Genomic DNA, 57,671 nt, shown 5'->3' with positions numbered 1-57,671 from the left:
CCTACCGGCAGATATTCAACATTCCATATACATGGAACGGCAGAAGAGTATTCCTCCATTTTGAAGGGGGTACCAACTTCATGGTTGTTTTTGTGAACGGTAAGCAAGTGGGCATCAATAAAAATGCCAAGAGCCCTGCCGAATTCGATATCACTCCCTATATCCGTCCGGGAGAGAACCTCCTGGCATGCCAAGTGCATAAATTCAGCGACGGCTCCTACCTTGAAGACCAGGATATGTGGCGTCTGGGAGGGATCAATCGCAATGTTTACCTCTACAGCACAGCTGATACGCGTATCCAGGATTTTTTTGCCCACCCTGGCCTGGACAATGACTACCGTCACGGACAATTCAGTATAGAAGTGGAATTAAAAAATTATACGGACCAGGATCAAAACCGTTCCCTGGAGGTTTCCATCCTCGATAAAAACGGAAAGAGTGTATTCCGCCAGGCAAAAAATACAACCATAGGTGCTTCACTGTCCGGAGGGATCAGCCTCTCGGGAAGAGTATCCAATCCGGCCAAATGGACGGCCGAAACGCCCAACCTCTACACCCTTCTCCTGACCCTCAAAGATGAAAAAGGCAACCTGGTTGAAACAACCTCCTCGAAGATAGGATTTCGCAGAGTAGAAATCAAGGACGGGCAGTTGTTGGTGAACGGACAAAAAATATACCTGAAGGGGGTCAACCTGCATGAATTCAATACCAATAAAGGACAAGTAGTGGATAAAGAAACCATGATGCGGAATCTGCAATTGATGAAAGAGTTAAATATCAATGCAGTCCGTACATCCCATTACCCGCAACAACCACTTTGGTACAAATTATGTGATGAATACGGTATTTATCTTGTAGACGAAGCCAATCTGGAATCACACGGACTGGGTTACGGTCCCGACAACGTCTCCAACTTCCCGGAGTGGCATGCACAACATATGGACCGTATCTACCGTTTGGTGGAAAGGGACAAGAACCATCCCTCGGTCATAATCTGGTCGTTAGGCAACGAGGCCGGTAACGGGAAAGCATTCTTCGACATGTATGACTGGGCCAAGCAACGCGACCCGACCCGCCCCGTGCAATATGAACAGGCCGGCCGCGACCGCAACACCGATATCATCTGCCCCATGTATCCTTCATGGAACAGCATGAAACGTGATGCTGCTCAAGACCTCGGGCGCCCCTTTATCATGTGTGAATATGCCCATGCCATGGGGAACAGCATGGGGAACTTCCCCGAATACTGGGAACTGATGCGCAGCAGTAAAAATATGCAGGGCGGTTTCATCTGGGAATGGTATAATCACGGGTATGCTGCCCACGACGAGCAGGGACGTTCCTACTGGGCATATGGGGGCGACCTGGGGGGATATAACAAAATGAACGATGGCAATTTCTGTATGGACGGATTGATTACCCCCGACCAGAATTATATGCCCCACACCCATATCGTAAAGAAAGTCTACCAGAATATTCTTTTTGAGGTAAAAGACCCGGACAAGGGACTTATTACCGTAGTCAACGATTTCAAATTCACCGCCCTGACCAATGAGGCGTATGCTTATAAATGGGTCTTGCTTAAAAATGGTGAAGAAATGGCGGAAGGGGATTTTACGGTGGAAGTACCGGCCAACTCTAAAAAAGATGTTCAACTGAAGCTTCCGGCCATAGAACCCGAAAACGGCACGGAATATTTTCTCCGACTCTTTGCCTACGACAAGAAAGGAAACAGGTTTATTAAACCCGGCTTTGAAATGGCTAAAGAGGAATTCGCCTTCGGAACCAATAATTATTTCGTTTCAACAGATCGTAAGGGAACGGTGAACTTGTCCCGGAAAGATGAAACCGTGACCGTTACTTCGGGGAATGTGGAATATATCTTTTCGCTGAAAGACGGCAGGTCCCTGGTCAGCGCAAAAGCAGATGGACAAAATATCTTCAAGGAGTTACCCCGGCTGAATTTCTGGAGAGCGCCGCTCGATAATGACTTCGGCTCCAACGAACAATACCACCTCCGCCTATGGGATGCGGCAGGACATAATGTGATCTGGAGTTACCGTAAAATGGAAGAGAAAAATGATGGTGTGTCATTCATGTATCGTGCCAAGCTTCGGGGTATTGAAGCTTTTGTGGATATCACTTACACCGTGAATAATGACGGAAGCCTGACTACCGGACTCCATTACCAGGCGCAAAGTGATGATCTGCCGGAGATAATGCGTTTCGGCATGTTGATGATATTACCGGAAGAATATGCACAATTCCGCTGGTACGGCCGAGGACCGTGGGAGAATTACGTGGATCGCAATACCGATACTTTTATGGGTATATGGGAAGGCCTCGTAAAAGACCAGGCATACACTTACTACCGTCCCCAGGAAACTGGGAACAAAACGGATGTGCGCTGGCTTACACTTCAAAATAGCGCAGGTAAAGGCATCCGGATTGATGGGGCACAGCCGCTTTCAGTAAGTGCGACCAATTATCGCCCTGAAGACCTCGATCCGGGAATGACCAAGAAACAACAGCATTGGTCGGATGTGATTCCCCGTAAGGAAACTGTACTCTGCATTGATTTGTTCCAGCGTGGAGTTGGCGGATTAAATTCGTGGGGTGCCAGACCGTTAGACCAATACAGGTTCTCCGGCAAGGAATACAAGTATAGCTATACGATCGGCATTTCGGGAAAGTAAAAGATTGAAGAGATCAAACAGGCCGGAGGCTAAAAGTGCCTCCGGTTTTTTTGTGGTACATTACATCAACCCGAAATGCTGCAGCGCTTTTAGTACACCATCATTATCTACGGAATCAGTAACATAATCTGCCGCCTGTTTAACGTTCTCTTTTGCATTTCTCATCGCCACACCGATACCGGCACGGCGGAGCATCTCAATATCATTGCCTCCATCACCAAAAGCCATCGTTTCATCTAGTGAAAATCCATAATAATTGCAGAGCTGATCAATACCGACACCTTTGTCTACCCCTTTCGCTATCACATCGGCGAAAGTGGGGTACCATCGCATAGCCGAACAATTGGGCAACCGGCTCATCACCTCTTCCTCCTGAGATTCTTTGAAAAATGCCGTCAACTGAAACAGTTCTTTATCCCGGTAATAATCCAACGCATGCTTTGGAAAACTCTCTTCCTGTTTCAGTAATTTCATCAGATACTTTGCCTCTTCATCAACATAATTGAGAGATAACTTGTGCTCTTCAACAAAAAGACAGGGAAATTCCTTTTCCTGCTGCAGATAATCAATAAAATGATTTATATCTGCCGGGGCAATACTCTTTTTGAATATCACATTATCTGTCCCTTGCAGGCAGTAACAGCCGTTCATCGTAATATATCCGTCGAATTCCATATCGTCGAGATTATTGATAGATGAAAAATGCCGGCCGGTGGCAATAAATACTTTAACTCCTTTATTCCTGATCGTCTCGATCGCTTTTCGGGTGGAATCGGGTATCCGATGTGTGTTGAAACTGACTAATGTACCGTCAATATCAAAGAAAATTCCTTTAACCATAAATCTTTTTTACCTTACTTTTTCCTTTCTCACTGTTTACTTAGCAGTTCACGCGCTTTTTCAATAATAGTGTCCTTGTTTTTCTGACGGTCCCCTTCCAACATGCTTACATATATATCGGGTTCCACGCCAAATTCGATATGTTCTTTTTCTGCATTGAACATGGGAGATGCTGAAAAACGAACCGACCAGCCATTGGGCAATTCAGAGGTAAAAGGCAATCCGCTCCCCCCCCCGGTCCTGTCCCCCATCACAGTGACATTGGAAGCATATTTCATAATACTGACAAACTCGTTGGTAGCACTGTAACACCCTCTGTTGGTAAGAACGACTACCGGTTTCTGGTAACGTATCCTATTGGAACTCTCCACATATTTGGGGTAAAGCGGCGAGAATTCATCATGCCCCGGACCGACTTTATGAGAGATATAACCAATGAGGCGGCGTTCGTTAAAAAAACGACTTGTGATTCTTTCCACATTGGTTAAGCTGCCACCGCCATTGCTTCTGACATCAAAAATAAGTCCTTTGCATATAGCCATCCGGTTTAGGACCTCACTGAGATTTCCCTCACCCACGTCATTGGAGAAACTGCCGTAATAGATGTAACCGACATTATCTTCGAATATTTTGTATCTCATTCCGGATGCAATACCATAATCATTACCGAGATAGTGTTTCTGGATGGCCTGGTCAAAATTAGAGGGGTAATCTTCATGCCACTCCCAATAACGGGTTATATCATGTGCGGCGGTCAAATTCACATGACCGTCTTTCAATTCGGCAAGCATCAATCCCATCAACCTGAACAGGCCTTCACTATCTATATCGGGAGAAATACGCCTACTATAATTATTGTATACCTCTGCCCAATCAATATCCTTATACTCGAAAAAACAATAATTCCGGTCAAGGATCGTCCATAACGCATCGAAATTACCTTGAGGATTATTGTCGAACTGTACATCCAGGTCATCACACCCCAACCAAAAGGCAGGTAGCAATAATAGAAGAATGCTACATATAGGATGAGAAACGACTAAACACCAAGAGATACGGGCTGGACAGAACATTATCACATTATTTACAAGGAATTTTGCTGACCCGTCTCGCATGCCGCCCCCCTTCAAATGGTGTATTGAGGAAGGTCACTAATATTTCATAAATCTCCTCTTCATTCAATAACCTACCCGGCAGAGCAAGTACGTTTGCGTCATTGTGCGCCCGGGCAAAGGCGGCCACTTGCGTATTCCAACAGAGGGCTGCCCGCACCCCCTGATGCTTATTCAATGCCATACTGATGCCTATTCCTGTTCCACAGATAGCTACACCCGGATAGCACTCACCACTTTCTATGGCTTGTCCCAAGGGATGAGCATAATCGGGATAGTCGCTGGTTTCCTCGGAATATGCGCCAAAATCACGATAAGGAATACCCTTATCCTCAAGCACTTTAATAATAAATTGCTTTGCTTTATAACCTGCATGATCGGATGCGAGTCCAATGGGTTTTACTGAATTATCAAATAAAGCCATATCGTTTGATTTAAATAAAGATAGTCGTCGGCAATACACCCACGACCCTCCATTCTTTTTATTATAACAGTTTTTTCACCTGTTCGTAAACATTCTTACCTGTATATCCCAATTTTTCATCAAGCACTTTATATGGTGCCGAAAAACCAAAGGAATTCATACCCCAGACTGTTCCGTCGGCACCGACCAATCCCTCTAAAGTAACGGGAAGTCCTGCCGTAAGACCAAATTTTTTCTTTCCATTTGGCAATACCCTCTGCTGGTAGTCCATAGGTTGTGCCCTAAACAATCCTTCCGAAGGAACAGATACAATACGCACCTTTATTCCATCTCCACGTAACAAATCAGCTCCCTCCACCAGGGTAGCTACTTCTGATCCCGATGCAAGCAGTATAACATCATATCCGGCATCTTCCTGTACAATGTAAGCCCCCTTTTCCGCATTCAATGCTTCATTGAATCGGGACTCACAGGCAGGCAAGTCTTTAATATCCTGACGTGACAGGATCAACCCGGTAGGTGTTTCGTTATTTTCTATTGCCATTTTCCAGGCGACAGTCGTCTCATTGGCGTCGGCGGGACGAAGTACAAGCATGGAATTCTTACCATGATGGTTCTGTAATTTCTCCAGCAGTCGGATTTGTGCTTCTTGCTCGACAGGTTGGTGAGTAGGACCATCTTCCCCCACCCGGAATGCATCATGTGTCCATATAAAGATAACGGGCGTTTGCATCAGTGCCGCTACCCGGATGGCCGGCTTCATATAGTCGGAGAAAACAAAGAAAGTCCCACAAGCGGGAATCACTCCCCCATGCAGACTCATCCCGATATTGAGGCAAGCCATAGTAAATTCGGACACTCCTACCTGAAGGAACGCCCCAGAGAAGTCGTTTTTCTCCAAGGCTTTCGTATATTTCAAAAAACCATCTGTCTTATCCGAATTGGAGAGGTCGGCAGATGAAACGATCATATTCTCCACTTGTTTAGCCAGTTCCCCTAATACGGCAGCCGAAGCGGCACGCGTAGCAGCACTTGGCTTCTGCTGGATGGCAGACCAGTTGATTTGCGGCAATTCACGCGCGAACCACTTATTTTTCTTCTCTGCCAGCTCGGGGTTTGCCTTGCCCCATTCCTGCAACTTCACTCTCTTTGCCGATACAATTTCTTTTAATTGTTCCTTACGGGAAGCATACAACTTTTCTGCTTCAGGAAAAATCACAAAAGGATTTTCAGGATCACCTCCCAAATTTTTGATGGTTTGCCCAAAATCGGCACCTGCAGCACTTAATGGTTGTCCATGCGTAGACACCTGACATTCAAAGGATGTACAATCTGCAGCCAAAGCACCGCGTCCCATTACGGTATTTCCTATAATGAGTGTCGGTTTCTCATTTTCAGCTTTCGCCGCATTCAACGCACGACGAATCTCTTCTACATTATTACCGTCAATACTAATTACGTTCCAGTTCCATGCTTCATATTTTTTTGCCACATCTTCACTGGTCACTACCTCGGTTGTGGTAGAAAGCTGGATATTGTTGGAATCATAAAACATGATAAGATTACTTAGACCCAAATGGCCGGCAATACGCCCTACCCCTTGTGAAATTTCTTCCTGGATACCACCGTCGGAGATATAACTATAAATGGTATGGTCGATGACATTCCCCAGCCGTGCCTGTAAAAATTTGGCCGCTATCGCTGCACCGGCAGCATAAGCATGCCCTTGTCCCAACGGACCCGATGTATTTTCGATTCCCCGTGCCACATCAATTTCGGGATGTCCGGGAGTAGGACTTCCCCACTGGCGGAATTCCTTCAACTCATCTAATGAAAATTTACCACTGAGGCAAAGCACAGAGTAAAGCATTGGCGACATATGTCCCGGATCCAGAAAAAAACGATCTCTTGATTCCCATGTCGGATCTTCGGGATCATACTCCAAAAATTCAGAAAAAAGGACATTGATAAAATCTGCTCCTCCCATTGCTCCACCGGGATGGCCTGATTTTGCACGCTCTACCATTGATGCCGAAAGTATTCGAATGTTATCGGCCGCTTTGTTCATTAATGCAGGATCGTTCATAAACATCGATAATATATAAAGTCTTAAGTTATAATTTGTATCCAGTTTAACGCTGACAGAGTCAATTAGTGACAAAGATACTTCTTTTTTTAATTGTAAGGGGTGAAATAATTGATATGTTTATTACTTTTTTAGCATGATTCCAAGGATTTTTTACCGTTTCTTACCGGTTGGAAAGAGGAATATTGTTACTTTTACACTCTTATTCGGTGATTATTCAGTAGTTGTTCGGGCATAATCCCGCAAAGCGGGAAATAACGCACGAAGTGCAAATAACACGAGCGAAATGAGTAAATAATGGGGCTAAGTAAGAATAAAATAAAATATATCAAGTCGTTGGGAGAAAAAAAGTTCCGCAACGAGCACAATACTTTTGTAGCTGAAGGAGCAAAACTGGTTTTCGACCTGTTGGGTACCTGCCATTGCCAGTTAATTGCGGCACTTCCTCCTATCTTAGCTTCCTATCCTGAATTAAAAGCCGAAGAGATTATTACGGCACATGAAAGTGAGTTGAAAAAAGCCACTTTCCTAAAAACAGCTCCGCAAATGATGGGTGTTTTCTACCGCCCTTCTCAGGAAATCGGGGAAATTGATCCCGATAACCAACTATATCTCGTACTGGACGGGATTCAGGATCCGGGAAATATGGGAACTATTGTCCGTATTGCCGACTGGTTCGGCATCGAGCATATCATCTGTTCACCCGACACGGCTGATATCTTTAACCCTAAGACGGTACAAGCTACCATGGGAGCCATTGCCCGAGTAAAAGTATTTTACACCGATCTCCCGGATTTCCTGAAAGCGCATACACACCTGCCCATTTACGGCACCTTTCTGGAAGGTGAAGATATCTATTCGGCAGCACTTTCCGGCAACGGTTTCATTGTAATGGGAAGCGAAGGCCGGGGCATTAGCTGTGAGGTGGAAAAGTGGATAAATAAAAAACTTTTTATTCCGGGCTATCCGGAGGAAAGAGTCTCTTCCGAATCACTAAATGTAGCAGCTGCCACGGCTATTACCTGTGCGGAGTTCCGGCGTTCATTACGATTTATGGATATCAAGGAAGCTACAATATAAAGAAAATTCACACACTTGTAAAATCGTTTTACATACAGAACACCCCCACCTACCGACATTCATCTGTATTTCAGACTAATACAATCTCGGCACGAAGTTTGTATGGATATAGTTATTTTATCTCGAATTCCAACAACAATAATATGCATAGGATTTTATTTTTCAGGTATTTTTTTACAAGATTACAAGAGAATAATATAATACAATTATCCATACTTATTTCTCTGCTTTTACTGATTTCATGTACCGAATCAAAGGAGAAGAGTGTCGTTCAAACAACAAGAACCGAGGCTGTAAAGGAGAAGCCTTCCCCTGTAAAAACAGCATTAGCGGACACATTGACGGATGTACAAAAGATCATGGGACTGACAAGACTTGGGACAGAGGTAAAATATAACTTCGTGTTCTACCACCAGTTGCCTTTCGACTGGGACGAACTGATAGAATCATCCATACCCGCTGTTCTGGCTACTCAGGACATATACGAGTATTGCAGGGAATTGGAAAAGATCTGCGCACGGTTGAGTGACGGGCATACAGGGATTACCTATTCATACCTTTCCCGCTCTTCCGAAAAAATAGCCACCCCTCCATTCACCACCCGTCTTTTCAACAACAAGGTCCATATCGACAATATATACAACGATCTCCTTTCAGATATGGGAATGGAAAAAGGAATGGAGATGGTAAAAATTAATGGAATGGATGTCCATGAATACATCAACGCATATGTGAGACCCTATATTTGTTCATCTACACCCCAATGGACAGATTATGTGATTTTTAATAAGAATGAACTGTCCCGGGGAAAAATAACGGATACCTTGGTAATAGAGCTGAAAGGGACAAACGATGAGCCCTTGGAAATGAAAATAGACAGGGGGATGGCATGGAAGAAAAAGGATACTTCCATTTTTGATTTCAACCTGTTGGAAGGAAATATCGGCCATTTGAAAATAAGCACATTCAGGAATAACTATTCTAACCAACAATTTAGGGCGCAATTTGACAAGATATATGAGGAAATTCTTCAAACCGATGCGTTGGTCATCGACATCAGGAATAATAGTGGCGGCAATTCGGCTAACGGGGATTATATTTTAGGACACCTGACCGACGAACCTTTCGTTGCAGGAGGAAAGTGGCAAAGTCGTAAATATATCCCATTTTCCGCTTCAAGGGGTTGGAAAGAACAATGGTATGACGGCGAAGAATATACAGCCCCTTCAATTGCCGAAAAGAAAATATATAAAAAACCTGTTGCTGTATTGATCGGTGAAGGGACAATATCCGCGGCGGAAAATTTTTGTGCCGCATTCCGTGGTATGAAGAGAGGTTTGTTAATAGGAGTTCCAACAGCAGGCAGCAGTGGAAATCCCGTAACAGAGCCTTTGATAAAAAACATAGTGGATGTAAGGATTTGTACGAAAAAAAATTATATGGTGGACGGTAAAGAGTTTATCGGGATAGGAATAATCCCGGATATAAGAATCCGGGATACTTTCAATGATTTTTTAGCCAACCGGGACATCACTTTAGAAGAAGGACTTCTCCGGTTGAAAATTGCGAACCGCAATTGATTATCTTCAAGCCTTCTCCAAATGGGGGAAGCACCCTTGACAAAACAGAGACACTTAGTTCGGTGATAGACAAGTCGTAATATAGCCATTATCTTTAGTTCGTACCGGACAAAAAAATCACGTATATAAAAATACGTGATCACCTAAAACAAATCTAAAAAGGATAAAACCCCACTCTCGTGAGGATTGGGTGGAAAACGGGGCTCGAACCCGCGACCTTCGGAACCACAATCCGACGCTCTAACCAGCTGAGCTACATCCACCATGTCTCAAATCGAGTGCAAAGGTACATCTTTTTTCTAAATCCACATACAAAAAAATAAAATTTTCATCGGATATATCTTTCTTGCCTGAAAAAATAGTATATTTACAGAATATTAATGTGCCACGGACAAGTCCAGGCAAAACTGGCTTTCCTTTCGGCTTTTACTGTATTTACAAAATAAAAACGTATCGACTGTGTCAAATAAAGTCAAACTGTCCGTATTGGGAATATCCTTTAGCCAAGTTCAGGCCGGTGCCTATGCACTTATTTTCGCCGAAGAGAATGGTATCCGCCGGTTACCAATTGTCATCGGAACACCTGAAGCTCAATCCATTGCCATCGTAATGGAGGGGATTACTCCTCCCAGGCCTCTATCGCACGATTTGATATGCACTATATGGCATGAGTTAGGTATCGAGTTGCTGGAGGTACTGATCCATAAATTTGAAGATGGTGCATTTTTTTCGGAATTACTGCTGTTGCAAAACGGGAAAGAGTACCGTATCGACTCCCGCACTTCCGACGCGGTAGCACTAGCCATACGCACCCATTCTCCTGTTTACACTACAGAGGAAATCATGCAGAAGATGGCGATCGTCTTCGATGAGCATACCCCGGCCGGTGCGTCGGAGATGAAAGGCAATGAAACAATCCGAAAAGACGAGGAACTATCGGATCTCCAGTTGGAAGCACTGAAAGATCGTCTCGATGATGCTGTGCAGAATGAGAATTATGAACTGGCCACACAGCTGCGTGATGAAATTAACCGAAGGGAAAATAAATTCTGAGTGCGGACTTATGGCAGACACACTTTTCTATTCTCCCGGTATCCTGCAAAGTCACCTGCTTCCCGAGAAGGAGTCGCAGCATTGTGTAAAAGTGCTTCGTATGCGGGAAGGGGAGTTTTTAATGACTACCGACGGGAAAGGCTTTTTTTATGAGTGTACCCTTCTCCGGGCCGACCCGAGACAATGCCTGGTGAATATTGAAAAGAGGATTGAAAAACCGAAGGGGTGGAATTACAGGCTCCGGATAGCTTTTGCCCCTACCAAGCAGATGGAGAGGAACGAATGGTTCGTAGAAAAAGCCGTTGAAATCGGTATTGATGGATTTATCCCCATCGTCTGCCATTATTCAGAACGAAAAGAAATAAAAAAAGAACGCCTGGAAAAGATAGCCATTTCAGCAATGAAACAATCACAACAGGCCCTCCTACCTAACATTGAGTCACTTACCACATTTGAAGAGTTTATCACCCGATTTTTCGACGGAAAGAAGTACATTGCCCATTGTTACGATCTACCCAAAACACCGTTGGCTCAATTGCATAAAAGAGGGGAGGATGCCCTTATCCTTATAGGCCCCGAGGGAGATTTTAGCCGGGAAGAGGTGGAAAAAGCTATTGCAGCCGGTTTTGAACCGATCACATTGGGTGAGTCACGGCTCAGGACTGAGACTGCTTGCCTGGCAGCCATACATACCGTCCATGTAATAAACTCCCTGTAATAATCCATTCCCGGACAAATCATTTTTCGCGATGGTTCAGTGGGCATTTTCTACAGTAATCTCCTTCTCGAGTCGAATTATTTTCCCTGAACTCGTAACACCTTCGCCTACGACCTGATAAGTAGTCGGCATATCAGCAGAATAAAACTCCACTAACGCATCACCTGCTTTGGAGAATTGCACATCGGGCTTCCAAAAGATAGTCGTGCGAAGATCGGGGAAGGACGAATCTTGCTGCTCTTGGGTCTCATAAGTCGGCATGTAAAACTCTGCGGGGAGCTGATAGCCCAAAGGTTTTATCCTGTCAATATTCATTGATTTATTATTTTTTTGCACAAACCCTTTTTTTGTTGTAATCACCACAGCACCATCGGTACCGGGATGATAGCCCAACATGCCTATATTATCCCTTAAGACGAACAAGTTATCGACAGCACTAACATCAAGCGCATCAAGCTGATCGAAGAAGTCTTCATAAGGGATATCATCAATAACAAACAACACGGGATTCTCTGAACGGGTGGTAGTGACCTTGTCGGATCTGACAATAATGCCGGGTGAGGAAAGCAGCAATGAACGCAAACTGCTTACCTTACGCTTTTCAATCTCCTCGGCCGTAATCAATCCGGTAGCATAGATAGGGGAATAGAATTTCGACTCGGCATATTTTTCTAGCCTTCGCGCCGTTACGGTCACCTCTTCCAACATGATTGTCCGAATGCCATATTTTGTGCTATATTCTTCATTAGCCTTTTGCAGATAAGCGTCAAAATCATCTGTCGCCTGCCCATTCGATAAAGGTCGTACGGGAATAGTGGAGAATGTATAATCAGGAAAAGTCACAGGATCTATGTTGATCAGATTATTCCTGCCTCCTTTTTTACTGAGGGACTGCACCGTAATTTCGGTACCTTCGGGATACTCCACCTTAAACATAAAACGTCCTTTCGCATCCGCCTTCGTTGTTTCTCCGCTGTATAGCGAATCCAGAGTGGCATACAGGCTGATATCTCCTTCTTTCAATCCCCCGAACAAGATTTCCGCCTTCCCACTAATCTCCTGAAATTGCTCGGGAGAAAACTGCTCCGGCAAAGTTATTTTCCCCTGAATGACATTGGGAATATCATACCTTCTCCATCCCTGCGTCATCATCAATGCATCAAGTGCATCTTCATCCGCAATAGTATACCCTTTAAAATAAGCGGCAGGCGATTCTATAAAACCTTTCAACTCAGACGAAAGTAAAAGGGTAGAGAGCATATTGGTAGTTGTGTCCTGATGAACGCTGTTTTTATCAGTCACAGCTATTGCTATATTGTCAGCGAAGGCTATGGTATCTGAATCCGTCAATCGCAGCCTGAGACGGATGAGTTGCCTCCGTTTATATGTCGGGGATGATAATTGAGTATCCAAAGCAGCGACATCATCCGGATCCAAATTAAACACCAACCGTTCGCTGAGAATTTCATTCTTACTATTCAACAAGAGAATACTTATGATACCGGTCGGAAAATCATGAACAGCAAAGGAAAAGGATTTCGATAAATCCCTCCAAAGCTGATGGAAATAGACTATGCCTTTGTTATGTACCAGGATATATATGGAATCATCCGGAGCCGCATTGCCTCTTAACATTGAAACCACAAGCCGGTTTTCTGCATTAATCCCGGCTGAGATTGTCCTTGAGCGAAGGTCGGGTACAGGAAGCTCTATCCGTTTAGTATCGCTGTTTCTCGTTCTGCAGAGAGCGTAATACGTTTCATTTGTTTCGGGAATAAAATCAAAAAAACCCATTCCAAATTTCAAAGAGGCGAATTTTGCCATCTCCTCATCTTTGGAATTGAACAGGATGCCGGTTACCTCCTCACTTAGTCCCGAAGGATTAATGGCTTTAAACCCTACCCGGCATGTCTGACCGGGAACCAGATATCCTCCTTCGGGATGGAAGGTGATATTAAAATCGTTTGTATCATACGGCATCGGATAATACCGATTGTATTTTCTCCTGTCATTCACAATCCCCAACAACAAGGTCCTGTTCCGTTTTTTTGTCATTGTGAAATCCCAATTAAAATTGCCATTGTCTTTGGGTGAAATCGTTTTAGCTGTTTCATCCGAAAGTTTCAAAGTAACAATTTCGGGAATGACGGTATCTCCATTAGCGGGATTGATAAACCTAAAATTCACACTGACCTTGTTTCCATTTACGGCAAAATCGGAAATAGGCTCAATTTGCAGGGAATACGGATCTAACACATGGATTGTTTTCTTGAAAAAAGCCTCATTTCCCTGGTTTCGCATATACCGGGTATAGGCTCTCAAAGTATAACTTCCTTCTGGGAGTTCTTCATCCAAATCGAGATAGCCCGAATATACACCCATATTGTCGGGTTTTATTTTAATTCGCTGTATCAACTGGTCGAATGGATTGAAGAGTTCGACATATACATATCTACTTAAAAAAGCGGGTATATGAGTAGTCGCTTCCACCAGATGGCTTCGGAGCCAGATCCGTTCACCCGATAAATAAACAGACTTATCGGTCTGGACGTAGATTTTTTCATGAGGCCATTCTGTAAGTTGCTCTATAAGCCGACCAGCTACTTCATCCGGCATCTGTGCAAAAACAAGTCCGGTAATATTAATAATGAAAAGGATGGAGATTAATTTTTGCATTGTACATGGAATTTATTATCAACCGCCAACACAAATATAACGCATTTTTCCGACAAGAACATGGACTTCGAAAGATTTTAATTCCAACAGCGATAGTCCCTTTTTTTATCTTATCAGACTTCTTACTTTTTTAAGTAGTGAAAATGATAATTTTTTGTATTTTTGTTTTAATATGTGCAGGAAAAATATTTTTACGTTTCAGCACGCTGGCGTCATCATTGCATCCGGAGCACAAAAATTTTATTCATTTTTTAGGTATTACTGCAATGAAAAAAAACCTTGTTCTCATCTCTCTGGGCTTGTTATTTCTAACAACAGGTTGTAAAATCAACAGTACAAAAAAAGAATTACCGAGAATTGCCATCGCAGGGCTAGCCATTGAATCCAGCACATTTTCACCGGCAGTGACCCACGAAGAAGCATTTAACGCAAGTGTAGGCGAAGATATCTTTTCCTACTATTCATTTTGGTCTCCTGACACGGGGATTATTAACCGTGCCAAATGGTTACCCACCCTCTATGGTCATGCTATGCCTGGAGGTATTGTCACTCGTGGAGCATATGAATCATTGGTGACTAAGACTTTGGTTCTGTTGAAAGAGGCCCTGCCTTTGGATGGGATTTTTTTCGATATTCATGGTGCGATGAGTGTACAGGGACTAGACGATCCCGAGGGAGATTTTCTGATGCGTATCCGTGATGTAGTGGGTACCAACGTAATAATTTCAGCATCAATGGATCCGCATGGCAGTGTATCACCCCGGCTGGCACAGAATCTTGATCTGATTACCAGCTACCGGCTTTCACCCCACGAGGATGCTGTAGAGACAAAAAAACGGGCTATCATCAATTTGCTCGACAGATTAGAACGGGGTAAAGGAAAACCGGCTTATAAAGCGTGGATTCGTGTTCCTATACTACTCCCGGGTGAACAGACCAGTACCCGTATCGAACCGGGCAAGACCCTTACCGGGCAAATCCCCGCCTTGCTTGATGATGATAAGGTCATTGATGCTTCGGTATGGCTGTCTTACCCTTGGGCCGACGAGCCACGCAACAGTGCCGTTGTAATGGCTTATGGAGATGATCGGGAAGCTGTAGGTAAAGCAGCCGAAAAATTAGCCGTTTATTTTTGGAGTGCGCGGTCAGCATTTGACTTCGTAGCGCCAACCACATATCTGGATGATGCTTTGGCTCAAGCGTTGGCAAGCGATAAAAAACCGTTTATCATCAGCGACATGGGAGACAATCCTACTGCCGGTGGTGCCGGGGATGTCACCTGGACATTGCATGAACTTTTCAAGCGGTCCGAATTCCGGTCGCCTGATGGCAAAACGTTGATTTATGCCTCCATTCCCGGTCCGGAATTGGTCAAACAAGCCATTGAAGCCGGCGTCGGCGGACAGGTAGATGGAATGGCCGGTGCCGCAGTGGACAATCGTTACGCGCCACCCATCCGGTTAAAAGGGGAAGTGACCGCCATCAACGAAGATAAGGGTAATTCCAAAGTGGTGGTGAAAAGCGGTAATATCTACACCATTGTAACCGAAAAGAGAACGGCCTATCATTACGAGAAAAATTTCACCGATCTGGGATTGAATCCTCGGGAAACCGATATTCTGGTGGTAAAGATAGGATACCTCGTACCCGATTTGTATGACATGCGCGCCGACTGGGTGATGGCGCTCACACCCGGAGGAGTGGATCAGGACTTGGCACGACTGCCCTACAAACGGGTTCAACGCCCCATCTACCCTCTCGATCCCAATATGGCTGACCCTGATTTGAGTGCAGTTTTCATTCCATTGTCGGACGAAATAAAAAGATAAAGGAGTAGAAGAAGTATTGTGGAAAAGCGATATAGCAGGATAATTTATAGAGTGGAATAATGACCAAAAAGGAACGTTATAAGAAAGTAATCGACTGGTTCCTGGAGAATGCGGAATCGGCTGAAACAGAGTTGCATTATCAAAACGATTATCAACTATTAGTGGCGGTGATACTCTCCGCTCAATGTACCGACAAGCGGGTAAATATGATCACACCGGCTTTATTCGAGGCATTCCCCACACCGGAAGTGATGGCCGTTTCAACACCCGAAGCAGTCTTCGAGTACATCAGATCTTGCTCCTACCCCAACAATAAGGCAAAGAATCTGGTGGGGATGGCGAAAAAACTCATCTCAGACTTTGGAGGAGAAGTGCCGAATGATATCGACTCTCTGCTTACCATCCCCGGCGTGGGCCGTAAGACTGCCAATGTGATGCTGGCCGTGGCGTTCGACAAACCGGCCATGCCGGTGGATACCCATGTCTTTCGGGTAGCCAACCGCATCGGGTTGACGAACAATTCCAAAACACCGCTCGAAACAGAACGGGAACTGGTGAAGCATATCCCGGCAGAATTGCTTTCAAAAGCGCACCACTGGCTTATCCTGCATGGACGGTACATCTGCGTAGCGCGAAAGCCCAAATGCGAGATATGCGGCCTCAGTCCCTGGTGCAAGTACTATAAGAAACCTTAACATTTCCATCATACACGGGAAATGCCGATATCCTTAGACGTGCGGCTCCCATCGGGATTAAAGTAATCTCCTCGGTCTTTTCCGCAAAGGTCCTGTTTTCCTTGATGGGCAATTCACCCGTCAACCCGTACTCATCTATTTTCCACTGAGGTAGCTTTTTCCCTTTGGCTTTGATCTCGATAGGCGTACTTTCCACAGTGAAAGGAAAATTATCGGAAGGCCATGCGGTCTTTACCACTTCAAAGTTTTCCTCCAACGAGACAGAATCATCTATTACTAATCCATAGTTCCAATCGCTGCCTGGGTAAATCTCATAACTGGGCCATTGGGACGGATCGGCGTTCTTTTGCCATTTGGAATCGCCTATCGCTGTTTCCACGCTGCTTACCTCCTTGTAATCTTCTTTGATCTTCAGAGAGAATGTCAACGGCCCATAATGGATGCTACGACTATCCTGATTGGCGTGCCATACCGACTGGGACAATTTCATCGGCACATTCAAAACAATTTCATCACCGTTTCTCCATTCCCGTTCTATACATACATATTTACCGGTTGCTAATTTTTCGGCAGCGACTTTCCCGTTGATGGACAGGGATGGTTCTGATGCCCACGTCGGTACCCTGAGATAGAGAGGAAACCCAACTTTACCGGATGTTTTAATCCTGAACCGGATCGATTCTTCAAAAGGATAATTGGTCTCTTCGATAATCTCCACAGCTTTGCCACCCGCCACTTTTACTTTCGCCTCACACATGCCATAAATAGCCGCGGCAATACCGTTATCGGGCGTAGCCATGATAAGATGCTCGATAAAGTAAGGCCATCCCTGCCCATGATTATGCTGGCAGCAACGGCTGCTGAACGGGTTCATCGCCAGGAAGGGGCCCCGGTTATCGATTCCGGGATGATGATTTTCCGAGTCGCTGACGGTATGGTTGGGAGACGTAATGTACCGCAACGATTTAAAGTCGGGCATCACCGATGCCGGATAGGAGTTGAACGCCACCTCTTCACAATGCTCCGCCCAAAAGGGATCACCTGTCATTTGCAATAACAATTCATTGGACGCCATCTGTTCCACGAACCCACAGGTCTCTGTCCCCTGTCTCGGATCGATATATCCCATCCTCGCATTCTCATCTGCGCCAAACATACCTCCCGGGACCTGCCCAAATGTATTCCGGATTAAATGATGCACGTTATACGTAGCCATTAAATCGGCGGAGTCTTTGGAAAGCATATAATAAGTGGCCGGTTCCCTGAAACATTGGGCGATGTTCACATTGTGCCAATTGGGCAATGTAGAACGCTGTCTCCAGTCGGCGGTATTCCGGTCCGTTTTCTCTGCCAATTCCAGAAGGAATTGATCTCCCGTAATATTATAAAGCCAAAAAATACTCCACAGGTTATCTCCACCACGGCTGTTCTCCCAATAGTCTTTCAGGAACATTTCTTCCGGCAGCGCCAACTGCCAGCGGAAATAGCGGGTCATCAAGTCAATAACCCGCTGGTCACCGGAATACTCGTAATAAGATTGCAGGCACCAGATCATGATCATATTCCCCCACAAGTCGGGTTTCCCGTTCCGTTCGATATAGGGGCCAAAATAGCCATCCTCCCTTTGGCTTTTAAATACAGCCTCGATCCATACCTTCACCTCGTCGATCATCTCCTTGTCGCCGAGAATATAAGCCATATTGCCAAACCCTTTCAACCAGTAGGGAACCTCTTCCCATCCGTAGTCGTTGCCGGTTCCCAGCCACGCATTATTTTCTTTGTCGAGCCATGCGCTTATTTCGCCCAGCCGGCCGTTGAGCCCTTCCTTTTGCAATTCAAGAAAGTGCAATATCCATCCCTTCGGTTTCACGTCGCCAACCGGCAGTTTGATAAAATGACGCGGCAACAATGGCGCCTTATTTTGTATATAGTTGGGGTTGAAAGCTTGGGTATTCGGCCTATCCACGATGGTGATCTTTATTTTATCCGCGGAGAATGCGGAAAGGGAGACCAACAAAAACAAACAGGCTAAAAACCTGTTTCCGGTTTTTAAATTTTTCATACGACTGAAATTATTTATTTTTTTCCAACAACCTCTGTTCCAACACCTTCATAAAGTAGCCCCCAACCACGGCTCTGGCTTTAAAATTCATCCTCTTTGCCGTTTTAGTATCATGCCAATCGCTGATAGGCACACGTGAGGGAGTTTCATTGGCATATATATAGACAAGATCAACCAGTGCATCGAAATCACTCCTTTCACCGGTGAGTGTTGCGCTCCATATAATCCAGTCCGTTTTTGTATAAGTGGCACGGTTATCAAGGGGCAATCCATACTCATTTTGTTGCGTGAGATAATAAGCCACCTCCTTGCGGGCAATCTCCGGATCAAACAGGTTGAATCCCAACAAACGGTCCCATACCAGGTTATATTTCTGGCTCCAGGTTCCTTCCCTGTCGAAAGTAAGCTTGTAGTGGTCACCGTCGCGTGCCATCTTCTCCCATTCAACCGCCATCTCTCCGGCGATTCCCAGGTATTTTTCCGCTACGTCGGTTTTATCCAACAGCGCAGCCAGCTTCCCGTAAGAGGCAATCCCCATGATCGCCTTGATCGAGAGGTTCGCATTATGGGCAAAATGTCCGGCAAAATCATCGGTACAGAGTTGGTTGTCAGGATCCAAACCCTCTTCCAGCAGGTAATCGGTCCAAGTGGTCAAAACATCCCAATGTTGGGCAGCATAATCGGCGTTGCCTTCCATTTCGGCAATAGCTGCCGCCAGGATCAACATATTTCCCGACTCTTCTATCGGCATGTCACCCCCGTATGTCTGTCCGTTGGCAAGCGGATAAGTGCCCACATCATGCGCTGCAAATGGTTTCGTCCATTTTCCGCTTTCACTGAAGTAAAAAATATGGTTCATCAATCCCTTGGCCAATTCAGGATTATAGATGAGGAACAGCGGAGAAGAAGGATAAGTTATGTCCACCGTACCAATAGAACCGTTACTATTATTTTCTTTCGAGAGGAACAGGAGCGTACCGTTTTCGTCCTTTACGAGCTTATGTGCTGCGATCGCCTGACGGTAAGCCAGTGAAGTCAGTTCGGCGTATTTCTTTCCTCCCGCTTTTTCGGCTTCCGCCATCATGGATCGGTTGAATTCGTCACAACGTTTCATGATGGATGCATAATCGGTCTCAGCACTTTTAAATGCCCCGAAAATATCCACAGAGCCATCTTTCGTCCAATAACCTTTCAGATTTTCCCCAAAATATTGTATCGAGTAAACATCGTCGTATCCGAGCATTACAAAACCGGTTTTCATATCAGAAGCCACTTGTCCCAGATCGCGGCTGTATGCAAGTACCGTCATCTCTTTCGTCATGTTGGGAGAGAGCTCCTCCGGCAACACATCAGAAATCCGTCCATCCTCTTGAAAAGCACCTTTGGTATCCCAGTAATTGCCAAAATTCAGGACAGCACCGTCATTGGCTGTCCCGGTCAGGTAAAAATAGCCCCAATCGATTCTCACATCGTCTCCGGCTTTCTGCAGGATAGGTTGTTCAACCGTACCTGTCTTCAGGAAAATTCGTCCCTCTTTTTCGATTTTTTCGAAATCGACCGGCTGGCCTTCATCATTAACCGCCCATTGAGGTGTCGCTTCAAAATAAACCTGCACATCGTGGGCTGCCTCATCCTTCGATTTCACCTGATAACTGATGTAGCTGACCGGACGTGATATGAGATCCAGATCATCCAACAGCAACGGAGTCGTGAAGATAACATCCAAATCCACCGGACCGCAGTCGAAAGTATACACTGTTTGTGTTGGCAATACGCTTACCGATTTCTGTTCCGCGGTCATATTGAACGACACTTTGCTTTCTTCTTTCTCATACAGGCCGAAATCCACATAAGCGCCTCCCGTCCTGTTATGACCATGCACAGTGATGATATTCTCACCTTTTTTGAGCGTAGCCTTCACCTCTTCCGAAAGTTCAACTACTACGCTATAGTTCCATGAATAACCGGTTTTTATCACCTCTACCCCATTCACAAACAGTTCAAAATCATCATCATGTGAATAATGGAGGTAGACCGGTTTGCCGCTTAGGTCCTCATCCAGGTTGAACGTCCGTCTCACCCATATATCTTTGGTTTCCCACAGGGTGGAGAGGTAAGGTTCATCCTTTGTACCAAACGCCGATTTACCCGTGTTCCATGACGCATCATTGAACTCGAGTGATTTCCACGACTCACCCGCAGGTTTGTCAAAAGTATACTTCCCTTCCCATTGCTCTTCCCGTACTGTCGAAAGGAGCGGCTTCAATGGTAAATTCTCCTTACCCATAAATCGGTACACTTCGCCATCCACCCTTAAAGCGCCCATCAGCGGAAATTCTTTGTCGGTCCAATGCCTTGTTTGATCATCATACAGTTTATCCGTATACGCCCAGGCATTAAAATAAGGATCAACCGTGACCAGCGGATAGGCCGGGGCACGAAGCTCTGTGTTAATATCTGTAGTAATTACAGGAGTGCTTCCTCCATTTTGCTGACAGCCACACAAAATAAAAATAGAAAAGAGGAATACTCCTAAGAAGTTTTTATTCATACTTTTTAAAATTAAATAAATTCAACAATGCGTCCAGTTCGAAAATTGTTGCCGCTTTTTGACTGGCATAAATAATGATAAAAGGTAATAATATGAAGACATTAGAAAAAATTTGGACTAACTCCGAATGAGATAGTCCGAATTTTTTATTTAAAGTGTCAGTTATTCTTTTACCGTAAACATACTGATGCACCAGCAATAATTGCCAGCAGAAAAACCAATCAATTACACTTCGTTATCTTCTTCTTTGTATTTTATAAATTCTTTTGCAAATTTATATGAATTTATTTACATATCCATATTTTACTTCAAAAAAAACTGAAAGATAATTACTTACCTAATATATTGCATATTTCCTGATTTACTTTTTTCACTCTCTGCTCATCCACCTTCACCAATTTCCTGTCGTAAGTCATCAATCCATTTACTTCTACTTCCACATCGGTGGTCTGCGTATACACAGCGGCGGAGAACCCCTGGCGGATCAAATGTTTGAGTTGTTCGGCATATTTGACATATTCATCGGTCACCTCTTTGGCGCTGTTGAGCTGCACATACCCCCAGTTACGGTCCGGTTCCCAAAGATGTTCCTTGTTGGCCCATCCTATACCACCATACTCACCCAGCACTGTAGCGCGTTGCGCATCATACAGATAGAGTTGCGGAGCAGGATATTGGTGCAGGTCGAGTATGTCTCCCACGGTGTAATGGTTACCCCCGCTGGCAGGATTTACTAAACGCGAAGGATCATATTGTTTTGTCCATTCGGCAATTTCCGGTGTTTTGAATTGTCCCCATGCTTCGTTAAAGGGTACCCACACGCCTATCGACGGATAAGAATAGAGATAATCGATGATCTCTTTCCATTCTTTGCGGTAATTGGCTTCCGATTCGGCAGAACGCATCCGTTCCGCACCCTCGAAATATTTGCGCATCTGCCATTCAGGACTCCTGTCGCCATTCGGCATATCCTGCCATACGATTATCCCGTGACGGTCGCAATGAGTGTACCAACGTGCCGGCTCCACCTTCACATGCTTACGGATCATATTGAATCCAAAATCCTTGGTCTTCACCACATCATACTCCAATGCTTCGTCGGTGGGGGCAGTATAGAGTCCGTCGGGCCACCAACCCTGATCGAGCGGTCCGAAATGGAAAAGATCCTTGTTATTGAGTTGTAAACGTACAATGCCCTTGTCATCTCTTTTCATGGAATATTTACGCATGGCCGCATAACTTTCCACTTTATCCAGTTGCCGGGTGCCATCCCAAAGGATGATCTCCAGGTCATAAAGATGAGGATCATCAGGCGACCAGAGTTTTACATTTTCCGGCATCGTGATCTCCACCAGCTGGTTGTTGATGGCCTGCCCGGTTGCTACTACACGGGAGCCGTCCTTTACTTTCACCTCTACCTTAGCAGCAGAAGTGCACACATTCGTGATAGCCTGAACTGCCAATATATTTTTATCGACATCAGGTGTAATCTTGATATTTTCGATATGCGTTTCGGGTACCGGTTCCAACCATACCGTCTGCCAGATCCCGGTTACCGGCGTATACCAGATACCTTCCGGTTTGTTCACCTGTTTTCCGCGGGGTTGATACCCCTCGTCAGTGGAGTCCCACACTTTTACGACGAGCGTATTATTGCCGTTTGTTAAAGCAGGCGTAATGTCGAAAGAGAAAGGGGTATATCCACCGGTATGTTGTCCTACTTTCACACCGTTCACCCATACGTCCGCTTTCCAGTCCACCGCCCCAAAGTGAAGAAGCACTTTATTATTTTTCCATTTTGAAGGTATGGTAAATTCGCGTTGGTACCATAACTCATTGTCGCTGCCCACCCGTTTTTGTACTCCGGAGAGACTCGATTCCACGGCAAACGGTACCAGAATCTGTCCATCGAAATTGGCCGGTTTTTGTTTTCCTACAGGGAGGATGGCATACTCCCACAACCCGTTTAAATTCTGCCACTCACCGCGCTCCAGAATGGGTCTTGGATACTCGGGCAAGACATTATTCACATCAATTTGAGATGCCCACCGGGTCTTAATCTTATCTCCGGCCGGTTGCCACTGCGCAGAGATAGAAAAGGTTATCACGAATAAAATTAATAAAACTAACTTGGATTTCATATTGATATTATTTTTACATAATAAATACAATCGGATTCATGAAAACAGGTATTCACAAACGAATAAAAAATTCATTCTTTTAGAGGCTACCACATCACTCTGAATCCTCATAACATTTTATTGAATTGCATTACCTCAACTGCACAATCTTTGAATACACAGCCTGATCGGCACCTTTTGTCCTTACACCTACTCTCGCATAAAGGTATTTTGCAGCAGCGAAATCACCATTTTCGGACATATCCATTGACAAGCTCAACTTGTCCGGCTGCAAATCTCTAAAATCCTTCCGGGCAATATAGGAGACATCATCCACAAAGGAGGTTTTACTGACCAATAAAGAGATATAATCCATCTCTGCCGTATTGACTATCTGGTTCACTTCAAACGAAGCATTCATAACGGCACCATTCAACGATATTGTTTCATTGGAAATGGTAAAATAGGGAGTAACCTCCACTTCCACACTGGTAGTGCCTCTAAGATTGATAACAATCGTATCTCTCTCGTTCACCCAAGGTCCGTTCTGATTGCGAGTGACCAGTTTATATTCACCATCAAAAAGGCGAGCCTGAAAGTTCCCGTCTTGTTTCACATACACCGGAATATTATCCCTAAGTTCATAACCATCCTGATAAAGCTGCAGTTGTACGGCTTCCCCTGTACCTCGCAAGCCCAAGGGCTCCCCTTTATAGGTTACTTTACCCGACAATATTGAATCCGGCGCATCATAGTTGTCCAATCCACAAGCTGCAAGTATCGTTCCCACAGCCATTAATATCAAAAAATATTTATAACGTTTCATATTGATTATCTTTTTGATTCTGTACTCATTCATATTATTGGTATGGGTTTTTCACCAGTTTAGGATTATTATTGATCCACCCCTGATCGATGAAATTATAATAATTCCTCATTTGAAAATACCTAGGATAAGGGGACATGTGAATCTTAACTTTTTCAAAAACCCATTTAGCATGATTTTCGTTGCCCGGTTGATTAATAAGATAAGGGAATAGTCCCCATTGTTGGGCTTTGGGATCATCCTGAATCCCATTCCAGACAGTATGGGCTAATCTCCACCTTTTCAAATCCCAATAGCGATGATCCTCAAATGCGAATTCGGTTCTCCTTTCCCTGACAATATCATCAAAAGTAATAGATTCCAAATTCTGGATTCCGGCCCTACCACGAACCATATTAATGTAATTCAAAGCTTTACCAGACTCTCCTAATTCCAATGAAGCCTCCGCTGCAATAAGTACTGCTTCGGCAAAGCGGAATCGAGGGAACCACATTTCACTTCTACGTCCACGTGTGGAAGCGCTCGGCGTTTCATCCAAAAATTTCCGGAAGAAAAAACCGGATTTATTGATGAATTGGTCATTGGTCATATTAGGACCATTCACAGAGGTAATCAATATATCATTTGCATCTCTTCTTCCCGGATCACTGGTGAGGGTTTTCCATTCATTATTCTCCCAATACTTTTGTCCCGCCTGCAATACTACTGGTGACCCTTTAAAATCTGCACCGGGATAAATTATCGAACCCCAAAGCCTTGGATCTTTATTTGCAAAAGCATCTTCGGGATTGTTATAATAGACGTAATTGCCGGCAGCATCTTTTATCCTGATTTGCCCATCGCGATCATCAATATATTCAAAATCTTCTACTAAATTCAATATGGGACCGGCATAGGCACGATCAATATCTTCCGCATGTGAAGGAGGAATGTTAGCCTGGGTGAATCCATTGGTTTGTCCCGGATATTTGTAATCACGTGCCCAAATAACTTCCTTGTTATTCTCCTTAACTGAAAGAGCTTCATAAAAATTACGTCCTCTATCGTCGGGTTTAGAGAGTTGCAGTTCATATTGACCACTGTTTATCACCTCCTCAGCCGCCAAGAGAGCTGTTTCATAAAAACCTTTCGCCAAATTGGCAGGAATACCGACCTCTCCTCCCGGTGTTTGAATCGGAGCCGACATTTTGTTATTGTAGTTGGCAATCGATCCCGCATACACAGCCGCTCTTGCTTTTAACATCAAGGCTGCCCATTTGGTAGCCCTTGCAGCGTTGACAGACGGTTCTGTAGGCAGTATATTTTTAATCGCCTCACACTCGGAAATGATATATTCATACAGGTCTGCTTCTGTAGAACGAGGATATTGCATGGTTGTGATATCCATCCCAGGTGTATAGTCAAACACTTCATCACCCACTATGGGCATTCCGCCCATTCCTCGTACCATGTTAAAATAAAGCCAAGCCCTGATAAAACGGGCTTCACCTTCCAGTTGATCCCGTGTTTTATCATCCAACACTGTCGATGCCCGTACTCCTTTCAAGAATTGGTTCAGATTACGAAGTAAGGTATAATCATATACTCTCCACCGATCATTCTCGAACTCTTGACGGTTATCGGGACCACCATCCGATTTGGAGGCTTCGTCCAAAATCGTGTATAAATAGGTATCATCAATATGTTGCCCCCAGGTTATTCTTCCATAAAAGTTTGACAACACCGATTTGATCATTATAGCATCACCGAATACTTCATCTTCAGAGAGAATGGTATCCGGATCCCTATCCAGGAAATCAGAACAACTGCTAAACGAAAAAAGCATTATGGCTAAAGCCATGAATATATTTCTTATTTTCATAATTTTCAAAATTTGAGTGTTAAACCAAGGTTCATAATCCTCATTGTAGGATATGCCAATCCATTCGTTTCCTGTATTTCAGGATCGACACCATTCAGGTTCGTAAAACCGAACAAGTTTTGACCGGCAAAATAAATACGCAGGTCAGAGATGGATGCCTTATTCACAATCGATTTGGGAAGAGTATAGCCAAACTCCAAGTTTCTCAACTTGATATATTTTACATTTTTCTTCCAGAATGTACTGTTCCAGTAGTTGCTATGGCTACTATTACCAATCAACAGCATAGGATATTTACCGGGAATCATTTCACTATTGGCATCCCATATATCAGCTAAATGCCATGTATTATCCATATAATATTGTGGGTTATTGCCTCCATCATGAAACGGATTTCTCTGTTCCCACTCCTGATACCAAGTTGACATACTTCCTCCGGTCAAATCGAATGCCAAATCAAATCCTTTCCACAAAAATGAGAAATTGAGTCCGAAATTCAAGATGGGAGTTGAATCCTGACGATATCCTATCGGCCGTTCATCCAACCAGTTAATAACCCCATCTCCGTTAATATCCTTGTATTTTATATCTCCGGGGCGGAGGGTTCTATTACCTTGGCGGTCGTTATCAATAGGCCATGAAGCAATCTCTTCCCAACTCTTGAACTGTCCGTCGGCTTCGAGTCCCCAATTGAGATACCCAAATCGGTGATGGATTGAGTTACGATACACATGCCAGGAGTTTCCGAAACGGGGTTTATACTGGTCCCAATCATAAAACCTTGAATAAGTGACATTAGCGCCGATTGAATAGTTCAACTCATTTATCTGGTCTTTCCAATTCACTGCAAAGTCATACCCCTTATGCATGTCCGAATTCAAATTCTCACGAGGAAGGCTGAATCCCACTTCCGAAGGTAACAAGATGTCATACCTCGACGCAGGCAATCCCTTCCGCAATCTCCGGAAAAAATCAAACGATCCTGACAGTTTCCCATCAAGCGCACTTGCGTCAAAACCCACGTCCAAGATTCTCGCCTTAATCCATGACAAGGTAGTCACCGGAAGCCCGCGAGGTACTGTTCCAATGGTATATGCTCCATCTATAACGGAACCTCCATTTTTATAGGTATAACCTCCAAGATAATCAAAAGCATTATATCCACTCACATTATCATCTCCCAACAGTCCGTATGAAGCTCTTAATTTCAAGTCACTGAATACATTTGATACTTTGCTGTTGCGCCAAAAGTTTTCTTCTGAAATTCTCCATCCTACTGAACCGGAAGGAAAGAATCCCCAACGATGACCCGGAGGAAATTTCCATGATCCATCATAACGCCCAGAGAACTCTATCAGGTATTTGTTGGCATAATCATAGTTGATTCGTCCCATGTATCCCAACCGTGCCTGCGTATTGTTTCCCGTGTCATCATAGGTGTCCATGGTTTCATAATCTATCAGGTATAAGGCGTTAGATGTAGGAATAGAGTGCACCCATGTATTTGGCGTATCCCTTTTTATTGTTTCCATACCTAAAACGGCAGCTATACTGTGATCCGCTATTTTCTTATTATATGACAGCTGTATATTGGATGTCACTTCTTCTACGTATCCCTGCGTTCTTTCCCGCCACGGATTATTGTTTTCAAAAATAACCGGATAGGTATTGCTATCTTCGTCATATCCATACAATTTATAGGTGTATTCGTGATTATCCACTCGGTGATTCGCCAAATAATAACTTGCCAAAGCCCGAGCCTTCAATCCATCGATAATTTCATATTCAGCCTCAAAATTCAATTGTACGACTCTCCAGGTATCTTCAAATTTCCCCGCCAAGTCATAATTCAACCAGGCGAAGTTAGTTCCCGGATTGGTAGATGTCAATGTGGGGTATAAAGGATTATCGTTCGCATAAGGTCTTTTGGTAGGTAAATTCCGATAGGTAGCAAATCGAGGCATCCAATAATCGTCAACTTCCGGCACACCCGGATTCACCCGTTTTTCTATGCGTCCGTTCATGCCTCCCCCTATTTTAAACCGGTCTGTGACATTGGCATTCACATTCATCTGCACGTTGGTACGTTCAAATCCTCCGTAATTAACAATGATTGCATCTTGTTGCAGATTTCCAACACTTAAATAATAGTTGATTTTGTCAGACCCTCCGGAGACATTGGCATTGATATAGGTTTGTGGTGAGACCTCCCAGATATAATCATGCCAATCAAAAGGAACATAGCCTTTCTCGGTACCTTTTTTCCACTTTTCATAATCTTCCTTTGAATAAGTGTAGTTAGATACACCCTGCACGGTTTGTGACTGGATATAATTCCGAATATAGGTAGAGGCATTCGCCGGCTTAGGAAAATCGTACAGGCTCTGCCATCCATAGTAAGCATTAAAGGTTACCGTATTTTTTGTATCTCGTATTCCTTTCTTGGTAGTTACCACAACTACTCCATTGGCAGCTCGCACACCGTAAATTGAAGCAGATGCATCTTTCAATATGGAAATAGATTCAATATCATTAAAATCTATGTTGTTGAATTGACCTTCATCTGACTGGATTCCGTCAATCACATATAATGGAGTTCCCATATTCCTGATTTGGATAGCTGTTCCTGCCCCTGGTCTTCCGTCGGGTTGACGGGAATTGACGCCTGCAATTTTACCAACCAATGCTCCGGAAGAAGTAGAAGATTTTGATCTTTTGATATCTTCGGCACCTATCACCGCTATCGCGGAGGTGAGAGATTCTTTCCTTTGAGCGAGTCCAAATCCCGTCACCACTACTTCGCTCAAGACTTCTGCATCATCTAATAGAATAATATCCAATTTACGTCTCCCGTTCAAGTTTACAACTTGGTTTTTCATTCCCACATAAGAAACTTCCAGTATCGCATTCGGAGCAATATTCGACAATGTAAAAATACCATCTATGTCGGTAATAGTACCAACAGCCGTTCCTTGTAATTGGATAGTTACACCCACAAGAGGGTCACCATTTTCATCGACCACAGTACCACTCACATCTATATTTTGAGCAATAACCACAAAACATAACATCCCGAAAAAAACAGACATTATGCATTTTTTCAACTTCAACGAATTCTTTTTTTTCATCCTTCATTTTTGTTTAGATTAAAAAATAATAAAATTTCAACATCTTATTTTATTCTTGCTTAACAATTTAGCAATTTATATAGCCCACACTTTAGAAGAATTTCCTATAGTAGAATGAAGTGTTTGGGGCACTTACCTTAATTAATAGTAATACATACGTGTTTAGATAACCAAAAGTAGACTTTCTAAATCCTGAAGCAAAAAAATTAAAGTTGACAATTATTCCAAATCGATTGATTTTTATTAACTTTGCCAAAGCATAGTCACTTTAAAATATTTGATAAATGAATGTTGAACCGACGGAAAAATTAAGCAGGAGGCATATCGGACGGAATGTACAAAGGGTACGTATGTATTTTGGCGTCAAGCAGGAAACATTGGCCTCTGATTTAGGAATCAGCCAGCCTGAAGTGTCGAAAATCGAACAGCAGGATGAAATAGAAGAAGGGCTATTATCCCAAATTGCCGATGTATTGGGTGTATCTCCGGAGATAATCAGGGACTTTGATGTTGAGAAGGCCATTTACAATATCAACAATATCAGGGATAATACTTTTGAACAGGGTTTTACATCAATTTCTCAAGTTGAACATGGTGCTACGTCTATTACTCAACAAATTAACAATCCGTTAGACAAAATAGTAGAATTATATGAGCGTTTACTGAAAAGTGAAAGGGAAAAAATTGAGCTATTGAAAAATAGATAATATTATTACCTTTGTTAAAAATAAACTTAGATTAATTATGGGAACCGACACCTACACGAATACCTTGCATATAGGAAGAAAAATCGAAAGGGTACGCCGTCTGCGCGGAATGACTCAAACAGATTTGGGAGACTTGTTGGGAGTAACAAAGCAGGCTGTCTCAAAAATGGAGCAGACTGAAAAAATAGATGATGATAAACTGAAACAGATATCTGAAGCTTTGGGTGTTACCGAAGAGGGATTGAAAAAATTTACCGAAGAAACTGTCTTATATTATACCAATAATTTTTATGAGAATTCACATGTAAATGCTTCAAATATTGGACCTATCAGCAATGTAGAAAATCTCAATCACTTTTCAATGGAACAAGCCGTAAAACTATTTGAGGAGTTATTAAAGATTGAAAGAGAGAAATTTGAGTCTTTAAAAAGGAAGAAAGAATAGCAGTTTATAAAAGAAAGGAGTTGGATTGTCGGAGCCTGAATTTACAATAGACGGAGGCTTCTTCACTGTATCTTTTAAACGTTCTACGGGCAATGGCATAGGGAATGACATTGTAAAATCAAAGGGTTCAAACGAAGATATTGTTTATGAACTGATAAAAGGTAATAAAAGCAATAGGCGAGAAAAATTTCGGACTATCTCATGAATGCGATAGCCCGAAATTTCTATTTATGGAACCAGTCAATCTTGCACAGTAAATTTATAGATACAGCGACTGGTATATTTTTCTCCCGGTTTCAGATAGGGCGACGGCCAATCGGGTTTATTGGGTGAATCGGGATATTTCTGCGTTTCCAGGCAAATTGCATGGCGTTTGCCATAGACAGCGCCATTCTTGCCGGTTACCGTTCCGTCGAGGAAGTTTCCGGCATATACTTGCACACCCGGTTCAATGGTATATACCTCCAGTTGAATGCCGGTAGCGGGTGAATAAACCGAAGCTGCCAATTGTGAAATATCACCCTTAGTGTTCAGCACCCAATTATGGTCATAGCCGTCACCATTTTTCAACTGATCGAAATCATACTGGTTGATCCGCTCACCTACAGCGGTAGGTGTCCTGAAATCCATCGGCGTACCTTCCACCTTTTCAATCTTACCGGTCGTCATAAATGTATCATCCACCGGAGTATATTCATCCGCATTGATCATCAACAGGTCATCGAGGATGGTGTTGTTTGCATCACCCGACAAATTAAAATAGGAGTGATTGGTCAGGTTCACCACTGTCTCCTTGTCTGTTTCCGCTTCATACTGCAAATCGAGCGCATTGTCATTCGTCAATGTGATCGTCACCTTCACATTCAGATTTCCGGGAAACCCTGCTTCACCGTCTTTCGACAGGTAGGTCAGTACAACTGATTGTTCATTGGGCTGGGTAGCATTAAAAACCTTCGTGTCGAACCCTTCCGGTCCACCATGCAGTGTATGTCCGAAATTATTCTGTGGCAACTCATATTCCACTCCGTCCACGGTAATTTTTCCGTGTGCGATCCGGTTACCATACCGGCCGATAGTAGCACCAAAATTATTATCTACATTGATATAGTCCTCTATGTTATCGAACCCGAGCACTACATCCTGTAAATTGCCATCCCTGTCGGGTACCATCACCGATACGATCCGGCCACCGTAATTGGTGACGGCCACTTCTGCCCCATTCGTGTTTTTCAGCACGTAAAGGCTGACAGAATCACCGTCTACCTCTGCCTGAAAGTCACTTTTCTTCAACCCCGAGAGTGTTGTTTCCTCTGCGGGAACCTCTTTTTGTTTGTTGGTGCATCCGGCTACGGCAATAATTGCCAAAAGCAGGACCAATCGATTGAATTTTATCATTTTCTCTTTATATTTAATAAATTCCTTCACAAATTTACATGAATTTATTTACGTATCGATGATTTACTTCAATAAAAATTTTTCGGTTCTTCCGGGAGAAAGCAATTCCCACAAGGATGCCACTGTCCATCCCGGCGCAAAGATATCATTATAAAACCCTTTGCCGTTCTTGCCGTAGTCCCAATTGGTATGCTGTACCACTTCGGGATAATATCCCGTTTTGGCTACACCGCACAGGTGATTTTCAAACGGCAGGAGCTGGCGCATGGAGGTAGAGATGACTTTTACAAAATTGTTAAACCGAGGTTCATCGTATCTTTTTGAGAGCCAGTTCAACACCGAACCAAATTCAAAAACAAACACATCGATATGGTTGTTTTCCACCGACACATTCCCCCATCCTCTGGTTTTCAAACCGATATCACCAATCATCTGTCCGGGGGCGAAAGGCACATCCCACATATAGTACCACGAAAGAGCGAAATAAGAAGCCTGCCGACACAGGTCGGCGTAGTGTTGCTGTTCATTCCCTTTGGAGACCAAAGCCAGGTAATACATGGCTGTTGCAGCATACAGTGAGGCCTCCTTGTCTTCGCAATTGGCATCGAGTGTGGAAGAGAAGTAATCTGCCTTGGAGATAATTTCCCTTTCCAGGTAACCTCCGGTTTTCTTAGCGGCAGCCAGGTATTCCTTGTCATTGAAATACCTATATGCCATCACCAGTGGCAGCGTTACCGAAGGCGTGCTTCCTCCGCTTTCATCCGCTATAGAGAAGTCATCATTGAATTTCCGGGGAAAACTTCCGTCGCTCTTTTGTAAAAGCAATATTTGTTGCAGGAGCGTTTTCAATTTACTCTCCCATTCAGGATGTTTCCGACCGTTCTCCTTTTCATATTGAAGAAAATGAAACATCGCATATATGCCTTCAGATTGACGGCGGATACTATGATTGATGGTATTACCTTTGGGTTTATTATCCTCAAAATTCACAAATTCACGGAAAAACCCGCCGGGTGTAAAACCATGCTCCAGATAGCTTTCGAAAACGGCATAACTGTTGGATACCAGTTCGGAGCGATCATGTTGCAACCCATATTCCAACGCATTAAAAGCATTCAGCAGCACCCTTCCCACAAAACCGATCTCGGCACGTCCGAGACTTTCACAGGTAGCCACCACCATTGCTTCGCCCGAGTTGAACTTCAGAGGATAATCGCTCACAAAGCTTTGGGTGAAGAACCCGGTCATGGTTTCTTTCACAAAATCATCGCTGAAAGGAGTTTCCACCGGTTCAGGGCGCCAGGTATCATAGCTGTAGTCCCATAATTGCCTGATAAGACCTGAGAAATCCGTTGCCTTGCCCGATTGCAAGAGCCACGTCAATTGAATCGATTCGCCCTTTCCCAGATGTTGGAACGCCTCTACAGGTGGTGCCAGTGTCAGTTTCCGGATATAAGTCTTCGGCGTTTCATAATAAGGAAAACCAAAAGAGAGATTGGCACTGTTGTCTACATTTTCAAATCCGGTATAACCGATCGATGTTTTACCGGATACAATCACTTCACCTTCTTTATGGGTTGTCAGTGCCTCGTGTGTAAAATCATCCATCCGCATGACCGACAGATAGTCTCCGGTTTTCTCATTGAAAACAGCTGTCATCGGCACACTTAAACGATCTTCACGTACCGTCCAGCTGTCGGATGTATGAAAAGAAGGGGCTTCTTTGGGTGAACGCAGATTGCGGCGGTACCAAAATCCCGGCATATAGAATTGGCAATCATTGTGGGAGTACGAAGTATTGATTCGCTGCTTGAAGTTAAAATAGACATCTTCATTGGCTTGGATCACTACTTCCATCGAATTGCCTTTTATAGTCCGGGTAATGATAACCGGAATATCCTTATCTGCTTTTAATTGAATTGATTGTTCTCCGGCAGCTCCTTTCAAAGGATAATTAATTGCATCGTTACCGGGTATTTTCAGCGCTATTGAAGCATCTATATTGGTTAGAGGAACCTGGGCAATGATATATCCTCCATTGAGCAGACACAAGACAGCAACAAAATATAAAATGATTCTTTTGATTTGCATACTATACATTATATAAACTCTACTATTATTTACCTAATATATTGCATATCTCCTGGTTCACTTTTCTTACTCTCTCCTCATCCACTTTCACCAGTTTCCTGTCATAGGTCAATAATCCATTTACTTCAACTTCCACATCGGTAGTCTGGGTATAGACGGCTGCAGAAAATCCCTGGCGGATTAAATCTTTGAGTTGTTCGGCATATTTCACATACTCATCGGTCACCTCTTTCGCACTGTTAAACTGTACATAGCCCCAATTACGGTCGGGTTCCCAAAGATGTTCCTTATTAGCCCATCCTATCCCGCCGTATTCACCGAGCACGGTCGCACGTTGCGCATCGTAGAGATAGAGTTTGGGCGCAGGATATTGGTGCAGGTCGAGCATGTCTCCCACTGTGTAATGATTACCGCCACTGGCCGGATTCACCAAACGTGAAGGATCATATTGTTTTGTCCATTCGGTGATTTCTACTGTTTTGAACTGTCCCCACGCTTCATTAAAGGGCACCCAAACTCCTACTGACGGGTAAGAATAGAGATAATCCATGATCTCTTTCCATTCTTTACGGAAATTGGCTTCCGACTCGGCGGAACGTATCCTTTCATTGCCATCGAAATATCGATGCATCTGCCATTCAGGGCCTCTGTCTCCATTCGGCATATCCTGCCACACGATTATTCCATGGCGGTCGCAATGCGTATACCAACGTGCCGGTTCTACCTTCACATGCTTACGGATCATATTAAAACCAAGTTCCTTGGTCTTCACCACGTCATATTCCAACGCCTCGTCGGTGGGGGCAGTATAAAGCCCGTCGGGCCACCATCCCTGATCGAGCGGTCCGAAATGGAACAGATCTTTGTTATTGAGTTGTAAACGCACAATACCTTTGTCATCACGTTTCATGGAGTATTTACGCATTGCCGCATAGCTATCTACTTTATCGAGTTGCTTGTTGCCATCCCAAAGCGTAATTTCCAGATCATAGAGGTGCGGGCTGTCGGGCGACCAGAGTTTTACATTTTCCGGCATCGTGATTTCTACCGGTTGATTGTTGATTGATTGTCCGGTAGCTACTACCTTGGAACCGTCCTTTACTTTTACCTCTATCTTAGAAGTGGCGTTGCAGACATTCATCATAGTCTGGACGTCCAGCACATTTTTATCGATATCAGGCGTAATCCTGACATTCTCGATATGGGTTGCGGGTACCGGCTCCAACCATACTGTCTGCCATATTCCGGTTACCGGTGTGTACCAGATACCTTCGGGCTTGTTCACCTGCTTTCCGCGAGGTTGGTAGCCTTCGTCGGTGGAGTCCCATACTTTTACAACGAGTGTATTGTTGCCATTTTGAAGTGCGGGGGTAATATCAAAAGAGAAAGGAGTATATCCGCCGGTATGCTGTCCTACCTTCACACCGTTTACCCATACATCCGCTTTCCAGTCTACAGCGCCAAAATGCAGCAGCACTTTATCATTCTTCCATTTTGAAGGAACGGTAAACTCACGCTGGTACCATAATTCATTGTCGCTCCCCACACGTTTCTGTACGCCCGAGAGGCTTGATTCTACTGCAAATGGCACCAGGATCTGCCCATCGAAATTAGCCGGCTTCTGTTTCCCGACCGGAAGGATGGCATAATCCCACAATCCATTCAGATTCTGCCACTCACCACGCTCCATAATGGGTCTCGGGTATTCAGACAACACACTATTCACATCAATTTGGGATGCCCACCGGGTTTTAATTTTGTCTCCGGCAGGTTGCCACTGGGCTGAAACGGACAAAGTTGTCACGAGTAAAATGAATAAAACTAATTTCGATTTCATATTGATATTATTTTAAAAATTACACTTTTGAGTTCACGAAGATAGGCTTCTATAGAGAAATAAAAAAGTATAAATTGATCAAAAAATACAAATACAATCTCATTTCGAACACTGTTATTCAAAATCTTTAGGCAATATGCCGAATTGTTGTTGAAAACATTTGGTAAAATAAGAAGGAGAATTAAATCCGACCATATAACAGATCTCATTCACTTTATATTCTTTTTCTTTTAGCAATTGGGCCGCTTTTTTCAAACGCTCTACCCTGATATATTCATTAGGAGTGAGATCCAATATACCTTTTATCTTCCTGTAAAAACTGGCACGGCTCATATTGAACTGCTCTGCCATATCTTCTACAATGAATCCTGAATTATTGAGATTCTCCTGTACGATTGCATATAATTCTTTAATAAATTCTTCATCAGACTTGGTACGTACTATACTATGAGCTCCTATAAACGGATTTTTCAGAAATGTCTCCCGCAGTTTTTCCCTGTTCTTCAACAGATTGGCAATCTGTGCCATCAGTACTTCCAAGGAAAAGGGCTTATCGATATAGGCATCGGCTCCTGTTTCAAATCCCTGTACTTTAGATTCCACATTTACTTTCGCAGTGAGCAGGATTACCGGTATATGACTGAATTCAATATCAAGTTTTATCCGGTTGGTTAATTCCAAACCATCCATGCCGGGCATCATAATATCGCTTACGATGAGGTTTACATTTTCTTCACGCAGTATCTCCAATGCTTTAACCCCGTTCTCTGCTGTCTTTATATGATAGTGTGAAGATAGTAACTTTTCTTCAAACTGCAATAATTCCACGTCATCGTCCACCAAAAGGATGGTATATGCTGCAGCTGCTTTTCCAGGATTGATGTCCGGTTCATTTTTGACTTCTCTCGGTTCTCTCTCCCTATCCGACACAGGTTTATCGATTTCGCCAATCGGCAATGTAAGATGAAAACAGATCCATTCATTCCCATCTTCCAAAATCAACGTTCCTTTATGCAGTTGGGCTAAAGATTTGGAGAGCGCCAGTCCGATTCCCGTACCTGCAGCTTTCCCTACCCTCTCCTTATCAAGATGTACAAAAGGTTTAAAGATTTCCTCCCTATACTCAGGAGGTATCTGCTCCCCGTCGTTTTCGGTAAGCAGGTGAAACATCTCCTGTGTTTCGTCCGCTTCAATAAATGCCTTTACGCGCACGGTACTATAACAATACTTCACAGCATTGCTCAATAAATTACTGACAATTTTCAGAAACGCTTCCTTATCAAGGGGTACGAAAATATCGTTGTCTGGCAGGTCAATTTCAAAAGTCAAGTTGCGCTGCCTTGCCAACGGGGTGAAACGCAGGAAGGTTTCCCGGATCAACTCCGAGGCATTTTGTCGGGTCAGATGCAATGAATAAGCATCGGATTCAGTTTTGCGAAAATCCAGCAATTGATTGGTCAGGTTGAGCAATCTATCGGTATTTTTACTCATAATTTGCAGGTTCTCCTTCACATTATCAGTTACCTGCTCGGTCATGATCACATGATCGAGCGGAGCCTTGATCAATGACAGTGGAGTTCGTATCTCATGTGCGACACTGGTAAAGAAATCAATCTTCGAGCGGTATAATTCCCGCTCCTTCTCCTGTTCAAAAATTCTCATTTTGCGCCGCCGGGAACGCTGTTCTTTCATATTCAGGAAACGAAACAGCAGCACAACCAACAGCGAAAACAGCAGTAAATACACCATATAAGCCCATCCGCTTAACCAAAACGGCGGACATATCTGAATGGCAAGCGTTTTTATATTCGTTCCATCGGCATTCACTCCTTCTCCATTCAATTGAACAATGAGGTTGTATTTCCCCGGCATAAGGTTTGAATAGACGATATCCTGCTTACCCTTGATATGAATCCATTCTTTATCAAACCCATCCAGCTTATATAAGATATCATCGGTATTCAAATTAGAGTAATTGAGTATCGCATATTTCAATCTGACAGAATTTTTATTATACGGCAAAACCAATCCGTCGGTATAAAGGATACTTTCCTTTAATAACGACCCTTCATCAGCAGGGGTTATCTTCTCATTCTTCACAAATAATTCAGTAAAGGCAATAGGCACATTCAGTTCCCGTTCCCTAAAAGCCAAAGGGTTAAAACGCACAAAGCCATCGATGGAGCCAAAATATATAGTCCCCTCGGAGGTCCTGTAACTCGATTTAAAATTGAATTGATTGGTTTTTAACCCATTACTTACAGTATAGTTTCTAAAAGTGCTCGAAGAGGGATTAAAACAGACCAGACCGGAATTGGTGGATAACCATAGATTGGCATTATCGTCCTCTACTATTTGATATACCACATCATTAGGTAACCCTTTACTACTGTCTAATATGGTAAACTCTTCCGTATCCCTGTTGAAAAGGTACATTCCTCCTCCTTCGGTTGCCACCCATAACCGTTTCCGGCTATCCTCAAAAACGCTTGTCAGCTTATTGTATAATCTGTTTCCGGCACCGGAAGGATCATACAGGAAAACATCCCATTCTCCTGTAACGGGGTCATATCGGTAGAGCCCCTTGGTAAAGGTGGATACCCATATTTTCCCATCTGTATCCTCAAAGATATCCTGCACATAAACTCCCTGAAATTCTTCAATCCGGGTAAAGTTGTCTTGGTCATAATTATATATATTCAATCCCGAAAGGTTCCCTATCCACAATGTATTCTGACGATCCTTATGGATGGCATAAGTACTGTTATGGCTGATGGAGCCTGGATCATCCGACTGCAGGTAAGTAACCAATTCGCCGGTTTTCAGGTTATACCGGTTCAATCCCTTTGAAAATGTGCCGACCCAGAGATAATCTCCATCGGCATACAGGGCATGTATATTGGTATAGAGCGATTGTAACGGTGGAGGCAACGGTAAAAACTCATTTTGCACCGGATCGAACAAATTCAGTCCGCTATCCTCCGTTCCTACCCATATATTTCCGTGGGGAGCGCCGCAGAACTCGCGTACCCGACTACCATTCATCCGATTTTCTCCTGCCACCGGATAGAATAGTTCGAATTGATTATATTGATTGGAATAATAATCCACTCCTCCAAAAAACGAACCTATCCATATTCCTCCATCCCTGTCTCTATAAATTGAGTAAATGGCATTATCAGACAGAGAATAGGGTATATACCTGTTATGGCGGAGGTTTTCCACTTCTCCCGTTTCAGTATAATAAATATACAATCCCGATTCACTGCCGATCCAGATAGTCTGCGGATCAACTCTTGCCAGGCAACGTGCAAATATGGGTTGACCCTGCGCATCTTCATCCAGTAGAATCCGATGGGTCATATTGACGGTATTTACACTTATAATACCTTTTGTGGAAGAAGCGATCAACAGTTGATTATACTCATCCGCCACCACTTTCCATACTTCTCCGGTATCATATACCAAATCGGGATCATCTTTCAGTTGAAACTCAGATACCTCTCCCGTTTTCTTATCAATCCGTACGAAAGGGTGATTATAAGGAAATGCCCAAATATGGTCATCCCTTCCCAGACAAAGACTTATCATCTGCATTCCGCCGGGCGACCAGGGAATAGGATAATGAGTGAGATCATCTTCTTTGAAATTATAACAAAAAACCCCTTTCTCCTCCACCGATATCCACATATCCCCGTCGTTATCCAGTATGATATCACTGACTACACCGTCCATTGACAGATGACCGGGAGTTGTCTTTTCGAAATGGTTGAACTCCTCTCTGCGGGAATCATATATATAAATTCCGTCATCCGTTCCAAGCCAGAGATTGTCATTTTTATCCTGAAGGATGCGGTGGAATACATTATCCCTCAGTTTTCCATCGGGAGAAGACTTAAATATCCTGAACGTACTACCGTCAAAACGGTTCAGCCCATCCTTTGTGCCGAACCACATAAATCCCTGATTGTCCTGAAAGATTGTAAAAACAGTATTTTGGGACAACCCGTTATTGATGTTGTAATGTTTGAATGAATAGGGCACACAGAATAATTCTCCGCTATTCATCATCAAAGCAATGAACAGCAGAATAATAGAGTGTATATTCTGTCTCGATTTCTTCACAGGTTACCGGGGAAGCTCTTCTACTACCATGGGCTGGATGAAACCTCCACCAAGGGATACAACGCCGTCTTTTACCGACATGTCCACTATATAGGCATTGCGCGGATGTACTTCCGTCAGGCTGTTATGTGCGTGAAGAACGTAACGCATGTTCCCCTCTTTATCATAAAAAGGAGCACCATGGCCAACGCCCGCCAATCCGTTATTTTTATGCAAGACCGGGTTCTCCTCATATTTTTTCCACGGTCCGAAGGGAGTGTCGGAAGTGGCAAAACCCACCGCATAATCCTGGCTTCTGTAATCATTGGCCGAATAGAGCATATAATAGAGGCCATCTTTCTTAAAGACGGAAGGGCCTTCTGCTACTTTTCCCTCTATAGACTCCCATGTCTCTTCTGCCTTAATACACTGGGTCAATGTCTCTTCTTTTATTTCTTTGAGATTGTCTTCCAGTTCCGCACACCAGATAACATTGCCGTCGGTAAAACGTACAAAATAAAGGTAAGCCTTGCCGTCTTCGTCAAAAAAGACAGAGGTATCAATACCTTTTTCGTCACGGATCGGTTTCTTTTCATCTTGCTTAAAAGGGCCCAACGGAGAATCGGAAGTAGCTACACATATATGCTCTTCGGTTGAATAGAACATATAAAATGTCTTTTCCCTTTCTACATAATAGACTTCCGGCGCCCAAAAATTTTTATTGCCATAAGAGTTCGTATGACTCAACGACAATGCTGAAGCCCGTTCCCAATATTCAAGATCCTTCGAATAGTACACATCGAAGCCATTCCCTATATTTGTCCCGTAGATATAATACATATCGTCATAGAGCAAGATATAGGGGTCTGCCAGCGGCACGGTTTTCGACACAACCGTGAGTGAGTTTTCAGGGTCCGAAGTTTGCGTATTTTTGTTGGAACCACTTTCTTTACAGTCCACCAAGGCAATAAGCGGGAACAATAGGAAGAATAATGTAAAAAAAATTTTCATCTGATTATTTTATTTTTTATTAAAAACAGGGCGAAAAGCGCCGTTGGAAGCTTGTTGATTTTCTACATAGGGCCATCCTTCCTCATCCCAAAAAACACGATCCAATAACACCTGTCGCTGTGCCTCCAACCTATCCAGCTGATATGCATGATACAGCATCCATGTATTTTTTTCGTCATCTTCCTGCAAAACAGCGTTATGCCCGGTACCCACAAATTGATCGTTACCTTTAATGAGAACCTCATGGGCATTGTCCAACATTCTCTCGCCTTTCTTATTGACATAAGGTCCCAGCAGGTTTTCGGAACGCGCCACAACCGTGGTGTACGTGCTATTCGCACCTTCACAACAGGTTCCGGTGGAAGCGAACAAATAATAATAACCATCACGCTTCCAAAGGTTAATCCCCTCATAGGCTGTGCCAGCTATTTGTCGCTTTGTATCCATCTTCGGGGTAATCACCATATCGTCTGTGATTTCCAACTCGATAATGTAAATACCGAAAAAACTCCCCCAAAGCATATAATATTTCCCCTCTTCTTCATAGAAGAACTGATCGATAGAATTTTCCACATTCACCTCATGACTGTCGAAGACTGTTCCTTTTACGGTAAAAGGACCCGCCGGTGAATCGGATAGGGCATAACCAACTGTACTCACCCAATGGTTTCCCCATTTTGCCAAAGAATAAAACAGGACATATTTATCCTTGACATACACAATTTCCGGCGCCCAGATGCTGGCATGCAAACCTTCCTTATTATCGATAAAATCAGGACGGGTACTATTGGTAAATGCCGTTCCGACTTCCTCCCACTCTACCAAGTCTTTCGATTTGAATATCGGCAGATTCCGGGTATCTTCTGTGGCATACAAATAATAAGTTCCATCTTCCGTGCGGATCGCCGTGGGATCGGGAGCAGCCCTGCGTATCACCGGGTTGTTATACCCTATTTGCGAATCGTCTACTTCGGGAACCGGCTGTTTTTTCGTATTCTCCGAACTGCCGCATGCAGCAAAAAAGATGCTTATAATCCCTATGACAAGATATCTCATTTTCATAATTTTCCCTCTTTTAAATAACACAAAGAATCGCAAAAATAACACTTTTTGATGAGATTTTAATAAACCTGATACGGCGTAATGATATTGTCGACATCCACGGAAATCTTATAGATCCCGTCAGATTTTTTTTCGCGAACCAGCGGGACAATCCGAGCCTGCCGCGCGTCAGGGTTATCACCTTCACCCCATACATGGTACACATAATAAAACTTACCATCCTTGGCCTCGAAAATATCTCCGTGACCGGCACCTTTCTCACCCACGATATCACGGCGGATGATAGGATTGCCTGAATACTTCGTCCAAGGTCCTATCGGAGAGGAAGCAGTGGCATACCCCACGGCATAATCCGGATCCTTGTAATGATTGGCAGAATAGAAGAGGTAATACACATCGTCCCACTTCACCACTGTAGGACCTTCCATGATCCAACTGCTGTCGTAGTTATACATTCTTTCCCACGGCTCGGTGAGTTCCAAACATTGTTTCAACGTACCTGAATCGATGGTTCCCATCTCCATGTTGAACTCTGCCACCCAAATAAAGTTACCACCCCCGAAACGCACATGGTAAAGGTAGTACTTCCCATCATCGTCCTTGAAGAGAAAGGGATCGATGTTTCCTGCTGAAGCATCTATCGCCCCCTTGTCTTGCAAGAAAATACCCGTCACCGCATCCGCATGAGCTATCGCCACCCGCTCGTTAGCCGTGTACAGGAAGTAGTACATGCCGTTTTCCTTGTACCATTGTGGTGCCCAAAAGCCCGTCGTGCCGTATGTGGAACCCCATTCCGGGCCCAAGATGAAGCGGTAAGTGTCCGTTGTACCTGTGGTCCACTCCAGTAAATCGTCAGACATCAGCATGGTAAATCCGCGCGACGATTGATTGCTTATCTGCGAAGTACCCGACATATAATAAGTTCCGTTATCCAAAAAAATAGTCGGGTCAGCATAAGAGATTTTCTGCGTTTTCGTTGTGATCGTACCGTCGTCTTTTTCCTCGTCCGGCAGGATATTTTCCGCGTTGGAAGTCCCGCAGGAAATGAAAAGACCTATGACAGCCGCCATCCATAAATATTTCATTTTGACTCCGTCGATTACAAAATAATTCATGCTCATTTCATATCATTCATATTTTCGAAATAAAATTCAGTATAAAAGAGGGGATGTATCAGGCACCCCCTCTTTTTTCGACATTGCAGGACAAATTAATTATATTTCGGATTCTGCGTAAGATGGTCTATTTGTACGGCATTGGCAGGGATGGGCAATATCCAATAGTTATCACCGCCCCATTTATAAGAGTAAGTCACCTTGCCCCACCATTGGCTCATACCGTTCACAACTCCACTATCGTCCGTTGTCGGAAACTTAAGGTCTTTCCATGTCTTCCAACGGAGTTCGTCGAAAAACACTACATCCTCAGCCACCAGTTCCCAGTGGCATTCGTTCATGATGCGTTCCTTCAAGTCATCCTTATCTGTCACCTGGGTGTATGTATTGGAGTTCAAAAGTTGCGCACCGGCACGGCTGCGCACTTCGTTCACTTTCTCGATGGCATCGCTCATCTGACCGGCCTCGTTCAAGGCTTCGGCCCACAACAGCAATATCTGTCCGTAACGAATGAGCGGGAGGTCAACCGGCGAATAGTTCACAATAATTTCCATGCCTTCACCCACGAACTTACGGTTGGTATAGTAGGCCATGGCAGTGATGTCGGTGGCGTAATCATACGTAGGAGCATTCAGGGTACGATAGGGGAAACGATACGTGTAGTCCCTTGCCGTTCCGCTGATACCACCCGAATATGTGCTGTATGGCGTTACAACAGATGCGGCAAGACGCGGGTCGCGGTTGGCATAAGCCTTCAGGATTCTGGCTTCATTGCCGCTCTCCTGATATTTGCTCATGTCCGCACCGTTATTCTTGGCGTTCGCATATTCCGAATCGGTAAGACCGTCGCGATAGAAATACACGGCACGTTCCGCAGGAGTCATGTTGCTGTAGCCGGGAATATAATCATCCCAATTGAATGGGCTCCCGTCGGCATTCTCATAAGAATCCACGAAGCGGGGGTTGACGATGTAGTTCGTCCATCCGAGACCTACGCCCGAACCGTCATCCGGCAGGCAGCGGCTTCCGTAGAAGTGGTTCTTCTGGTGAGAACTGCTACCGTTGTCCGCATCTGTACATTGGATAGAAAAAATCATCTCGTCGCAGCGTTCATTTTCCAATTTGAAAAGTTGCTTGTAGGAATCCGCTCCACTCCCCGTGTAAAGGGCGTAACCGCAATCTTTCACTGCCTGAAAGTCATTGATGGCTTTCTGCCACTCTTCTTTCCACATGTAAATAATGCCGCGCAAGGCATAAGCCGCTCCTTTGGTTACGTGTCCGTAGTTGCTGTCATTGCTGCTGTATTTCTCCGGCAGGTTCTCGTCTTCGATACAAAGCGTGAGGTCTGCAACCAGGTTATTCCACATCTCCTCCTGTGTGCATTGTTGAGCATCCTTGGTGTCATCAGTGCTGCTGAGCGCCATCGTATAATAGGGTATATTACCATAGAGGGCATTCAAACGATAATACCACCAGGAGCGCAGGAAGCGGGCTTCCGATATCAGGCGTGACCTCTGGCTCTCGTCCATATCCGTCACGTTGGGCATATTCTCTATCACATCATTGGCGCGGAAAATACCGGCATAGTACACCTGCCACCAGCGTGTACTTCCACGATCATTGCTGGAAGTATTGTTGCCCAATAGGGGTCCTAAACCACCGACCCAATTGGCATCAATGTCCATCATATATGACCAGCAGTCCCACCAGCCGAGCCAGGCATCGTCATACCCGTAATACAACATGTTGTAAACGCCGTTCACGGTCTGTTCCGCCATCGTGGCGTTTCCCCACACGGCACCTGAAGATGCCTGGTCCAACGGTGTCACGTTCATATCCACGCATCCCACGCAGCACAAGCCCAAACAAGCAGTCAGAGCCAGCCGTCCATATAATTTCTTGATTGTTTTTTTCATTGAATCGTCTCCTCTTTTTTAGAATGTAACATTAATACCGAAAGCATATTGCCGAATAGGCAAATAACCGTTTCCTGCCACCATTTCCGGATCAATCCCCTTAAATTTGGTGATGGTCAGCAGATTTTCACCCGTAGTATAAACGCGCAAGTTCTGTACATGAAATTTTTGCATCCATTTGGCGGGAAAAGTGTAACCGAAGGTCAGACTCTTCAATTTCAGATAATTGCCGTTATGCAACCACAGTTGGCTGGACGTTTCGGTCTGGGCGGTACCCCCGATTGTCAGGCGCGTATGCTTGGCATTAATGTTGGTACGCGGGTCTGACGGATTTTCGGGATCGTAGAAGTAGTGATCATTCGCCACATCTTTCCCGATGCCATAGGTACGTGTCAAACGGGTGCTGTTCAAACTCTGGTCCCACCAGGCGATCTTGAAGCCTGCCGCACCTGACCAGTTCATGGAGAAGTCGAATCCCTTCCATGATGCACTCGCCTGGAGACCATAGTAATATTTCGGTGTAGGAGAATAGCCTTGGAAGTCGCGGTCGTTATCTTCACCATAAACACCGTCACCGTTAAGGTCGGCATAAATAACATCACCGTACCAGATTTCACTTTTTCCGATGCCTTTTGCCGGATAGAACTCATAGCCTTCAGCCACCATGGCTTTTAACCATGACATATCTTCCTCTGTACGAATCATGCCGTCCTTGGGACCGCCGTTCAGATTCACCGATCCATCGGTATTGAAGTAACTGCCGTCCCCTTTATAGAGGTTGAGCATATAATATTCGTTAATGGGGTGCCCTTCAAGCACGCGTTGGTCACCACCTGTAGAAACATCACCAATATTCGTGGAATAGACTCCATCCGTCCAGCCGCGTACCAATGCTCCTTTATAGTTCGTCACCTCATTTTTGTTGAAAGAGAAGTTGGTGTTGACACTGTAATAGAAATCCTTCACATGGTCACGCCAGCCCACTGACAGTTCGAATCCCCGGTTTGTCACCTCAGCGATATTCTGGAAAGGAGAGGTAAAGTAAGCCAATGTAGTGGACAAAGAAGGCTGATAAAGGATACCGTCGGTCACCCTGTTGTACAATTCCATGGTAACATCCAAACGGTTCTTCAACAAGGTTGCGTCCAAACCGATGTTGGACACGGCCGTTGTTTCCCACTGCAAATCGGGATTAGAGAATGAAGACATTCCAAAACCGGAACTCACGCTATTTCCGAAAACATAGCTCCTGACAGCATATAGAGATTGGTACGCGTAATAATTACTGATGGCACTGTTACCAAGCTTACCCCAAGAAGCACGCAGTTTCAGGTTATCGAAGAAATTGAGTTCTCTCATAAATTCCTCTTCCGAGATACGCCAACCGGCAGAGAAAGAGGGGAACGTCCCCCACCGGTTTTCCGGTGCGAAACGGGAAGAACCGTCGTAACGTAAATTGGCTTCGAAGAGATAACGGGAATCGTAGGCATAGTTTATGCGGCCAAACCAGGAACGCGTGGCCAACTCCCTCCCATAACCGCGGATATAGCTGGGCTCCGTCATGGCGTTGAAGTCAGTCAACGTGGGGTTTACCATACCCTTCTTGGAGATATCCACTTCATTCTTCCACCAGCGGTATTCTTCATAACCGGCTAATGCGGACAGGTCGTGCTTGTCGTTGAATGTCTGGCTATAATTCAACACAGCATTGCTCTTCCAACTCTGTTCGTGGTTACGCCAGTCGTATACCTGGGCTTCCGACAGCTCTGCCGACGTGGGAGCATGGTTCGTCACCGTTCCGGTCAGGAAGTTCATACGCGGTTTGTAATCCGAATCATACAAAGTGTGTTCGTTGCGGAAGTTGTCGTAATAGAAATTATAGGTGAAGTTGAAATACTTCAAGAAGTCTACCTTCACATACGGGTTCACATAGAACTTGGTCTGCTTTTTGGTACCTTTCTGGGTATCGATAAAGTAAAGCGGGTTGGTGGCCGAAGCATCTTCTTCGGTAGATGTCACGGCACCATAATAACCGTCATAGAAAGGGTAGGTTCCAGGGTTTGCTTTCTTCATTTCAATACCGGTCAGATTGTCAACGTTGTTACGTTCCTGATCGGTATGATAGCCCCATGCACGCATTCCCGCTGTAATGAAGGGGTTGATTTTGGATTCCACATTGGAACGCATGTAATACTTCTGCATGCCCGAGTTAGGAGCAATACCCGGATTGTCCAGGTAAGTCGTGCTGAAATTATAATTGGTACGCTTCTCTGAACCCGCCACCGAAACGGTGTGTTCCTGCATCCATTTGGGATTGTAAAGCTCGTCATACCAATCGGTGTTCGGATAGGCTACGTAGTTGGGGTAGCCCGAAGCAGAAATGCCGTTGGGGTCTTTTTCAGCCGCCCGCCACGCGTCGATATTGCTTTGGCTGTATAGTGTAGCGGTACCGCTCCCCTCGGCTGCCTCGTTAAAGAGTTCCATATAGTCGGCATAGTTGGATACCTGCCGTATCAGCTTGGCAGGGGTGTTCAGCGAAAACTTGCCGGAATAAGTCACATTGGTTTTACCATCTGTCGCTCCTTTCTTGGTTGTCACCAAGATCACACCGTTTGCAGCACGGTTTCCATAGATAGCAGAAGAAGCAGCATCTTTTAAAATGGAAATGTTGGCAATATCATTCGGATTAATTTGGTTTAATTCCATTTCCATACCATCCACCAGAATTAACGGACTGGACGTATTCAACGTACCTATACCGCGAATCGAGATGTTTGCCTTCTCTTCGTTAGGTTTTGCCCCTGTAGTCATCACGTTCAAACCGGCCGCCATACCCGAAAGAGCATTTGCCACCGTGGTCACGGGACGAGAAAGCGCCTGGTCTTCGAAATTCACCGAAGACACAGATCCCGTCAGATTGACTTTCTTCTGCGTACCGTAACCCACTACCACCACTTCTTCCAATAGTTCAGCATCTTCTTCTAAAACGATTTCTAAATTGTTTTGTCCATCGACATTTATCGTTTCAGTCTTCATGCCAACATAAGAAACTTCAATCGTAGCATCGGGGGAGACATTTGTCAGTGAGAAATTGCCGTCAATATCTGTTATCGTTCCATTTATTGTATTTTTAACCTGAACCGTAACACCAATTAAAGGATCTCCATTTACATCTTTTACGGTGCCCCTCAGCGTAATACTTTGAGCAAACAGCCCCAAGGAAAATATCCACAATAAAGTGAATAACATCCCTTTCATAGATTTAAAATTTGTTGCCATTTTCATTCTTTCATTTTGTTTTAAATTACAAGTTTCAAGTAAAAAGATTTATAAATAAGTACTTACATAATTCCATTGTTACCAAAAAGTGTGTTATATTCAAGATGGAAGAGAGTCTTATCTTTAAAATTTTTTATTTCTAAACAAAGAAATCACATTTTTCACCTTTGACCTGTCATAATTGTCTCAAAATATAGTATAAAATGATCATTATTTCAGAAAATATTGATAAACAAATAGTTACAATATGTTTTTTTCGGGGGGGCAAGTAAAAAATTCGACCACAGCATCACACATATTTATCCAAGGGGCCTACTCAACAACAAATAGCAGAACTATTTGGAGTAAAGCAACTAGCTATATCTAAACATTTAAAGAATATATTTAGTAGCGGAGAACTACAAGAAAGTTCAATTCATTCTATTTTGGAATATACTGCCGCTGATAGAAAAATATGGTCTACTTCTATTTTAAAGGAGTATTTGCTAAAAGGTTATACTATCAATCAACACATGGAAAGATTAGAGAAAAGTGTGGCCGAACATGGTAAAAAAATAGATTGCCTATAATGGATAACCATAAACAAAAAGCGACCGGAGAGTGCCTCCTGGTCGCCAACTATTATATATCGCTGCAGCATATCGCTACAATTCGTCTTCAATTGTCCTGATCTTTTTCTCTAATAAAAGTAATTCCGACTTAAGCCTTTCAACTTTCTGGTTCATATCATCCAGCAGGTTATTCCCTTTTTTAGAAGAAACTGAAAGGAATCCTATATTATTTTCGTATGTCTGTAATTCACTTTTTATCCGTTCATATTGTCTTACCAGTTTCTCCCGTTCCCTGAACAGCTGTCCTTTTGAATTATCCGATCGGGCAATATCGGAAATACTACTCTTATAAGCTTCCAGCCTGCGTTCTTCCTTATCAATATTCAATCTCTCGAATTGGCCTTCAGAAGCATCGTAAAATTCTTTATAAAGACGGTCCTTCATTTTATACGGGACATAGCCGATCTCATACCATTGATCCATCAGTTCGCGAAGTTTCACAACCGCTTCTTCAGCTTCCAGAGCGGTATCTAACTGTTTAATCTGCTCAATGATCACTTTTTTCTCATTCAGATTTTTCTGTTCCTGGTCGTATTGCGAAGAAGTATGTAGTTTCTTCTGTTCAAAGAAATAATCACAAGCTGAAATAAACCGTTTCCAGACACTGTCAACATGTTTATGAGGGATAATACCGATAACCTTCCATTCTTTCTGGATATCAATCATTTCACGAGTTGTATTTTTCCAGTCCTGACTATCTTTCATAGCCTCGGCACGTTCACAGAGGGCAATTTTCTTTTTCAGGTTTTCCTCCATCTCTCCGCGAAGAGATTTGTAAAATTCGTTTTTGCTCCTGAAAAAGAAATCACAAGCAGCCCGGTAACGTTTATATATTTTTGTATTCCATTTGCGGGGCACAAATCCTATCTGTCGCCATTGTGACTGTATATCGAGCACCTCTTTTACTTTATTATTCCAGTCTTTCACCGATTTAAGCTGGTCGTAATCGATTGCTTCGAGTTTTTCACATAGCGCAGTCTTTACTTCAAGGTTTTCATTTTCCTTTTCCCTCAACTGTTCAAAATGGGCTTGATATTTTTTATTGATGCGGGTGGATGCTTCTTTGAAACGATTCCAGATTTCTTCTCTGTCTTTTCTGGAAACCGGTCCCACGTCTCTCCATTCCTGATGTAGATTTTGGAGTTGGTGGAAAGCCGAAACCACATCCGACTCGTCGTCCAGTCTCTCCGCAGCTTCACACAATTCATTTTTTAATTCAAGATTTTTCTTGAAATCATATTCCCTGAATTCGTTGTTGATACGTACCAGATCATAAAATTTCTCTACATACCGCTGGTATGACTTCCATAACTCGTTTACTTTCTCTTGTGGAAGCAGTTTAATATCATTCCATTCCTGTTGGAGCGTTTTGAACTCCTGGTATACTTTATTGAAATCTTCTTGTCCTTGCGATTCAGTCAGAACTTTGATCTGCTCGATAATCGCCAGCTTTCTGGCAACATTTTTCTCCTTCTCCGCCTCTTCCTTTGCAAGGATATCTGCCCGTTTCTCCTTTATTTTTTGAAGAAGGTCTTTTCCTTCGGTATAAATATCCAACTCCTTCCCCATAAAATCAATCTCTTCTCCCCCATTGGCAAGAAATTCTTGTTTCTGAGATTCGGTTTCATCCCTTAAAGAGCGGTAGAACTGATTCTTATATTCATCGATATCCTTACGTTTCGGATTATCTGAGTTCAACAGGTCTCGTAATTTGCCTACAATTTCATCAACCGGGAGCAGGATTACAGTTGTATCATCTGAGAGGGAATCTTCATCGGCATCATCCTCATCTTCTTCAGAATCTTCCACACCATTACTATCTTCCAGATCGTAGTCGATAGATGGTTCTTCTTCTTCTTCAGTGCCGGGAGTTTCTTCAACTAACTCCACGACCTCTCCGGATTGCTCTTGTACAATTACTTCACCGGAAACAATTTCTTCCGGTTCTGTCAAATCATGTCTCTCCGGTTCCTCCGTGGAGGGTGTTTCATCAGCTTGAGGGATCTCTACCGTTGAATCCTTTTCCGAGAATTCAGACTGGAGGTCTTCATTGTTTTGTTCTTCGTTAACAGATAATTTTTCGTTCTCAAGATTGTTTTTCGTATTCATCAGTAGCCCCTTCATTTTACCCGGTAGTAGAAAACCGGGATGTTGCATTTCAATTTTATTCTTTTAACAATAAGATAGCAATTTTTATCATTCGCCTACCTTTTCAAAAGTAATACAAATTAACGCAATATTTTTGTGATTTCATACGATTAGTCCATTTTTTTCATTTTTCCCTGAAAAAGATATTGATCGGGGTACCAGAGAAATTCCAGTTTTCCCTCATTCTATTTTCCACAAAACGTTTATAGGGTTCTTTAACCCATTGCGGGAGATTACAGAAGAATACAAATGAAGGCACCTGGGTATTCGCTAATTGAGTGATATACTTCACTTTTACAAACTTACCTTTATTCGATGGAGGAGGGGTTCTAGCTATGATCGGCAACATCACTTCATTCAGTTTACTGGTAGGTACTTTGCGTTTCTTATTCTGATATACTTCTTTGGCGGTATCCATCACTTTCAGGATTCGCTGTTTTGTGAGTGCCGACCCGAAAATAATCGGAAAATCGGTAAAAGGCGCCAGACGTTGACGAATAGCATTTTCAAATGTCTTGATTACAATATTGTCTTTTTCCTCCACAATATCCCATTTATTGACGAAAACGACCAGTCCCTTCCGATTCTTTTGTATCAGTGAAAAAATATTGAGATCCTGACTTTCAATTCCACGGGTAGCATCGAGCATTAGAATACATACATCTGCATTCTCTATAACCCGTATGGAACGAATCACGGAAAAATACTCCAGATCTTCGGTCACTTTTCCTTTTTTACGGATACCGGCAGTATCGATCAGGTAAAAGTCCATGCCGAATTTATTATAACGCATATTGATAGAATCACGCGTAGTTCCGGCAATATCGGTTACAATGCTCCTCTCCTCCCCGATCAAGGCATTAATGATAGAAGATTTTCCGGCATTAGGACGACCTACTACCGCAAATTTGGGAATATCATCCAATTCATCTTCGCTATTGTCTTTTGAAAACAACGTCAGGATATAATCGAGCAGGTCACCCGTTCCGGAACCATTGATGGCAGAAACGCTGAATGGATCACCTAAGCCAAGCGAATAAAACTCTGCGGACTGATGGGCTAAATCAAAATTATCCGATTTATTGGACACTACTGCCACCGGTTTTCCCGATTTACGCAATATCAATGCGACTCCTTCATCGAGATCGGTCAATCCGTGCATGACATCCACCACAAACAAGATCACATCTGCTTCTTCTATGGCTATACGAACCTGTTTATTAATCTCATCTTCCATCACGTCATCGGAATTCACTACCCAACCTCCGGTATCGACCAAAGAGAATTCCTGTCCCCCCCAGAACACTTTCCCATACTGGCGATCACGTGTGGTTCCGGCCGTCTCTGTCACAATGGCTTGCCGGGTTTGTGTCAACCGATTAAAGAGGGTGGATTTCCCTACATTGGGACGTCCTACTATCGCTACTAAATTTTGCATAATTTTTTTTGAAATTAGAAGTGAAGAAGTGAAGAATAAATTATCGAGATTAATCTCATTAATCCAGTCGATATCCAAAAGCTTTGAGCATATTATCTCGATTCCGCCAATCTTTTTCCACCTTCACATAAAGTTGCAAAAAGGCCTTTTTCTCAAAGAATCGTTCAATATCCTTCCGTGCCATGGTCCCGAGTCTTTTCAACGACTCCCCTTTATGACCGATTACGATTCCTTTCTGGGAATCTCGTTCCACCATCACAATCGCCCTGATACGAATCAGGTCGCTCTCCTCCTTAAACTCCTCTACTACCACTTCAATAGAATAAGGTACTTCTTTCTGATAAATCAGTAAAGCCTTTTCCCGTATAATCTCTGTAACAAAAAAACGGGCCGGTTTGTCGGTAAGTGCATCTTTTTCGAAATAAGGAGGCGATTCGGGTAACAATTCCAGAATACGCTTCTGTACCACATCTATACTAAAATTGTTCAGTGCAGAAATAGGATATATCTCTGCCCGTGGCACCAGATACTTCCATTGGGTTACCATTTTTTCCAATTCCTCCTGATTGGTCTGGTCTATTTTATTGATTAGCAATAAGATTGGCAAATTCAACCGCTGTATCTTACCCAAGAAGTCATCGTTTTTGTCAATTTTCTCCACCACATCGGTCACATAGAGCAAAACATCGGCATCGTCCAAAGCAGACAGGGAGAAAGTCAGCATCGACTCCTGCAACTTATAATTGGGACGGAGTACCCCCGGCGTATCGGAATAAACTACTTGGTAGTCGGGCGTATTGACAATACCGATAATACGGTGGCGTGTAGTCTGTGACTTTGCTGTGATGATAGAGATTTTCTCCCCTACCAACCGATTCATCAATGTAGATTTTCCTACGTTGGGATTCCCTACGATATTGACAAAACCGGAACGATGTTGTTTATCCTGTGGCATAATTACAACCCATTATAACGAACCATTCCCAATGCATTTGTCACTTTTCTCCTTTAGTTTTTCACTTTTCATTTCCCATCGTACCCCCACTTCAGGTAAACCGCCCCCCAGGAGAAACCGGCACCAAAAGCTACCAGGATAACATTATCCCCTTTTCTGAGCTTAGGCTCCCATTCCCACAGGCAAAGCGGGATGGTACCCGCACTGGTATTTCCGTAACGTTCAATATTAATCATCACTTTTTCACGGGGTAATCCGGTACGATCTATTGTTGCGTCAATAATGCGCATGTTTGCCTGATGAGGGACCAGCCATTGAATATCATCAGCCGTCAGGTTATTTCGTCGCATAATATTCAGCGATACTTCAGCCATACGTGAAACGGCATGCTTGAAAACCACTTTTCCGTCCTGGTGTACGGTATGCTCTGAGTTTTCAACCGTTTCGGCTGTAGCGGGAAATTTACTCCCTCCGGCTTTCATTTGCAAAGGTTGATACCCTACCCCATCGGTATGAAGTTCAACGTCGATAATACCGATATTTTCTTCCGTAGGCTCAATCATTACCGCTCCTACGGCATCACCGAAAAGGGGACAGGTAGTGCGGTCTTTATAATTAGTGATGGATGACATCTTATCGCCCGCCAACAGGATGATCTTTTTATATTTACCTGTCTGGATAAGACCATTGCAAATTTCCAATCCATATACAAAACCTGAACAGGCAACTTCCATATCAAAACAAAAGGCATTTTTGATACCATTATTCTCGGCCACGATGGATGCGGCCGAAGGAAAAATATGATCGGGAGTTGACGTAGCGAAAATAACCGCATCGACCTCTTCAGGTGCCGTCCCGGTTTTGACCAGCAATTCCTTTACGGCCATATTGCCCAATACAGAAATACCCTGCTGTTCACCTTTTAAGATCCGCCGTTCTTTAATCCCTACCCGGGTCATTATCCACTCATCGGAAGTATCCACAATGGTAGACAACTCTTCATTGGTAAGAATATAATCCGGCACCTTCGCGGTAATTCCCGTAATTAAGGCGTTTAATTGTCCCATCCTCTTAAAAAAATAATAATTGAAAAAAGACCCTGAAAGACTTATTTTGACGTTTCAGGGTCCTACTATTTTTGTAAACGAAAGACCAATTATGCTGTTACGTCTTTCTCAATAGCTAGTTTACCTCTATAATAACCACACTCACCGCAAACAGTGTGATAAATATGCCATGCACCACAGTTAGGGCAAATTGCCATGGTAGGCAGTTTGGCATGATCGTGTGATCTTCTTTTTCCTTGTCTTGCAGAAGACTGTCTTCTTTTTGGATGTGCCATTTTTATATTTTGTTTTTAATGTTTATATACTCAGTTTTCTTCCAGGTTCAATCCCTTGAGTGCATCCCACCGCGGATCATTGTCCTGAGATTCTTCTTCATCCGAAAAATCATCATCGGTTACATCTATGTCATCATCATCCTCATCGTCTGCGCTGACAGCCCGATGTTTTCGTAATTTTGAAGAGACAATCCTGTTACACTCACCTGCCGGATGCACATGCTTAATAGGAATGGTCAGGGCAATAAACTCGTACAGGAACCAGGCAATATTGATTTCACCTTCCTCTTCCGGGATAATTACTATTTCGTCGCTCTCTTCGGAATACTCTTTACCGAACTTCACAATCAGACGGCTATGAGTATCCACATCTAAGTTCATATTATCCAGGCAGCGTGTACAGGGTATCTGCACAATTCCTTTCAGATCGAAATTAAATTCGAAAGTAGATGACGTTTTCCGCACTTTAACCGTCACCTTTACGTTACCTTTCCTGACTTCGTCACCGTCAATAGCGTCGAAGAATTTCCTATCCAGCTCATACTCATAGGTATGTACTCCCTCGGAAAGATTTTTAAGGGAAATATTGTACAAACTAAATTTTGCCACGTTTTTTCCTCAAAATAAAGCGGTGCAAAGATAGTAATTTTTTCTTACGATCTGCTGCATTTTTTCAAAATTCTCTTCGAGGCTTTTCAATAGTTTGAATTGCGCTTCGGTTCTTACCAGATTGTGTTCCGGATAAGCGATCTTATAATAGGTATCCCCATCGATATAATCCGTAAAGAATCGCACCATCTGCATATAGGTAAGCAGCTTGGCACCGAAGGCAAGATTCTCTATTTCTACATCGGTAAGGAAAGAGGCTGCATTCTTCAGATAACCCTTCGCATACGCTTCAAAAATATCAAGATCGACAGATACGTTATCAAGGTTCTTATCATCTTCCGCGCCGGTATTGGCTCCGGTACGAATGAAATCACCAAAATCCGAGAGTACATACCCCGGCATTACGGTATCCAGGTCCACCACACAGAGTACCTTATCATCATTATCAAACAAAATATTATTTACCTTAGTATCGCAATGGTTGATGCGTTTGGGTAGTTTCCCTTCGCGGTGTAATTTTTCCGCTTTGCACATCTCTTCCGCACGGTCTTCAATTGCCTTCACCAATCCAGCCACTTCATCCAATCGTCCCGCCTTATTGGTCTTCACCGCTTCGCGAAATGTCCCTAAACGTGCTTCCATATTGTGGAAATCAGGAATAGTCTCGAACAGCGGCTCTCCCGGAAGATCAGCCAGCATCTTCTGGAAATCGCCAAAGGCCATCCCCGCACGGTATGCCAGGTCAGGATTAATCACATCATAACTTTTACTATCTTTAATAAAATCCATTACCCGCCAGTAGTCCCCCGCATTATCCTGATAGGAAAGAGTTCCATCAAGTGTAGGAATCAAAGTAAGCACGCGACGCTGAATATCGCCAACACCCTGTTCTTCCAGTTTTTTACGAATATGTTGTGTCACTCTTTGAATATTGTTCTGCAGTTGCGCCACATTTTTAAAGATGTGATGGTTGATCCGTTGCAACACATATTCCTTTTCACCCGATGCCACTCTGTATGAATCATTGATATGTCCTTTACCAAGCGGTTTTATCTCCAGGTCAGCATCATTTCCTATAAATTTGGAAACAACCTCTTTCAATTTGTTTATCTGGTCCATTCTATTTTTAGATTTTGTTTTAGTTTTTATCCTTTATGTTATCCGAAAGGTCTATTCTTCTTATTCCAATTCCAATAGTCCGAAAAATTGGGGAACATGGAAATTCGGTTTAGGCAAGTCTATGGGATTCCAGCTTAAGAAGTGCGGCTCAACAGTCTTATCACCACATTTATAGAAGTTAGCCCTCATTCTTTGTCCGGAAAGAGATTCATACATATCAAAGCCCAAGGCATTTTTGGGTATTTCCAAATACATGGTCCAGTCGCTCATTTGCCGATCTTTTTCATATCTGTGACAAATAGTTCCAAACCTGAAAATACTTGGCAACTCATGGGTCTGCCGTTCACCCTTTTCTCTTGACTCATGCCGACGGGAAAGGAGCACTCCCAATATATTGCATTCGAAGTTGCGGTAACCGGTTTCATTTTCCCGTTGCATAAAGAACTCCACGCAGCTGTCCTCCCATACCGGCCCGAAATCTTCAGTATTTGCTGCACGTATGGCTTCCCCGATCACCGTATAGTAAAGGTAGAGCGTTTCTCCGTCGTGCGCTGCCCGCACTGTTACAGGCAAGCTCTTAGGAAAATCCGCTCTCCAGTTGACCTGATCGATAGGAGCTTTCGCCCCGGTTTCGTGAAGCATTTTTATCTTATCGAATATCGTTTCAAGGCATGCAATATTCTGTTTGGGCACATGGAGTGTTCTCATATCTATAATTTTCCCCAAAGATATTCTTTTTGGCGAAAACGGGCAAAAAAAAGTAACATACTTCCAACAAGATTGGCGGCATGTTACTTCCGAGTCTAACGGTATTCTTATTTCAATGAAAACTTCACAATGGATTTTATATCTTTAATATACAACTGGACAATCTCTGCTCCTTTCCGATATCCTCTGTTTTTTTATTTTTGCTGAAAAGGTAATCGTTCCATCTTGTGGCACAACAAAACACGGCAGAAGGATTAAGGCCATGGATGCATCTAAAAGTTTACAATAATTTTTTGTGATTAAAACTCTATTTATTTTAACTGAAAAAGGTTGTGCACTATTTTATGCAATATGACTGACTTTGCTAATTTTGCAGCGCAAAAGTCTGTTTTTATTTCAATTCAATCTCTTCCACGGTTGGTTTATAATATCCTTCAGTCCT

The 57,671-nt window shown here is 43.6% G+C and carries 37 protein-coding genes, 1 tRNA gene and 1 pseudogene (1 of these 39 running past the window's edge); 10 read left to right on the top strand and 29 right to left on the bottom strand.

The window, feature by feature from the left end:
• Window positions 1–2,696, top strand: partial view of a glycoside hydrolase family 2 TIM barrel-domain containing protein gene (locus B4G81_RS08710; RefSeq protein ID WP_294081602.1) — the 3' portion only. It extends 421 nt beyond the left edge of the window; only the last 2,696 of its 3,117 coding nucleotides appear in the window; its start codon lies beyond the left edge, outside the window; it ends in the stop codon at window positions 2,694–2,696.
• A gap of 60 nt (window positions 2,697–2,756) precedes the next feature.
• Here B4G81_RS08710 and B4G81_RS08705 read toward each other — a convergent pair whose 3' ends face one another.
• From B4G81_RS08705 to B4G81_RS08690, 4 genes are all read right to left on the bottom strand, one after another.
• A complete protein-coding gene (locus B4G81_RS08705) occupies window positions 2,757–3,536 on the bottom strand; it encodes a Cof-type HAD-IIB family hydrolase (protein WP_294081601.1) in 780 nt (259 codons plus the stop codon).
• A gap of 29 nt (window positions 3,537–3,565) precedes the next feature.
• Window positions 3,566–4,609, bottom strand: a complete 1,044-nt coding sequence (locus B4G81_RS08700) for a S41 family peptidase (RefSeq protein ID WP_294081600.1) — start codon at window positions 4,607–4,609, stop codon at window positions 3,566–3,568.
• 7 nt (window positions 4,610–4,616) lie between these two features.
• Window positions 4,617–5,072: a ribose 5-phosphate isomerase B gene (rpiB, locus tag B4G81_RS08695; protein WP_294081599.1), complete on the bottom strand. Its 456-nt coding sequence runs from the start codon at window positions 5,070–5,072 to the stop codon at window positions 4,617–4,619.
• Window positions 5,073–5,133: 61 nt separating this feature from the next.
• Window positions 5,134–7,158 carry a transketolase family protein gene (locus B4G81_RS08690; RefSeq protein WP_294081598.1) on the bottom strand — a complete coding sequence of 675 codons (2,025 nt, stop codon included), beginning with the start codon at window positions 7,156–7,158 and terminating at the stop codon, window positions 5,134–5,136.
• Between the two features lie 297 nt (window positions 7,159–7,455).
• On the opposite strand from B4G81_RS08690, the gene B4G81_RS08685 reads away from it, so the two are divergent.
• Window positions 7,456–8,238, top strand: a complete 783-nt coding sequence (locus tag B4G81_RS08685; RefSeq protein WP_294081597.1) for an RNA methyltransferase — start codon at window positions 7,456–7,458, stop codon at window positions 8,236–8,238.
• A 143-nt stretch (window positions 8,239–8,381) separates the two neighbouring features.
• Window positions 8,382–9,818, top strand: a complete 1,437-nt coding sequence (locus B4G81_RS08680; RefSeq protein ID WP_294081596.1) for a S41 family peptidase — start codon at window positions 8,382–8,384, stop codon at window positions 9,816–9,818.
• Window positions 9,819–10,006: 188 nt separating this feature from the next.
• On the opposite strand, the gene B4G81_RS08675 is transcribed toward B4G81_RS08680, so the two are convergent.
• Window positions 10,007–10,082: transfer RNA gene (locus tag B4G81_RS08675), tRNA-His, on the bottom strand.
• Between the two features lie 195 nt (window positions 10,083–10,277).
• Between B4G81_RS08675 and B4G81_RS08670 the strand changes: the two genes are divergently transcribed.
• Window positions 10,278–10,871: a bifunctional nuclease domain-containing protein gene (locus tag B4G81_RS08670; RefSeq protein ID WP_294081595.1), complete on the top strand. Its 594-nt coding sequence runs from the start codon at window positions 10,278–10,280 to the stop codon at window positions 10,869–10,871.
• A 10-nt stretch (window positions 10,872–10,881) separates the two neighbouring features.
• Window positions 10,882–11,589, top strand: coding sequence for a 16S rRNA (uracil(1498)-N(3))-methyltransferase (locus tag B4G81_RS08665; protein WP_294081594.1), 708 nt, complete (start codon window positions 10,882–10,884; stop codon window positions 11,587–11,589).
• A gap of 36 nt (window positions 11,590–11,625) precedes the next feature.
• On the opposite strand, the gene B4G81_RS08660 is transcribed toward B4G81_RS08665, so the two are convergent.
• The gene (locus tag B4G81_RS08660) at window positions 11,626–14,265 is read right to left on the bottom strand and encodes an MG2 domain-containing protein (protein ID WP_294081593.1); all 2,640 of its coding nucleotides are present in this window, start codon (window positions 14,263–14,265) and stop codon (window positions 11,626–11,628) included.
• Between the two features lie 266 nt (window positions 14,266–14,531).
• Here B4G81_RS08660 and B4G81_RS08655 point away from each other — a divergent pair, with 266 nt between their 5' ends.
• Together B4G81_RS08655 and nth are read left to right on the top strand one after the other, a co-directional pair.
• On the top strand, window positions 14,532–16,094 hold the full coding sequence (locus B4G81_RS08655; protein ID WP_294081592.1) for a M81 family metallopeptidase: 1,563 nt from the start codon (window positions 14,532–14,534) through the stop codon (window positions 16,092–16,094).
• 59 nt (window positions 16,095–16,153) lie between these two features.
• Complete coding sequence (gene nth / locus B4G81_RS08650; RefSeq protein ID WP_294081591.1) at window positions 16,154–16,789, top strand: endonuclease III; 636 nt, start codon at window positions 16,154–16,156, stop codon at window positions 16,787–16,789.
• Here nth and B4G81_RS08645 read toward each other — a convergent pair.
• The 6 genes from B4G81_RS08645 to B4G81_RS08620 all read right to left on the bottom strand — a co-directional run bounded on the left by B4G81_RS08645 (window position 16,755) and on the right by B4G81_RS08620 (window position 29,298).
• Window positions 16,755–18,851, bottom strand: coding sequence for a beta-L-arabinofuranosidase domain-containing protein (locus B4G81_RS08645; protein ID WP_294081590.1), 2,097 nt, complete (start codon window positions 18,849–18,851; stop codon window positions 16,755–16,757). The two genes, nth and B4G81_RS08645, sit on opposite strands and share 35 nt — an antisense overlap.
• 10 nt (window positions 18,852–18,861) lie before the next feature.
• The gene (locus B4G81_RS08640; RefSeq protein ID WP_294081589.1) at window positions 18,862–21,402 is read right to left on the bottom strand and encodes a glutaminase family protein; all 2,541 of its coding nucleotides are present in this window, start codon (window positions 21,400–21,402) and stop codon (window positions 18,862–18,864) included.
• Between the two features lie 329 nt (window positions 21,403–21,731).
• A complete protein-coding gene (locus B4G81_RS08635; RefSeq protein WP_294081588.1) occupies window positions 21,732–23,543 on the bottom strand; it encodes a glycoside hydrolase family 2 protein in 1,812 nt (603 codons plus the stop codon).
• A 130-nt stretch (window positions 23,544–23,673) separates the two neighbouring features.
• Window positions 23,674–24,348, bottom strand: a complete 675-nt coding sequence (locus B4G81_RS08630; RefSeq protein WP_294081587.1) for a DUF3823 domain-containing protein — start codon at window positions 24,346–24,348, stop codon at window positions 23,674–23,676.
• A gap of 34 nt (window positions 24,349–24,382) precedes the next feature.
• Window positions 24,383–26,209 (bottom strand): RagB/SusD family nutrient uptake outer membrane protein, encoded by a 1,827-nt coding sequence (locus tag B4G81_RS08625; protein ID WP_294081586.1) that lies wholly within the window; start codon window positions 26,207–26,209, stop codon window positions 24,383–24,385.
• Between the two features lie 5 nt (window positions 26,210–26,214).
• A complete protein-coding gene (locus tag B4G81_RS08620) occupies window positions 26,215–29,298 on the bottom strand; it encodes a SusC/RagA family TonB-linked outer membrane protein (protein WP_414703186.1) in 3,084 nt (1,027 codons plus the stop codon).
• Between the two features lie 323 nt (window positions 29,299–29,621).
• Between B4G81_RS08620 and B4G81_RS08615 the strand changes: the two genes are divergently transcribed.
• Window positions 29,622–30,044: a helix-turn-helix domain-containing protein gene (locus B4G81_RS08615; RefSeq protein ID WP_294081584.1), complete on the top strand. Its 423-nt coding sequence runs from the start codon at window positions 29,622–29,624 to the stop codon at window positions 30,042–30,044.
• Between the two features lie 37 nt (window positions 30,045–30,081).
• Window positions 30,082–30,489 carry a helix-turn-helix domain-containing protein gene (locus tag B4G81_RS08610; protein WP_294081583.1) on the top strand — a complete coding sequence of 136 codons (408 nt, stop codon included), beginning with the start codon at window positions 30,082–30,084 and terminating at the stop codon, window positions 30,487–30,489.
• Window positions 30,490–30,729: 240 nt separating this feature from the next.
• On the opposite strand, the gene B4G81_RS08605 is transcribed toward B4G81_RS08610, so the two are convergent.
• From B4G81_RS08605 to B4G81_RS08565, 9 genes are all read right to left on the bottom strand, one after another.
• Window positions 30,730–31,884: an aldose epimerase family protein gene (locus B4G81_RS08605; protein ID WP_294081582.1), complete on the bottom strand. Its 1,155-nt coding sequence runs from the start codon at window positions 31,882–31,884 to the stop codon at window positions 30,730–30,732.
• Window positions 31,885–31,947: 63 nt separating this feature from the next.
• Window positions 31,948–33,984 (bottom strand): hypothetical protein, encoded by a 2,037-nt coding sequence (locus tag B4G81_RS08600; protein WP_414703185.1) that lies wholly within the window; start codon window positions 33,982–33,984, stop codon window positions 31,948–31,950.
• 16 nt (window positions 33,985–34,000) lie between these two features.
• On the bottom strand, window positions 34,001–35,812 hold the full coding sequence (locus B4G81_RS08595; protein WP_294081580.1) for a glycoside hydrolase family 2 protein: 1,812 nt from the start codon (window positions 35,810–35,812) through the stop codon (window positions 34,001–34,003).
• A 114-nt stretch (window positions 35,813–35,926) separates the two neighbouring features.
• Window positions 35,927–39,937: a two-component regulator propeller domain-containing protein gene (locus B4G81_RS08590; protein WP_294081579.1), complete on the bottom strand. Its 4,011-nt coding sequence runs from the start codon at window positions 39,935–39,937 to the stop codon at window positions 35,927–35,929.
• Window positions 39,938–39,940: 3 nt separating this feature from the next.
• On the bottom strand, window positions 39,941–40,927 hold the full coding sequence (locus tag B4G81_RS08585; protein WP_294081578.1) for a glycoside hydrolase family 43 protein: 987 nt from the start codon (window positions 40,925–40,927) through the stop codon (window positions 39,941–39,943).
• 9 nt (window positions 40,928–40,936) lie between these two features.
• On the bottom strand, window positions 40,937–41,989 hold the full coding sequence (locus B4G81_RS08580) for a family 43 glycosylhydrolase (protein ID WP_349678743.1): 1,053 nt from the start codon (window positions 41,987–41,989) through the stop codon (window positions 40,937–40,939).
• A 59-nt stretch (window positions 41,990–42,048) separates the two neighbouring features.
• The gene (locus tag B4G81_RS08575) at window positions 42,049–43,104 is read right to left on the bottom strand and encodes a glycoside hydrolase family 43 protein (RefSeq protein WP_294081577.1); all 1,056 of its coding nucleotides are present in this window, start codon (window positions 43,102–43,104) and stop codon (window positions 42,049–42,051) included.
• A gap of 95 nt (window positions 43,105–43,199) precedes the next feature.
• Window positions 43,200–45,020, bottom strand: a complete 1,821-nt coding sequence (locus B4G81_RS08570) for a RagB/SusD family nutrient uptake outer membrane protein (protein WP_294081576.1) — start codon at window positions 45,018–45,020, stop codon at window positions 43,200–43,202.
• An 18-nt stretch (window positions 45,021–45,038) separates the two neighbouring features.
• Window positions 45,039–48,299, bottom strand: coding sequence for a SusC/RagA family TonB-linked outer membrane protein (locus B4G81_RS08565; protein WP_294081575.1), 3,261 nt, complete (start codon window positions 48,297–48,299; stop codon window positions 45,039–45,041).
• 314 nt (window positions 48,300–48,613) lie between these two features.
• Between B4G81_RS08565 and B4G81_RS15330 the strand changes: the two are divergent.
• Window positions 48,614–48,751 (top strand): annotated as a pseudogene (locus tag B4G81_RS15330) (cell filamentation protein Fic); the annotation flags it as partial.
• Between the two features lie 192 nt (window positions 48,752–48,943).
• On the opposite strand, the gene B4G81_RS08560 reads toward B4G81_RS15330, so the two are convergent.
• The 8 genes from B4G81_RS08560 to B4G81_RS08525 form a co-directional block, all read right to left on the bottom strand.
• Window positions 48,944–51,067: a DUF349 domain-containing protein gene (locus B4G81_RS08560; protein WP_294081574.1), complete on the bottom strand. Its 2,124-nt coding sequence runs from the start codon at window positions 51,065–51,067 to the stop codon at window positions 48,944–48,946.
• A gap of 115 nt (window positions 51,068–51,182) precedes the next feature.
• On the bottom strand, window positions 51,183–52,496 hold the full coding sequence (gene der / locus B4G81_RS08555; protein WP_294081573.1) for a ribosome biogenesis GTPase Der: 1,314 nt from the start codon (window positions 52,494–52,496) through the stop codon (window positions 51,183–51,185).
• 58 nt (window positions 52,497–52,554) lie between these two features.
• On the bottom strand, window positions 52,555–53,451 hold the full coding sequence (era, locus tag B4G81_RS08550) for a GTPase Era (RefSeq protein ID WP_294081572.1): 897 nt from the start codon (window positions 53,449–53,451) through the stop codon (window positions 52,555–52,557).
• A gap of 68 nt (window positions 53,452–53,519) precedes the next feature.
• Window positions 53,520–54,518, bottom strand: a complete 999-nt coding sequence (locus B4G81_RS08545) for a beta-ketoacyl-ACP synthase III (RefSeq protein ID WP_294081571.1) — start codon at window positions 54,516–54,518, stop codon at window positions 53,520–53,522.
• An 89-nt stretch (window positions 54,519–54,607) separates the two neighbouring features.
• Window positions 54,608–54,793, bottom strand: a complete 186-nt coding sequence (gene rpmF / locus B4G81_RS08540) for a 50S ribosomal protein L32 (protein ID WP_294081570.1) — start codon at window positions 54,791–54,793, stop codon at window positions 54,608–54,610.
• Between the two features lie 30 nt (window positions 54,794–54,823).
• Complete coding sequence (locus B4G81_RS08535) at window positions 54,824–55,402, bottom strand: YceD family protein (RefSeq protein ID WP_294081569.1); 579 nt, start codon at window positions 55,400–55,402, stop codon at window positions 54,824–54,826.
• A gap of 9 nt (window positions 55,403–55,411) precedes the next feature.
• The gene (locus B4G81_RS08530; protein ID WP_294081568.1) at window positions 55,412–56,521 is read right to left on the bottom strand and encodes a phosphotransferase enzyme family protein; all 1,110 of its coding nucleotides are present in this window, start codon (window positions 56,519–56,521) and stop codon (window positions 55,412–55,414) included.
• Between the two features lie 60 nt (window positions 56,522–56,581).
• The gene (locus B4G81_RS08525) at window positions 56,582–57,247 is read right to left on the bottom strand and encodes a carbohydrate-binding family 9-like protein (RefSeq protein ID WP_294081567.1); all 666 of its coding nucleotides are present in this window, start codon (window positions 57,245–57,247) and stop codon (window positions 56,582–56,584) included.
• Window positions 57,248–57,671 lie beyond the last annotated feature (424 nt).

Origin of the sequence: Proteiniphilum sp. UBA5384 (assembly GCF_002410825.1) — a bacterium.
In the GTDB taxonomy this organism is placed as follows: domain Bacteria; phylum Bacteroidota; class Bacteroidia; order Bacteroidales; family Dysgonomonadaceae; genus Proteiniphilum.
The sequence above is the reverse complement of the archived record's forward strand: the minus strand, read 5'-3'. Positions and strand labels throughout refer to the sequence as shown.

Coding starts and splice junctions, on each gene's coding strand:
- B4G81_RS08630 (WP_294081587.1), bottom strand. CDS start 24,348: ATGAAACGTTATAAATATTTTTTGATATTAATGGCTGTGGGAACGATA.
- B4G81_RS08640 (WP_294081589.1), bottom strand. CDS start 21,402: ATGAATAAAAACTTCTTAGGAGTATTCCTCTTTTCTATTTTTATTTTG.
- B4G81_RS08610 (WP_294081583.1), top strand. CDS start 30,082: ATGGGAACCGACACCTACACGAATACCTTGCATATAGGAAGAAAAATC.
- B4G81_RS08645 (WP_294081590.1), bottom strand. CDS start 18,851: ATGAAAAATTTAAAAACCGGAAACAGGTTTTTAGCCTGTTTGTTTTTG.
- der (WP_294081573.1), bottom strand. CDS start 52,496: ATGCAAAATTTAGTAGCGATAGTAGGACGTCCCAATGTAGGGAAATCC.
- rpiB (WP_294081599.1), bottom strand. CDS start 5,072: ATGGCTTTATTTGATAATTCAGTAAAACCCATTGGACTCGCATCCGAT.
- B4G81_RS08665 (WP_294081594.1), top strand. CDS start 10,882: ATGGCAGACACACTTTTCTATTCTCCCGGTATCCTGCAAAGTCACCTG.
- B4G81_RS08700 (WP_294081600.1), bottom strand. CDS start 4,609: ATGTTCTGTCCAGCCCGTATCTCTTGGTGTTTAGTCGTTTCTCATCCT.
- B4G81_RS08585 (WP_294081578.1), bottom strand. CDS start 40,927: ATGAAAATTTTTTTTACATTATTCTTCCTATTGTTCCCGCTTATTGCC.
- B4G81_RS08635 (WP_294081588.1), bottom strand. CDS start 23,543: ATGAAATCCAAGTTAGTTTTATTAATTTTATTCGTGATAACCTTTTCT.
- B4G81_RS08690 (WP_294081598.1), bottom strand. CDS start 7,158: ATGAACGATCCTGCATTAATGAACAAAGCGGCCGATAACATTCGAATA.
- B4G81_RS08545 (WP_294081571.1), bottom strand. CDS start 54,518: ATGGGACAATTAAACGCCTTAATTACGGGAATTACCGCGAAGGTGCCG.
- B4G81_RS08560 (WP_294081574.1), bottom strand. CDS start 51,067: ATGCAACATCCCGGTTTTCTACTACCGGGTAAAATGAAGGGGCTACTG.
- B4G81_RS08595 (WP_294081580.1), bottom strand. CDS start 35,812: ATGAAATCGAAATTAGTTTTATTCATTTTACTCGTGACAACTTTGTCC.
- B4G81_RS08530 (WP_294081568.1), bottom strand. CDS start 56,521: ATGGACCAGATAAACAAATTGAAAGAGGTTGTTTCCAAATTTATAGGA.
- B4G81_RS08570 (WP_294081576.1), bottom strand. CDS start 45,020: ATGAAAAAAACAATCAAGAAATTATATGGACGGCTGGCTCTGACTGCT.
- B4G81_RS08660 (WP_294081593.1), bottom strand. CDS start 14,265: ATGCAAAAATTAATCTCCATCCTTTTCATTATTAATATTACCGGACTT.
- B4G81_RS08680 (WP_294081596.1), top strand. CDS start 8,382: ATGCATAGGATTTTATTTTTCAGGTATTTTTTTACAAGATTACAAGAG.
- B4G81_RS08685 (WP_294081597.1), top strand. CDS start 7,456: ATGGGGCTAAGTAAGAATAAAATAAAATATATCAAGTCGTTGGGAGAA.
- B4G81_RS08565 (WP_294081575.1), bottom strand. CDS start 48,299: ATGGCAACAAATTTTAAATCTATGAAAGGGATGTTATTCACTTTATTG.
- nth (WP_294081591.1), top strand. CDS start 16,154: ATGACCAAAAAGGAACGTTATAAGAAAGTAATCGACTGGTTCCTGGAG.
- B4G81_RS08600 (WP_414703185.1), bottom strand. CDS start 33,984: ATGTATAGTATGCAAATCAAAAGAATCATTTTATATTTTGTTGCTGTC.
- B4G81_RS08625 (WP_294081586.1), bottom strand. CDS start 26,209: ATGAAAATAAGAAATATATTCATGGCTTTAGCCATAATGCTTTTTTCG.
- B4G81_RS08620 (WP_414703186.1), bottom strand. CDS start 29,298: ATGTCTGTTTTTTTCGGGATGTTATGTTTTGTGGTTATTGCTCAAAAT.
- rpmF (WP_294081570.1), bottom strand. CDS start 54,793: ATGGCACATCCAAAAAGAAGACAGTCTTCTGCAAGACAAGGAAAAAGA.
- B4G81_RS08575 (WP_294081577.1), bottom strand. CDS start 43,104: ATGAATTATTTTGTAATCGACGGAGTCAAAATGAAATATTTATGGATG.
- era (WP_294081572.1), bottom strand. CDS start 53,451: ATGCCACAGGATAAACAACATCGTTCCGGTTTTGTCAATATCGTAGGG.
- B4G81_RS08705 (WP_294081601.1), bottom strand. CDS start 3,536: ATGGTTAAAGGAATTTTCTTTGATATTGACGGTACATTAGTCAGTTTC.
- B4G81_RS08605 (WP_294081582.1), bottom strand. CDS start 31,884: ATGATAAAATTCAATCGATTGGTCCTGCTTTTGGCAATTATTGCCGTA.
- B4G81_RS08580 (WP_349678743.1), bottom strand. CDS start 41,989: ATGAAAATGAGATATCTTGTCATAGGGATTATAAGCATCTTTTTTGCT.
- B4G81_RS08655 (WP_294081592.1), top strand. CDS start 14,532: ATGAAAAAAAACCTTGTTCTCATCTCTCTGGGCTTGTTATTTCTAACA.
- B4G81_RS08615 (WP_294081584.1), top strand. CDS start 29,622: ATGAATGTTGAACCGACGGAAAAATTAAGCAGGAGGCATATCGGACGG.